This window comes from Pantoea sp. UBA7232 (assembly GCF_002473195.1).
GTDB classification, from domain to species: domain Bacteria; phylum Pseudomonadota; class Gammaproteobacteria; order Enterobacterales; family Enterobacteriaceae; genus Pantoea; species Pantoea eucrina.
The window spans coordinates 283,827-340,810 of record NZ_DKTK01000006.1 but is presented as its reverse complement, the minus strand read 5'-3'; the positions used below and the strand labels follow the sequence as shown (position 1 = coordinate 340,810).

Annotated in this window: 51 protein-coding genes (2 of these 51 cut by a window edge); 21 read left to right on the top strand and 30 right to left on the bottom strand. The window is 59.3% G+C overall.

The genetic code is table 11. From position 1 onward, the window contains the following. The 3 genes from B4056_RS04970 to mntR all read right to left on the bottom strand — a co-directional run. A protein-coding gene (locus B4056_RS04970; RefSeq protein WP_071669024.1) for an HlyD family secretion protein crosses the window boundary here: on the bottom strand, positions 1-1,110 show its 5' portion. The gene continues 42 nt to the left of window position 1, outside the view; only the first 1,110 of its 1,152 coding nucleotides appear in the window; it begins with the start codon at positions 1,108-1,110; its stop codon lies off the left edge, out of view. A gap of 161 nt (positions 1,111-1,271) precedes the next feature. Further along, entirely contained in the window at positions 1,272-2,381 is a 1,110-nt protein-coding gene (locus tag B4056_RS04965) for an SLC13 family permease (protein ID WP_094111983.1), read from the bottom strand. 21 nt (positions 2,382-2,402) lie between these two features. Continuing rightward, positions 2,403-2,861, bottom strand: a complete 459-nt coding sequence (gene mntR / locus B4056_RS04960) for a manganese-binding transcriptional regulator MntR (RefSeq protein WP_039383416.1) — start codon at positions 2,859-2,861, stop codon at positions 2,403-2,405. A gap of 224 nt (positions 2,862-3,085) precedes the next feature. Between mntR and B4056_RS04955 the strand changes: the two genes are divergently transcribed. After that, positions 3,086-3,277: a hypothetical protein gene (locus B4056_RS04955; protein ID WP_071669023.1), complete on the top strand. Its 192-nt coding sequence runs from the start codon at positions 3,086-3,088 to the stop codon at positions 3,275-3,277. Between the two features lie 139 nt (positions 3,278-3,416). Here the strand turns inward: B4056_RS04955 and ompX are convergent, their stop codons facing one another. Further along, a complete protein-coding gene (gene ompX / locus B4056_RS04950) occupies positions 3,417-3,929 on the bottom strand; it encodes an outer membrane protein OmpX (RefSeq protein ID WP_094111982.1) in 513 nt (170 codons plus the stop codon). A 369-nt stretch (positions 3,930-4,298) separates the two neighbouring features. Between ompX and rhtA the strand changes: the two genes are divergently transcribed. From rhtA to glnQ, 5 genes are all read left to right on the top strand, one after another. Next, positions 4,299-5,189: a threonine/homoserine exporter RhtA gene (gene rhtA, locus B4056_RS04945; RefSeq protein ID WP_288653998.1), complete on the top strand. Its 891-nt coding sequence runs from the start codon at positions 4,299-4,301 to the stop codon at positions 5,187-5,189. 305 nt (positions 5,190-5,494) lie between these two features. Beyond that, positions 5,495-5,998 (top strand): DNA starvation/stationary phase protection protein Dps, encoded by a 504-nt coding sequence (gene dps / locus B4056_RS04940; protein WP_039383410.1) that lies wholly within the window; start codon positions 5,495-5,497, stop codon positions 5,996-5,998. Positions 5,999-6,304: 306 nt separating this feature from the next. Continuing rightward, positions 6,305-7,051, top strand: coding sequence for a glutamine ABC transporter substrate-binding protein GlnH (glnH, locus tag B4056_RS04935; RefSeq protein WP_094111980.1), 747 nt, complete (start codon positions 6,305-6,307; stop codon positions 7,049-7,051). A gap of 86 nt (positions 7,052-7,137) precedes the next feature. Then, positions 7,138-7,797 (top strand): glutamine ABC transporter permease GlnP, encoded by a 660-nt coding sequence (glnP, locus tag B4056_RS04930; protein ID WP_039383407.1) that lies wholly within the window; start codon positions 7,138-7,140, stop codon positions 7,795-7,797. After that, a complete protein-coding gene (glnQ, locus tag B4056_RS04925) occupies positions 7,794-8,516 on the top strand; it encodes a glutamine ABC transporter ATP-binding protein GlnQ (protein WP_039383405.1) in 723 nt (240 codons plus the stop codon). Before glnP ends, glnQ begins: the two co-directional genes overlap by 4 nt. A 65-nt stretch (positions 8,517-8,581) precedes the next feature. On the opposite strand, the gene rlmF is transcribed toward glnQ, so the two are convergent. Further along, positions 8,582-9,505 carry a 23S rRNA (adenine(1618)-N(6))-methyltransferase RlmF gene (gene rlmF, locus B4056_RS04920; RefSeq protein WP_113654878.1) on the bottom strand — a complete coding sequence of 308 codons (924 nt, stop codon included), beginning with the start codon at positions 9,503-9,505 and terminating at the stop codon, positions 8,582-8,584. Between the two features lie 161 nt (positions 9,506-9,666). Between rlmF and B4056_RS04915 the strand changes: the two genes are divergently transcribed. Then, complete coding sequence (locus B4056_RS04915; RefSeq protein ID WP_071669021.1) at positions 9,667-10,293, top strand: flavin reductase family protein; 627 nt, start codon at positions 9,667-9,669, stop codon at positions 10,291-10,293. Between the two features lie 4 nt (positions 10,294-10,297). On the opposite strand, the gene hutG is transcribed toward B4056_RS04915, so the two are convergent. Both hutG and hutI read right to left on the bottom strand, forming a co-directional pair. Then, the gene (gene hutG, locus B4056_RS04910) at positions 10,298-11,083 is read right to left on the bottom strand and encodes an N-formylglutamate deformylase (RefSeq protein WP_094111979.1); all 786 of its coding nucleotides are present in this window, start codon (positions 11,081-11,083) and stop codon (positions 10,298-10,300) included. Continuing rightward, positions 11,080-12,297 carry an imidazolonepropionase gene (hutI, locus tag B4056_RS04905; protein ID WP_288653994.1) on the bottom strand — a complete coding sequence of 406 codons (1,218 nt, stop codon included), beginning with the start codon at positions 12,295-12,297 and terminating at the stop codon, positions 11,080-11,082. The genes hutG and hutI overlap by 4 nt, the downstream gene beginning before the upstream one ends. An 85-nt stretch (positions 12,298-12,382) precedes the next feature. Between hutI and B4056_RS04900 the strand changes: the two genes are divergently transcribed. Continuing rightward, complete coding sequence (locus B4056_RS04900; protein WP_288653992.1) at positions 12,383-13,738, top strand: formimidoylglutamate deiminase; 1,356 nt, start codon at positions 12,383-12,385, stop codon at positions 13,736-13,738. Then, on the top strand, positions 13,735-14,277 hold the full coding sequence (locus tag B4056_RS04895; protein WP_288653989.1) for a HutD family protein: 543 nt from the start codon (positions 13,735-13,737) through the stop codon (positions 14,275-14,277). Before B4056_RS04900 ends, B4056_RS04895 begins: the two co-directional genes overlap by 4 nt. On the opposite strand, the gene hutC is transcribed toward B4056_RS04895, so the two are convergent. Beyond that, on the bottom strand, positions 14,261-15,016 hold the full coding sequence (gene hutC / locus B4056_RS04890; RefSeq protein WP_039383392.1) for a histidine utilization repressor: 756 nt from the start codon (positions 15,014-15,016) through the stop codon (positions 14,261-14,263). The genes B4056_RS04895 and hutC overlap by 17 nt on opposite strands. A gap of 318 nt (positions 15,017-15,334) precedes the next feature. On the opposite strand from hutC, the gene hutH reads away from it, so the two are divergent. From hutH to B4056_RS04875, 3 genes are all read left to right on the top strand, one after another. Then, positions 15,335-16,888, top strand: coding sequence for a histidine ammonia-lyase (hutH, locus tag B4056_RS04885; protein ID WP_288653986.1), 1,554 nt, complete (start codon positions 15,335-15,337; stop codon positions 16,886-16,888). A gap of 10 nt (positions 16,889-16,898) precedes the next feature. Further along, entirely contained in the window at positions 16,899-18,584 is a 1,686-nt protein-coding gene (gene hutU / locus B4056_RS04880; protein WP_094112195.1) for a urocanate hydratase, read from the top strand. A 170-nt stretch (positions 18,585-18,754) separates the two neighbouring features. Beyond that, positions 18,755-19,912 carry a M20 aminoacylase family protein gene (locus B4056_RS04875; RefSeq protein ID WP_071669016.1) on the top strand — a complete coding sequence of 386 codons (1,158 nt, stop codon included), beginning with the start codon at positions 18,755-18,757 and terminating at the stop codon, positions 19,910-19,912. Between the two features lie 48 nt (positions 19,913-19,960). Here B4056_RS04875 and ybiB read toward each other — a convergent pair whose 3' ends face one another. The 4 genes from ybiB to B4056_RS04855 form a co-directional block, all read right to left on the bottom strand. After that, complete coding sequence (ybiB, locus tag B4056_RS04870) at positions 19,961-20,929, bottom strand: DNA-binding protein YbiB (RefSeq protein ID WP_039383385.1); 969 nt, start codon at positions 20,927-20,929, stop codon at positions 19,961-19,963. A gap of 71 nt (positions 20,930-21,000) precedes the next feature. Further along, a complete protein-coding gene (dinG, locus tag B4056_RS04865) occupies positions 21,001-23,136 on the bottom strand; it encodes an ATP-dependent DNA helicase DinG (protein ID WP_288653982.1) in 2,136 nt (711 codons plus the stop codon). A gap of 92 nt (positions 23,137-23,228) precedes the next feature. Next, on the bottom strand, positions 23,229-23,744 hold the full coding sequence (locus B4056_RS04860) for a GNAT family N-acetyltransferase (RefSeq protein ID WP_039383382.1): 516 nt from the start codon (positions 23,742-23,744) through the stop codon (positions 23,229-23,231). Beyond that, the gene (locus B4056_RS04855; protein WP_094112193.1) at positions 23,741-24,304 is read right to left on the bottom strand and encodes a helix-turn-helix domain-containing protein; all 564 of its coding nucleotides are present in this window, start codon (positions 24,302-24,304) and stop codon (positions 23,741-23,743) included. The genes B4056_RS04860 and B4056_RS04855 overlap by 4 nt, the downstream gene beginning before the upstream one ends. A 151-nt stretch (positions 24,305-24,455) precedes the next feature. On the opposite strand from B4056_RS04855, the gene B4056_RS04850 reads away from it, so the two are divergent. Next, positions 24,456-25,190: a MerR family transcriptional regulator gene (locus tag B4056_RS04850; RefSeq protein WP_039385767.1), complete on the top strand. Its 735-nt coding sequence runs from the start codon at positions 24,456-24,458 to the stop codon at positions 25,188-25,190. Between the two features lie 169 nt (positions 25,191-25,359). Here B4056_RS04850 and B4056_RS04845 read toward each other — a convergent pair whose 3' ends face one another. The 9 genes from B4056_RS04845 to bglX form a co-directional block, all read right to left on the bottom strand. Beyond that, entirely contained in the window at positions 25,360-26,094 is a 735-nt protein-coding gene (locus tag B4056_RS04845; protein ID WP_039383378.1) for an ABC transporter permease, read from the bottom strand. After that, positions 26,091-27,026, bottom strand: a complete 936-nt coding sequence (locus tag B4056_RS04840; RefSeq protein ID WP_288653978.1) for an ABC transporter ATP-binding protein — start codon at positions 27,024-27,026, stop codon at positions 26,091-26,093. The genes B4056_RS04845 and B4056_RS04840 overlap by 4 nt, the downstream gene beginning before the upstream one ends. Then, the gene (locus tag B4056_RS04835; protein ID WP_094112192.1) at positions 27,019-28,185 is read right to left on the bottom strand and encodes an ABC transporter permease; all 1,167 of its coding nucleotides are present in this window, start codon (positions 28,183-28,185) and stop codon (positions 27,019-27,021) included. The genes B4056_RS04840 and B4056_RS04835 overlap by 8 nt, the downstream gene beginning before the upstream one ends. Before the next feature lie 3 nt (positions 28,186-28,188). After that, positions 28,189-29,097 (bottom strand): glycine betaine ABC transporter substrate-binding protein OsmF, encoded by a 909-nt coding sequence (gene osmF, locus B4056_RS04830; RefSeq protein ID WP_288653976.1) that lies wholly within the window; start codon positions 29,095-29,097, stop codon positions 28,189-28,191. A gap of 160 nt (positions 29,098-29,257) precedes the next feature. Beyond that, on the bottom strand, positions 29,258-29,791 hold the full coding sequence (idi, locus tag B4056_RS04825; protein ID WP_039383369.1) for an isopentenyl-diphosphate Delta-isomerase: 534 nt from the start codon (positions 29,789-29,791) through the stop codon (positions 29,258-29,260). Positions 29,792-29,993: 202 nt separating this feature from the next. Continuing rightward, complete coding sequence (locus tag B4056_RS04820) at positions 29,994-31,889, bottom strand: methyl-accepting chemotaxis protein (RefSeq protein ID WP_113654886.1); 1,896 nt, start codon at positions 31,887-31,889, stop codon at positions 29,994-29,996. A 207-nt stretch (positions 31,890-32,096) separates the two neighbouring features. Continuing rightward, positions 32,097-33,206 (bottom strand): suppressor of fused domain protein, encoded by a 1,110-nt coding sequence (locus tag B4056_RS04815; RefSeq protein ID WP_288653973.1) that lies wholly within the window; start codon positions 33,204-33,206, stop codon positions 32,097-32,099. A 129-nt stretch (positions 33,207-33,335) separates the two neighbouring features. After that, complete coding sequence (locus tag B4056_RS04810; protein ID WP_150034525.1) at positions 33,336-34,214, bottom strand: oxygenase MpaB family protein; 879 nt, start codon at positions 34,212-34,214, stop codon at positions 33,336-33,338. A 74-nt stretch (positions 34,215-34,288) separates the two neighbouring features. Then, the gene (bglX, locus tag B4056_RS04805) at positions 34,289-36,586 is read right to left on the bottom strand and encodes a beta-glucosidase BglX (RefSeq protein WP_094112240.1); all 2,298 of its coding nucleotides are present in this window, start codon (positions 36,584-36,586) and stop codon (positions 34,289-34,291) included. 155 nt (positions 36,587-36,741) lie between these two features. Here bglX and dld point away from each other — a divergent pair, with 155 nt between their 5' ends. Continuing rightward, entirely contained in the window at positions 36,742-38,451 is a 1,710-nt protein-coding gene (gene dld, locus B4056_RS04800) for a D-lactate dehydrogenase (protein WP_113654889.1), read from the top strand. A 48-nt stretch (positions 38,452-38,499) separates the two neighbouring features. Here the strand turns inward: dld and B4056_RS04795 are convergent, their stop codons facing one another. The 3 genes from B4056_RS04795 to B4056_RS04785 all read right to left on the bottom strand — a co-directional run bounded on the left by B4056_RS04795 (position 38,500) and on the right by B4056_RS04785 (position 42,828). Further along, on the bottom strand, positions 38,500-40,953 hold the full coding sequence (locus B4056_RS04795) for a DUF3772 domain-containing protein (protein WP_113654890.1): 2,454 nt from the start codon (positions 40,951-40,953) through the stop codon (positions 38,500-38,502). 162 nt (positions 40,954-41,115) lie between these two features. Then, positions 41,116-42,054 carry a D-alanyl-D-alanine endopeptidase gene (gene pbpG, locus B4056_RS04790; RefSeq protein ID WP_288653967.1) on the bottom strand — a complete coding sequence of 313 codons (939 nt, stop codon included), beginning with the start codon at positions 42,052-42,054 and terminating at the stop codon, positions 41,116-41,118. A 186-nt stretch (positions 42,055-42,240) separates the two neighbouring features. After that, on the bottom strand, positions 42,241-42,828 hold the full coding sequence (locus tag B4056_RS04785) for a Yip1 family protein (protein WP_039383350.1): 588 nt from the start codon (positions 42,826-42,828) through the stop codon (positions 42,241-42,243). Between the two features lie 168 nt (positions 42,829-42,996). On the opposite strand from B4056_RS04785, the gene B4056_RS04780 reads away from it, so the two are divergent. The 4 genes from B4056_RS04780 to B4056_RS04765 all read left to right on the top strand — a co-directional run bounded on the left by B4056_RS04780 (position 42,997) and on the right by B4056_RS04765 (position 48,598). Then, positions 42,997-43,572, top strand: coding sequence for a DedA family protein (locus tag B4056_RS04780; RefSeq protein WP_094112246.1), 576 nt, complete (start codon positions 42,997-42,999; stop codon positions 43,570-43,572). A gap of 165 nt (positions 43,573-43,737) precedes the next feature. Continuing rightward, the gene (locus B4056_RS04775; RefSeq protein WP_150034524.1) at positions 43,738-45,552 is read left to right on the top strand and encodes a glycoside hydrolase family 15 protein; all 1,815 of its coding nucleotides are present in this window, start codon (positions 43,738-43,740) and stop codon (positions 45,550-45,552) included. A 197-nt stretch (positions 45,553-45,749) separates the two neighbouring features. Then, positions 45,750-46,865: a L,D-transpeptidase family protein gene (locus B4056_RS04770; RefSeq protein ID WP_094112244.1), complete on the top strand. Its 1,116-nt coding sequence runs from the start codon at positions 45,750-45,752 to the stop codon at positions 46,863-46,865. A 137-nt stretch (positions 46,866-47,002) separates the two neighbouring features. Beyond that, complete coding sequence (locus tag B4056_RS04765) at positions 47,003-48,598, top strand: inorganic phosphate transporter (RefSeq protein ID WP_288653965.1); 1,596 nt, start codon at positions 47,003-47,005, stop codon at positions 48,596-48,598. Between the two features lie 64 nt (positions 48,599-48,662). On the opposite strand, the gene dusC is transcribed toward B4056_RS04765, so the two are convergent. The 3 genes from dusC to B4056_RS04750 form a co-directional block, all read right to left on the bottom strand. Beyond that, complete coding sequence (gene dusC / locus B4056_RS04760; RefSeq protein WP_071669007.1) at positions 48,663-49,613, bottom strand: tRNA dihydrouridine(16) synthase DusC; 951 nt, start codon at positions 49,611-49,613, stop codon at positions 48,663-48,665. A gap of 4 nt (positions 49,614-49,617) precedes the next feature. Further along, positions 49,618-50,997, bottom strand: coding sequence for an ATP-dependent RNA helicase RhlE (gene rhlE / locus B4056_RS04755; protein WP_071669006.1), 1,380 nt, complete (start codon positions 50,995-50,997; stop codon positions 49,618-49,620). Positions 50,998-51,251: 254 nt separating this feature from the next. Beyond that, positions 51,252-51,644, bottom strand: coding sequence for a YbhQ family protein (locus B4056_RS04750; protein ID WP_039383339.1), 393 nt, complete (start codon positions 51,642-51,644; stop codon positions 51,252-51,254). Between the two features lie 176 nt (positions 51,645-51,820). Here B4056_RS04750 and B4056_RS04745 point away from each other — a divergent pair, with 176 nt between their 5' ends. From B4056_RS04745 to B4056_RS04735, 3 genes are read left to right on the top strand one after another with little or no spacing between them, the layout of a single operon-like run. Beyond that, positions 51,821-52,582 (top strand): endonuclease/exonuclease/phosphatase family protein, encoded by a 762-nt coding sequence (locus B4056_RS04745; RefSeq protein WP_071669005.1) that lies wholly within the window; start codon positions 51,821-51,823, stop codon positions 52,580-52,582. Further along, positions 52,579-53,823, top strand: coding sequence for a cardiolipin synthase ClsB (clsB, locus tag B4056_RS04740; RefSeq protein WP_039383337.1), 1,245 nt, complete (start codon positions 52,579-52,581; stop codon positions 53,821-53,823). Before B4056_RS04745 ends, clsB begins: the two co-directional genes overlap by 4 nt. Then, positions 53,823-54,788: a lysylphosphatidylglycerol synthase domain-containing protein gene (locus B4056_RS04735; protein WP_094112272.1), complete on the top strand. Its 966-nt coding sequence runs from the start codon at positions 53,823-53,825 to the stop codon at positions 54,786-54,788. Before clsB ends, B4056_RS04735 begins: the two co-directional genes overlap by 1 nt. A gap of 66 nt (positions 54,789-54,854) precedes the next feature. Here B4056_RS04735 and B4056_RS04730 read toward each other — a convergent pair whose 3' ends face one another. The 3 genes from B4056_RS04730 to moaE all read right to left on the bottom strand — a co-directional run. After that, on the bottom strand, positions 54,855-55,562 hold the full coding sequence (locus B4056_RS04730) for a Bax inhibitor-1/YccA family protein (RefSeq protein ID WP_039383334.1): 708 nt from the start codon (positions 55,560-55,562) through the stop codon (positions 54,855-54,857). A gap of 56 nt (positions 55,563-55,618) precedes the next feature. Further along, complete coding sequence (locus B4056_RS04725; RefSeq protein WP_094112271.1) at positions 55,619-56,713, bottom strand: DUF1615 domain-containing protein; 1,095 nt, start codon at positions 56,711-56,713, stop codon at positions 55,619-55,621. 76 nt (positions 56,714-56,789) lie between these two features. Then, on the bottom strand, positions 56,790-56,984 hold the final stretch of the coding sequence (gene moaE, locus B4056_RS04720) for a molybdopterin synthase catalytic subunit MoaE (RefSeq protein ID WP_039383330.1). It continues 258 nt past the right edge of the window; the window shows 195 of its 453 coding nt (coding positions 259-453); the start codon falls outside the window, past its right edge — the gene reads right to left on this strand; it ends in the stop codon at positions 56,790-56,792.

Below are 56,984 nucleotides of genomic sequence, written 5' to 3'. Positions count from 1 at the left end.
CAGCGGATGAGCCGGATCCAGTCCGCTATCGATAACGATTTTAACCGGGACGCGCTGCACAATTTTCACATAGTTACCGGTAGCGTTCTCCGACGGGAAGGCGGAGAAACGTGAGCCTGACCCCATCTGAATGCTGTCGACGTGGCCGTGCAGTTTCATATCAGGCCATGCGTCCACGCTGATCTCAACTTTGTCACCCGGATTCATGCGCGCCAGCTGTGACTCTTTGAAGTTAGCGGTAATCCAGATATCAGGTGACACCAGCGAAAACAGGGCTGAGCCCGCCTGCACCAGCGTGCCGAGCTGCACGTTACGTTTGGTGACAAAACCGTCGTAAGGGGCACGCACTTCGGTGTAAGAGAGATTGAGCTCTGCGGTATTAAGCTGCGCCTGCGCCTGTTCCACCTGCTGCTGGCGCGCTTCCACATTTGTTTCCTGTTGCCGGATCTGCAGTTTGACCTGTGAGGCGACCTCAACCTGCGCTTTAGCACTCTGCAGCTGCGCTTCCGCTGAGCGCAGCTGCGCCGCGGCGGTATCGATATTACGCTGAGACGTGGCGCGGGGATCCACGCCGCGCTGCCGGCGGTAATCCGCCTGCGCATTAAGTAAGTTCGCCTGCGCGCTCGCCTGCTGCGCCAGCGCCTGATCGCGCTGCGCCGGATACTGCACGCGCGACAGCGCCAGCTGCGCCTGCGCCTGATGCAGCTGAGCCTGAGCCAGCCCCAGCTGTGCTTTTGCCTGATCGCGCTGTGCAGCACTGTCGCGCGGATCGATCACCACCAGCAGATCGCCTTTTTTTACCCGCTGGTTATCTTTTACCAGCAGCTGCACCACGTAGCCTGAGGCTTTAGGTGCCACGGTAACGGCGTTACCTTCCGTAAAGGCGTCATCGGTGGTTTCAATATTGCGGGTGGTAAACCAGAACCAGAACCCCACTATCAGCATAATCACCACAACAATCGCGAGAATAATCAGCGGCTTTTTACCGGGACGCTTACGCGGCTGATCGTCATCCCTGTTTTTGTCCTGCTGCTGCTGGCTGTTGTCCTGCTGCGGATCGTTGTCGTTATCTGACGGCTTCTGCGGGTCCTGCTGCTGATTTTCGCTCATAATTTGTCATCACTGGCTGAAAGCCCGATCCCCGGGCATAAACGGTCAACTTAACATTAGATAATAAATTGACAAATTCCAGTGTAACTTTACATAAGCAGAGACGGGCGGCACGTTATGCCACAGCGGTGGCTAAGGCGCTGAAGAGCCAGCGCCCGCACTCAGTGAAGCCACTGCAGCAGCAGCCAGCCGCACAGCATTGACCACGCCAGCATCGGCAGTGAGAAGAGATGAAAACGCCACCAGACTTTTTTATCCTGCGCCATGCGCAGCGCAATCAGGTTCGCCAGCGATCCCGGCAGCAGGCCAAAGCCGCCAATATTCACCGCCCAGGCAAGCACCACAGAGGGATCGGTTTTTTGCAGCAGCAGGATAGTGGCCGGGACATTACTGATAAACTGCGACAGGCCGATAGCCAGTAAATAGATACCGCCCTCCCCCAGCTGCCCGATACGGGCAAACCACGGCTGCAGCGCAGGCAGATGCATGAGCAAAAAGACGTCGATAAACATCGCGACAAAAACCAGCAGCAGGCTCCAGTCAATGGCGGCCAGCACCCCTCGCGCCATGATCAAAAAGCAGGCGGCGACCAGCAGCAGCGCCCAGCCCGTCATCTTCAGCTCCAGCGCCACGATAAATACGATATAGAGCAGCAGGCTGACGCTGAACAGGCGCCGGCTCCACTGCTGCGACCCGGCGTCACTGTGTTTATCTATGTGCTGCGCCGGAAAGCTCCACCAGGTCAGCGCGACCAGCGTTATCATCAGCACAGCTGCCAGCGGCAGCATCTGCAGGATGAATCCGCCCACGCTCAGCGAGCCGTGACTCCACAGCAGGATATTTTGCGGATTGCCGACCGGGGTCAGTAGCGAGCCGGCGTTAACCGCCAGTGCTTCAAAGATAATGAGCCGCGAGACCGGCAGATGGGAAAATTTGCGCAGCGTCAGCGTCAGCGGCACCAGAATAAATAGCGCGACATCGTTGGTCAGAAAGGTTGAAAGCAGCGCGGCGGCGCAGACCATAAACAGCGCCAGCGCACGTTCATGCTGAAAGCGCTGAATCAGGCGAGCGCCCAGTACGTCAAAATAACCGCTGTTCTCCAGCCCTTTCGTCAGCATCAGCAGGCCGGTCAGCGTCATGATGGTCTGCCAGTCGACAGAAGCCGGCAGCTGCGACCAGCGATACTCTGCCAGCGGCAGCAGTATCACACCCAGCAGTAACAACAAATGCAAAATACGGTCACGCATTAAGGATCGAAGCACGATGGGCATGATAGCGGCAGGCCTTATAAGTTAGCGATTCTCATAAAATTTCTGAAAGACGGCCAGGGTTTCGTCGCTGACGTGATGCTCCAGCCCTTCAGAGTCGCGGCGTGCGGTCTCCGGGCTGACGCCTAATGCCAGCAAAAACGTTTCAACGATATGGTGGCGAACGCGGCTCGCCTCTGCGAGTTTTTCACCTTCCGGCGTCAGGAAGACGCCACGATAGGGCACCTGCTCTACCAGGCCGGTGGTGCTCAGGCGCTTCAGCATTTTTGCCACGGTAGGCTGCGATACGCCAAGGCGCGCCGCCATATCCACCTGACGCGCCTCACCAAATTCACGAATGAGATCGGAGATCAGCTCGACGTAATCATCAATCAATTCACGACGATGAGCTTCGCGCACCTGACGAAAGCCTTCAACATGCTCCTCAATATCCTTAAGCGGCCCCTGAGGGGTATTGATGGCATTTTTCGCACGACGACTCATTAAGCTTCCTCTTTATTATCTGCCGCACCTTACCTGCCGTGCGGACTGGCTGCGCTCATTGTAAACTAGGCGCAAATAAGCACAAATTTTTCATGAATAGTGTTGGCTAAAGAGTATAGCCAATGCTATCTTTGTACATGATGTAAGCGAAAAGCGTGAAAAGGCAGCAATGTCCGGTACGCACCAGCGCTTACGCATCATCTGTTATTCATGGGGAGGTGAAGATGAGCACCCTGAAAAACTGCCTTGATTGCGGCAAATGCCCGCAAGCCGCTCAGCGCAAGCCCGCTTTTGATATCAAATCGCTGCTCTGCCTGTTCAGCCGCTCGCCCTTTGCGCTCCGCCTGATGCTGCTGGAAAAGCTCGCAGGCAAAAAGTGCGAACGCCCGTGCAACCAGATTATCTGGCGCGGCTGAAAGCCCGCAAGGCTACTGCTTAACCCGCCCGATGGCGGGTTTTTGTCTTTCTGCTCTGCTGCACCGGCACCCTCTTCAGGCAAAAAAAAAACGGCCCCCTGCGGGACCGTTTCATGTGCAACTCTGGTCTAAGCTAAACTTAGAAGCTATAGCCGACGCCAGCGATCCAGGTGCCTACGTCAACGTTGCGGATGCGGCTCTGCTCGTAGCCCACGTCCAGTGCAACGTTTTCAATTGGGTTGAACTGCATACCTGCGCCGTAAGCGATGCCTACGTCGCTGCTGTCAGATTTAGACTGACCGGCAGATTCGTTCTGCTGGAATTTACCGTAGCCGATACCTACAACGCCGTAGATGCTCGCCCAGTCGTTCAGACGGTAAGCCGGGCCGCCGGTGAAGCCGTAGTACTGGCCTTTGTTGTAAACGCCATCTTCAGTACGATCTTTTTCGGTGTAGGTGAAAGAACCGATCCAGCCCAGTGGGTTTGAACCGTCTTCGTAGCGGTATTTCAGGTTGAAGCCGTTAGCTTTGTTAGCAACGCCCTGATAATCGCTCTGTGCGTAACCGCCAGAAACGGTGCTCTGTGCCATGGCTGAGCCAGCAGAAACTGCCAGTACACAAGCCAGTGCTGAAAGACATGCAATTTTTTTCATAACCACCTCAAATGTGAAAATACTTCTCTCCTGACAACGCTAAAAATATAACAAAAGTTAGGGAGAAACTCTGCCCGGATTTTGTTGTCCAAGAGATTGTTTGGTGTAACAGAAAGTTAATGAAGTTTCCTATGTCATTCATTTTACTTATAAAATACCTTCCTTTTTAGTTCAATAATTCTGCAAACAAAAAATGCCTTTAAGTAAATTCCTAAAGTAATCTGACAATTCTTTACAAAATTGGCCCTGTAAACGGCTCTTTTTTAGCCATTTTCTGAAGCGAAACTGGCCTTATTTTTTCCCGTCAGCCTGCAATTGCTTTAAGCTACTCTCCTTCGCTCACCCCTCATTTCCGGAATCGACAACAGGATGTCTGCGCCTCTTTCTCGTAAAAATAGCTTTCCCGTATGGCTGCCCATTGTGATTTTGCTCTTCGCTATGATGTCGCTGCAGGGTGGCGCCTCGCTGGCAAAATCGCTGTTTGACGTCGCGGGTGCGCCCGGCATCACTGCGCTGCGTCTCGGACTCGGTACGCTGCTGCTTTGTCTCTTTTTCAAACCCTGGCGTTTGCGCTTTACTCCGGCGCAGCGTAAACCCCTGCTGATTTACGGCCTGGCGCTCGGCTGTATGAACTTTCTGTTTTACCTCGCCCTGCGGACAATCCCGCTGGGTGTGGGCGTGGCGCTGGAGTTTCTCGGTCCGCTGGCGCTGGCGCTGGCAGGCGCGCGCCGCATGCTTGATTTTCTCTGGATAGCGCTGGCAGTCGCCGGGCTCTGGTTTCTGCTGCCAATCGGTGACGGCATCAGCCATATTGATCCGCTCGGCGCACTGCTGGCAGTAGGTGCCGGCGTCTGCTGGGCAATCTATATCCTCTCCGGACAGCGTGCCGGCGCGGAGCACGGCCCGGCAACGGTGGCAATGGGCTCGCTTATCGCTTCTGTTATCTTCGTGCCGCTGGGACTGCTGTTTGCCTCCCCCGGCATCTGGCACTGGGAGATCCTGCCGCTGGCGCTGCTGATCGCCCTGCTCTCCAGCGCAATTCCCTATTCACTGGAGATGATTGCCATGACCCGCCTGCCGGCGCGGATCTTTGGCACCCTGATGAGCCTCGAACCGGCTGTCGCGGCCCTTTCCGGCATGCTGTTTCTGGGTGAACAGCTTACCCTACCGCAGTGGTCAGGACTGCTGGCGATTATCGCCGCGTCGGCAGGCACCACGCTGACCATGCGCCAGAAAGCCCGTCTGAAAGAAGTCGCCTGAGTTACGCTTAATTAACGCTGTCTATCGCAGCCTGTTATTTCAGCAGGCTGCGCCGGCATCCGGAATCATTATCATTCCGTTATTGCATCGCCGGGCCATTATTATTTTGTCACACAGATAACATCTTTAAGACCTATATAATAAACCATTGATTATGATTACTTAATTCATGATTGCATCCGCAACGCTGTATGACGTCTTTATCTATCTCTGCTATCGGCCAGATCGCTTCAGCATATTTTATAACAGCTGCTATACTTATTTCCGTGCTTGATTAGGACAACATCAATTAGAGGACATAAATGATGAGTACCGCAAAACTGGTTAAAAACAACGCTTCCGATCTGATTTACACCCGCAATGATGTGGCTGACAGCGAAAAGAAAGCCACCATTGAGGTGCTCAACCGTCTGGTTGTGGAATTCATTGACCTGTCCCTGATCACCAAACAGGCGCACTGGAACATGCGTGGCGCAAACTTTATTGGCGTGCATGAGATGCTGGATGGTTTCCGTGCTGCTATCACCGAACATCAGGACACCATCGCTGAGCGCGTGATCCAGCTGGGTGGCGTAGCGCTGGGTACCACGCAGGTCGTGAATGATAAAACGCCGCTGCAGAGCTATCCGCTGAACATTCACAGCGTTCAGGATCACCTGAAAGCGCTGGCCGATCGCTACGCCATTGTGGCTAATGATACCCGCAAAGCGATCACCGAAGTCAAAGATGAAGATACTGCCGATATCTTTACCGCAGCGTCCCGTGACCTCGACAAGTTCCTGTGGTTTATCGAAGCGAATATTGAATAATTATCAGAGGCGGGTTAACCCGCCTTTTTTTATTGCTTCAGCCCCGCTTTTTTGACCCCGTTAACACTTCTTTCATCCCACCCTTTCCTTGTGATTATCCTGATGCACACTGTGGCTGCACCAAAAATGTCGCATGCACCATAATAGTGCCCACAAACGGTGCAAATGCTCATTTTTCTGCAAAATCGTGTCAGCTGACAGCCCTGCTGCCGGTAATTTCGGGCTGTTATTAAAGTTGGCATAATTTTTTCATATGACAGCCGTAGTGCAGACCATCAGGTCTGCAGAGCAATAAAGGATAAAATGATGAAGTCTCTGTTTAACGTCTCTGTGGCCGCGCTGGCGCTGGCCTTTTCTCTTTCTTCTACTGCCGCAGATAAAAAACTGATTGTCGCAACCGACACCGCATTTGTTCCTTTTGAGTTTAAGCAGGGCGACAAATATGTGGGTTTTGATATCGACCTCTGGGATGCGGTGGCAAAAGAGCTGAAGCTTGATTACACCCTGAAGCCAATGGATTTCAGCGGTATTATTCCGGCTCTGCAAACCAAAAATGTCGATCTGGCGCTGGCCGGTATTACCATTACTGACGAACGTAAAAAAGCTATCGACTTTTCTGATGGCTACTATAAAAGCGGTCTGCTGGTGATGGTACGTAATAACGAAAATGACATTAAAGGCATCGACGATCTCAACGGCAAAACCGTTGCGGTAAAAAGCGGAACCGGTTCAGTGGACTACGCCAAAGCGCATATCAAGACCAAAGATTTGCGTCAGTTCCCGAATATCGATAACGCCTATATGGAGCTGGGAACCAATCGCGCCGACGCCGTGCTGCACGATACGCCGAATATTCTCTACTTTATCAACACCGCCGGCAAAGGTCGTTTCAAAGCGGTCGGCGAGTCGATTGAAGCTCAGCAGTATGGTGTGGCGCTGCCAAAAGGCAGTGATGAACTGCGTGACAAAATCAACGGCGCGCTGAAAACGCTGCGCGACAACGGTACGTACAACACAATCTATAAAAAATGGTTCGGTACTGAGCCAAAATAATGCCTGCATAAGCGGGCTTATGCAGCAGGGCGCCCTTTGCGCCCTGCTTTTACCTTTTCCATTGCAACATATTCCGGAGTAACACCATGGAGTTTGACTGGAGCGTCATCTGGCCAGCCCTGCCGATTCTGATCGAAGGCGCCAAAATGACCCTGCTGATTTCCGTTCTTGGCCTGATAGGCGGCCTGATTATCGGCCTGGTAGCTGGCTTTGCCCGCGCCTACGGTGGCTGGATCACCAATAACGTCGCGCTGGTATTTATTGAGCTGATCCGCGGCACGCCCATTGTTGTGCAGGTCATGTTTATTTACTTTGCGCTGCCAATGGCTTTTCCCGATCTGCGCATCGATCCTTTCACGGCGGCAGTCGTCACCATCATGATCAACTCAGGCGCCTATATTGCTGAGATTACGCGCGGCGCCGTGCTCTCTATCAACAAAGGCTTTCGCGAAGCGGGACTGGCACTGGGCCTGTCACGCCGCGAGACCCTGCGCTATGTGATTATGCCGCTGGCCCTGCGCCGTATGCTCCCGCCGCTGGGCAACCAGTGGATTGTCAGTATTAAAGATACGTCGCTGTTTATTGTTATCGGCGTGGCGGAACTGACGCGACAGGGCCAGGAGATTATTGCCGGTAACTTCCGTGCGCTGGAGATCTGGAGCGCGGTTGCCATTATCTATCTGATTATTACGCTGGTGTTGAGCTTTGTGCTGCGCCGTATTGAGAAAAGGGTGAAAATCCTGTGATTGAATTTAAAAACGTCTCTAAAAATTTCGGTCAGACGCAGGTTCTGCACGACATCAATCTGAAAATTAATCAGGGCGAAGTGGTGGTGATTATCGGTCCTTCCGGCTCCGGTAAATCCACGCTATTGCGCTGTATCAACAAACTGGAAGAGATCACCAGCGGCGAACTGATTGTGGACGGCATGAAAGTCAACGATCCGAAAGTTGATGAGCGGCTGATCCGTCAGGAAGCGGGTATGGTGTTTCAGCAGTTTCATCTGTTTCCGCAGATGAGCGCGCTGGATAACGTCGCCTTTGGTCCGATTCGCGTCCGCGGCGCGAAAAAAGAGGAGGCCCACAGGCTGGCGCGCGAGCTGCTGGGCAAAGTGGGTCTGGCGGAACGGGCGCATCATTTTCCGGCTGAACTCTCCGGCGGTCAGCAGCAGCGCGTGGCCATTGCGCGGGCGCTGGCCGTGAAGCCAAAAATGATGCTGTTTGATGAGCCGACCTCCGCGCTCGATCCGGAGCTGCGTCATGAAGTTCTGAAAGTGATGCAGGATCTGGCCGAGGAAGGCATGACGATGGTGATCGTCACGCATGAAGTGGGGTTTGCACAGAAAGTCGCGTCGCGCCTGATCTTCATTGATAAAGGTACGATTGCGGAAGATGGCGATCCGGATACCCTGATTACCGCGCCGCCAAGCGAACGTCTGCGCGAGTTCCTGCAGCACGTTTCCTGACGCGCTGCGCGCGCTGAATAAGGCCGCCCCGGGTAACCGGGCGGCCTTTTTATCGGGTGATACGCTTAGCGCTTCATCCGCTGCGCGCGGGTGGCGGGCGTCATAAAGCTCCAGGCGAGGAAGCGGCTCTGTTTCTGACCCTGCGCCATATTGACGATGCGCACCTCACAGTCCTCCGCCGCAAGCCGATCGCGCAGCGCCGGTAAGTTCTCTTTTCGCGAAACCAGCGACGTAAACCAGACAATGCTGCTGCCCTGCGCGACGCTCTCATCGATCATTCTGCCGATAAACGCCAGCTCGCCCCCTTCACACCATAACTCAGTCTGCTGACCGCCAAAATTGAGCGGCGCGTTCTGCTTCAGTCCCAGATTGCGTACTTTGCGCTGGCTGCCCGCTGCAGCATCAGCTGCCGATGCGTGAAACGGCGGATTGCACATCACGGCATGGTAGCGCTCATTTTTATGGATCACGCCGCTGAAAATCGCCTGCGGCTGTTTCTGGCGACGCAGACGTACCGCACGCTGCAGGCCGGGATTACCCGCCACAATCTGGCTGGCGGCGGTAATCGCCTCAGCGCTGGTATCCGTACCGGTAAAACGCCAGCCATACTCGGCGTGGCCAATCAGGGGATAAATGCAGTTGGCGCCGCAGCCAATATCCATGACGTCCAGATCGCGCGGGATCGCCCCGCCGTTATCACCCGCCAGCAGATCGGCCAGCGCGTGAACGTAATCAGCACGCCCCGGTACCGGCGGCGTCAGATACCCTTCCGGCAGCTGCCAGTTAAGGTTATAAAAGAGCTTCAGCAGCGCCTGATTAAGCAGCATTACCGCCTGCGGATCGGCGAAATCGATCGACTGCTCGCCGTGACCGTTAGGACGAACCTTCGGCGCAAGCGGCGGATGCGCGGCAATCAGCGCAGGAAAATCGTAACGCCCCTGATGGCGATTACGCGGATGAAAGGGCGCACTGGCGGCTGGCTTATTCATAGTCTCTCCGGAAAGTAAGGCGGGCGTAAGATACTCCGGCTGCCGCCAGCGCACAATCCGCTTACCGCAATTTTACGTTTACACCAGACTCTCTGCGAACCCTTTTACTGCAATGCACGCCGCCTGCCGCGACGTGCCTTCACCCTGACTCAGGAGTTTTTATGACGCGCCATCGCTACAGTTACCAGCCCCGGACCGGACACGGCCTGCCCCACGATCCGCTGAACGCCATTATCGGTCCGCGTCCGATTGGCTGGATCAGCTCCCGGAGCGGCAGCGGCCAGGATAATCTTGCGCCGTACAGCTTTTTTAACTGTTTTAATTACCAGCCTCCGATCATCGGCTTTGCCAGCAGCGGCTGGAAAGACAGCGTGCAGAACATCAGCGAAAGCAAGGTGTTTGTCTGGAATCTGGCCACGCGTCCGCTGGCGGAAGCGATGAACGAAAGCTCCGCCTCGGTCAGCAGCGATGAGTTCGCGCTCGCGGGCCTGACGCCGGTTGCCGCTTCCCATATCGACTGCAGCATGGTGGCAGAGAGCCCGGTTAACTTTGAGTGTCGCCTGACGCAGCTGATCCGGCTGCAGGATGCGCAGGGCGGGGAGCTGGAGAGCTGGCTGGTGCTGGGTGAAGCGGTCGCCATTCATATTGATGAGGCTCTGCTGGAGGATGGCATTTACCAGACCGCCAGAGCGCAGCCGATTCTGCGCGCCGGGGGGCCTTCTGCCTATTACGGCATCAGTGAGGCGCAGCGTTTTGATCTGGTCCGCCCGGACGCGCGTAAGCGGTAAGCGTTTAACGCTTTCCTGCCGCCAGCAGCGCGCCGATCAGCTGCTGCAGCACCGGCTGCAGCTGTGAGGCGCGCGCTGGCTGCCAGGCAAAAGTCAGCGACTCATCCATATAGTTGTGCTGCGCCAGCTCCAGCTGTACCGCCTCGACGCCCTGCGCCGGCTGACCATAGGCGCGCGTAATATAACCGCCTTTAAAACGGCCATTCAGCACCCAGCTATAGCGCTGCTGAGCCTTACACACCTGCCCCAGCGCGTCGCTCACCGCCGCTGAGCAGCTGGCGCCATCACTGGTTCCCAGGTTCAGATCGGGCAACACGCCGCTGAACAGCCGGGGCACCCGTGAAGCGATAGAGTGCGCATCAAACAGCAGCGCATAGCCATATTGCGCTTTCAGGCGCGCCAGCTCCTGCTGCAGCTGCTGATGATAGGGCTGCCAGAGGGTCTGCAGATAGCGCTGACGCGTCGCCCGATCCGGCGTCATGCCCGGTCTGAACACCGGCGTGCCGTCAAACAGCGTCTCTGGCCAGAGTCCGGTAGTGGCGGTGGTATAGAGCGGCCGGTCGTCAGGCGGCCGGTTGAGATCGATAACGAAACGGGAATAGCGTCCGGTCAGCACGCTGGCGCCAATATCCTGCGCAAAATCGTACAGCTGCGGCAGATGCCAGTCGGTGTCCGGCAGCGGGCGTGCCGCGTCGCTCAGCCCCGCCTCAACCTCCGGCGTAAGCTGCGTACCGGCATGCGGTATTGAGATCAGCAGCGGCAGCCTGCCCGGTATAAAATCAAAGCTCATTGTGCTTCTCCACGATAGATAACCCGGCACGGCAATTCGCCGCCCAGCCAGTAAGCCAGCTCGCCCGGACGCGTCAGCGGCCAGTGAACAAAGCTGGCGACTTTGCCCGCCTCCAGTGAGCCGTGCGTCTGCTGCAGACCCAGCGCTTTCGCGCCCCACAGCGTCACCCCCGCCAGCGCCTCCTCCGGCGTCATGCCAAACAGCGTACAGCCCATATTCATCATCAGCCGCAGTGAAAGCGCGGGTGATGTCCCTGGATTAGCATCGCTGGCGAGCGCCATCGGGACGCCGTAGCGGCGGAACAGCGCGACCGGTGGCCGCTGCGTTTCGCGCAGCAGATAGAACGCTCCCGGCAGCAGCACAGCAACGGTGCCATGCTCTGCCATCGCGCGGACATCCTCCTCGCTGGCGTACTCCAGATGGTCAGCGGAGAGCGCGCCATAGCGTGCGGCCAGCGCCGCCCCGCCCTGCGCCGAGAGCTGCTCAGCGTGCAGTTTGACCGGCAGATCCAGCGCGCGCGCCGCATCAAACACCGCGCTGACCTGCGCAGGCGACAGCGCCAGATGTTCACAGAACGCATCCACCGCATCCGCCAGCCCCTCCTCTCTTACCCGCGGCAGCAGCCGCTGGCAGATAATATCGATCCAGCCCTGCGGATTGGCGTGAAACGCCGGCGGGATCGCATGTGCGGCCAGGCAGGTTGCGATGACATCAGCCGGCACGCCGGCTGCCAGCTGGCGTATGGCCCGCAGCATTTTCAGTTCGCTCTCTTCATCAAGCCCGTAACCCGATTTGATTTCTACCGTGGTGACGCCCTCCGCCAGCAGATGCGCCAGCCGCCCGCGCGCTGACGCCACCAGCGCCTCCTGTGAGGCGGACCGCGTGGCGCGTACCGTGGCGAGAATACCGCCGCCCTGCGCAGCAATTTCTGCATAGCTGGCACCGTTGAGACGCTGCTCAAATTCCGCGCTGCGATCGCCGGCGAACAACAGATGCGTATGGCAATCCACCAGCCCCGGCGTGATGATGCCGCCGCTAAACGTATGCCGCTGACGCGGCGCAAATGCCGGCAGTTCACTGCGCGCTCCGACCCATATCAGTACGCCGTTATCCACGGCCAGCGCGCCATCGGTGATGATGTTGTAGCGCCCGTCGCGCAGCGTAACGATATCTGCGCCCAGCCACAGGCTGTCGATCTGCTTCGCGTCTCTCATGCCCTGTTCCCTGCGTACGGGCGATTTACACGCCCGGTTAAAGTATGTATATGTATATACAACTTTCCAGCCTGAAGGATCAACCATGACCACCTATTTTGCCCCGCGCGCTCAGCTGGCAGATGGCTGGCACAGCCACGTGACGCTGGAGGTCAGCGACGCCGGTTTTATCACCCGCGTTACGCCAGAGAGCGCGCCGGGCGCTGCTATACCGCTGGCGGGGGCCGTCATTCCCGCCATGACCAACCTGCACTCGCACGCTTTTCAGCGCGCGATGGCGGGACTGGCTGAGGTGGCGGGCGATCCGCAGGACAGCTTCTGGACCTGGCGCGAGCTGATGTATCGCATGGTAGCGCGGCTGACGCCGCAGCAGGTGGGCGACATTGCGACCTGGCTCTATATTGAGCTGCTGAAAGGGGGCTACAGTCAGGTTGCTGAGTTTCACTATCTGCATCACGATCCGCAGGGCCAGCCCTATCCGGATGATGCCATGCTGCAGCAGCTGATGCTGGCCGCTGAGCGCACCGGCATCGGCCAGACGCTGCTGCCGGTGCTTTACAGCTACAGCAGTTTTGGCGCACAGCCCGCCAGCGCCGGACAGCGCCGTTTTATCCAGCAGACCGGCGCTTATCTGCAGCAGCTGCAGCGCGTGGCCGCGGTCTGCGCAGATAAACCGCTGCTGAACTACGGCGTCTGTTTTCATTCGCTGCGCGCGGTCAGCGAAGCGCAGATGCACGACGTGCTGGCCGCAGCGCCGGGCGATCTGCCGGTCCATATCCACATTGCCGAGCAGGAAAAAGAGGTCAGCGACAGCCTGGCGTGGAGCGGTGAGCGTCCCATCGCCTGGCTGATGCGCCGCTTTAACGTTGATGCACGCTGGTGCCTGATCCACGCCACCCATCCGGATGAGAGCGAGCTGCAGCAGCTCGCCGCCAGCGGTGCCGTTGCGGGATTATGCCCGACGACTGAAGCCAACCTCGGCGACGGTATTTTTCCGGCGAGTACCTATATTGCCCGGGGCGGACGCTGGGGGATCGGCTCTGACAGCCACGTCTCGGTCAGCGCCCGTGAGGAGCTGCGCTGGCTGGAGTACGGGCAGCGGCTGCGCGACAGGCGGCGCAACCGTCTGGCGCTGCCGCAGCAGCCGTCGGTAGGCGATCTGCTGTGGCAGCAGGCTGCGGTCGGAGGCGCTCAGGCGTGCGGCATCCGCAGCGGCGTGCTGGCACCCGGCCTGCGCGCCGACTGGCTGGTACTGTGCGACGACCCGCTGCTCAGCGCAACCCCTTCCGATGCGCTGCTCAATCGCTGGCTGTTTGCCGGCGCGCGCAGCGGGATCCGCGATACGTTTGTCGCCGGCCGGCAGGTGATCGCTGACGGCCAGCATGCAGAAGAGACGCAGGCGGCCATCCGCGTTGCCGACGCGCTGCGGGCGCTGCAGTGATCCGCCGCTTTTGCCACGACGCGCTGCCGGTCAGCCGCTGGCGCAACGGCGGCGGCGAGACGCGCGAAATCGTCAGCTTTCCCCCCGGCGCAGCGGATTTCGCCTGGCGGGCCAGCATCGCCACGCTTGACGCCAGCGGCCCTTTTTCGCTGTTTCCTGGCGTGGATCGGGTGATTACCCTGCTGCAGGGCGACAGCCCGCTGCTGCAGAGCGGCGGGCTGACGCACCGGCTGCAGCCCTGTCAGCCGTGGCGCTTCACCGGAGAAGCCCCGGTGCAGGCGACAGTGCACGGCCGCTGCAGCGATTTCAATATCATGACCCGCCGCGACAGCTGGCGGGCGGAGGTCAGCATCCTGCAGCAGGCACCGCAGCAGAGCCGGCACGGGGTGGCGTATGTGTTAGCCGGTGCGTGGCAGTACGCCTCCGGCGAGGTCCTGCACCAGACGCAGGGGATCTGGTGGCTGGATGAGCCACTGACGCTGACACCGCAGAGCTGCGATGCCCTGCTGCTCTGGTGCCGGCTCAGCCGTGTCCTTTAAAACGTCCCAGCAGCTTATAGCGCGATCCGGGATAGAGCAGCCGCGCATAGGTCACGATCTTACTGTCGCTCCACGTCTGCCGCCGAATCAATAAGCAGGGTTCGTGCTCCTCCAGCGCGAGATGCCTGCGCTGGCGCAAATCGGGCAGTACCGCCTCAACAATATGCTCGCCGGCGGTCAGCGGCGCGACCCGCATCAGATAGGTATAAGGGGTAACGCTGTGATAATCCTGCTTCAGGTAGTCCGGCGCCATCTGCGGGTTCACCAGGCGATCTTCCAGCTGTACCGGCAGATCGTTTTCGTAATGCACCATCAGCGAATGAAACAGCGGCTGGCCGGTGCGCATCCCCAGCAGCGCCGCCTGCTCCGGATCCGCCCGCCCCTGCGTCAGGGTCAGGATCTGGCAGCGGTGCTGATGACCGCGCTGCGCAATCTCATCCGCAATATTGTGCACCTCCAGCATCGCCGTGTAGCCTTTCATCTCCGCGACAAAGGTGCCCACCCCCTGCATACGCAGCAGGTAGCCCTCGGCGGTGAGTTCACGCAGCGCGCGGTTGATGGTCATCCGGCTCACGCCCAGCTCGCTGACCAGCTCGCTCTCGGAGGGCACACGCTGCCTGGCTTTCCACTCTCCCGCGCGGATCTGGCTGATAATCGCCTGTTTAACGCGCTGGTAAATCGGTGCCGGTTCATCGCCCATTGCGGCGGCTAACTGCGCCAGTGCCGTTTGCTCGGTCATCTGCTGTTCCTTTCTGCTCTGAGAAGGAAAGTTTACTGTTCCGCCAGGCAGATGTATAGACATGCAGTAGTGCAGCGCAGCGGCTGCGGGTGCAGAGGCTGCTGCTTTAGCGTGCAGCAGGCTGGCTGATTAGCCTGCCTGCCCGCAGTGCGGCACATTTCACAAATTGCAGTGAAACTGGCATAGCGCTTGCTACTTGTATAGACAGGAATAACAAACCTGTGCTTCACTCGTTTTACCGCGGGTGAAGTAACCTGACGCATGGCGTTAAGAAGCGTGACTTTTCCCGCCACTTACTTGTATATACAGGAGTAGATCATGTCGCATGCACTGCAGGAAATCTGCCTGGAACCCGGTGAGGTGGATCTCGCGACCCTGCGCACTATCTATCAGCAGCCGGTGACGTTACAGCTGACGCCAGCGGCGCGCAGTGCTATTCACCGCGCCCATGCGACCGTCGACGATATCGTCGCGTCCGGCAGCGTGGTGTATGGCATCAATACCGGCTTTGGCAAGCTGGCACAGACGCAAATTCCCGCTGCCCGCCTGGCTGAGCTGCAGCGTAACCTGGTGCTGTCGCACAGCGTTGGCCTCGGCGATCTGCTGCCGGATAACGTCACGCGTCTGATGGTTGCCAGCAAGATCATCAGTCTGGCGCGCGGTCATTCCGGCGTCCGTATTGAGCTGGTGGATGCCCTGCTGGCGCTGTTTAACGCTGGCGTTATGCCCTCTATTCCGGCCAAAGGCTCAGTGGGCGCGTCTGGCGATCTGGCTCCGCTGGCACACCTGTCGCTGATGCTGCTGGGTGAAGGCGAGGTGCGCATTGCCGGTGAACGGCGACCGGCAACGGAAGGCCTGGCGCGCGCCGGGCTGACGCCGGTTGTGCTCGGGCCAAAAGAGGGGCTGGCGCTGCTGAACGGGACCCAGGTCTCAACTGCTCTGGCGCTGCGCGGCCTGTTTGAAGCGGAAAATCTCTTTGCTGCTGCACTGATGGCGGGCGCGCTCTCGCTGGAGGCGATTAAAGGCTCGGTTAAACCCTATGATGCGCGCATTCATCAGGCGCGCGGCCAGCCTGGCCAGATCGCTGTCGCCGCCGCCGTCAGCTCGCTGCTCAGCGGCAGCGGGATCCTGCAGTCGCACACCCACTGCGGACGCGTCCAGGATCCCTACTCTGTCCGCTGCGTGCCGCAGGTGATGGGGGCCTGCCTTGATAATCTCAGCCACGCCGCGCGCGTCCTGCAGATTGAGGCCAATGCCGCCTCCGATAACCCGCTGGTTTTCAGCGACAGCGGTGAAGTGATCTCCGGGGGCAACTTCCACGCCGAGCCGGTGGCGTTTGCGGCTGACATTATTGCGCTCACCGTGGCCGAAATAGGCGCTATCTCCGAGCGCCGCCTGGCGCTGCTGCTCGACAGTACTCTCTCCGGCCTGCCACCTTTCCTGGTGCAGGATGGCGGCGTCAACTCCGGCTTTATGATTGCCCAGGTGACCGCTGCCGCGCTGGCATCAGAAAACAAATCGCTGGCGCACCCTGGCAGCGTAGACAGCCTGCCTACGTCAGCGAATCAGGAAGATCACGTCTCTATGGCCACCTATGCAGCACGCCGTCTCGGGGAGATGTGTTTTAACACCGCTGCGGTGGTCGGCATTGAAGCGATGGCCGCAGCCCAGGGCATTGAGTTTCACCGGCCGCTGCAGAGTTCGGCCATTCTTGAACAGGAGATGCAGCGCATTCGCAGCAGGGTGGCGTTTCTTGCCAGCGACCGCCTGCTGGCACCCGATATCGAAGCGATGCGTCTGTGGGCTGCGGGCACGCAGTGGCCCGACGCGCTAATAACGTTGCTGCCGAGCCAGCGCCAGAACCAGCACTAAGGAGTGAATCATGAGCGAAACCCTGACGCAGGCCGTGGCCCGCGAAATCCGTGCCCCGCATGGCAGTGAACTGCACTGCGCTAACTGGCTTATCGAAGCGGCCTGGCGCATGATCCAGAATAACCTCGACCCCGATGTCGCCGAACGTCCGGACGATCTGGTGGTCTACGGCGGCATCGGCAAAGCCGCACGTAACTGGCCCTGTTTTGAGCAGATCCTGCGCTCGCTGCGCCTGCTGCAGCCGGATGAGACGCTGCTGATCCAGTCCGGTAAACCGGTGGGCGTATTCCGCACCCATGCCGACGCACCGCGCGTGCTGCTGGCTAACTCTAACCTGGTGCCGCACTGGGCGAACTGGGATCATTTTCATGAGCTGGATCGCGCCGGCCTGATGATGTATGGCCAGATGACCGCCGGCTCGTGGATCTACATTGGCGCCCAGGGCATTGTGCAGGGAACGTTTGAGACCTTCGCCGAAGCGGGCCGCCAGCACTATAACGGCGATCTTGCCGGTCGCTGGATCCTCACCGCGGGCCTCGGCGGCATGGGCGGCGCACAGCCGCTGGCCGGCGTGCTGGCGGGTGCCTGCGTATTAGCGATTGAGTGCCAGGAGTCGCGCATCGATTTTCGCCTGCGCACCCGCTATCTCGATCACAAAGCGCGTACGCTGGATGAGGCGCTGGCGCTGATTGAACAGGCCACGGCGGCAAAAGAGGCGATCTCTGTCGGCCTGCTGGGCAATGCGGCGGAGATCCTGCCGGAGCTGGTAAACCGCGCCCGCGCCGGCGGCATACGCCCCGATATCGTGACCGATCAGACTTCTGCGCACGATCCGGTCAACGGCTATCTGCCGCAGGGCTGGGAGGTGGCACGCTGGCAGGCGGAGCGCCAGCGCAATCCGAAAGGCGTTGAACAGGCGGCGCGCGCCTCCATGGCGGTGCACGTCCGGGCCATGCTCGATTTTCACCATATGGGCGTGCCGACCGTGGACTACGGCAATAATATCCGGCAGGTGGCGCTGGACGAGGGGGTCAGCAACGCTTTTGACTTCCCTGGTTTTGTTCCCGCCTATATCCGCCCGCTGTTCTGCGAGGGCAAAGGCCCGTTTCGCTGGGTGGCGCTCTCGGGCGATCCGGAAGACATTTATAAAACGGACGCAAAATTAAAGTCGCTGTTTCCGGATAACCTCAATCTGCATCGCTGGCTCGACATGGCGCAGGCGCGTATCGCTTTTCAGGGCCTGCCCGCCCGTATCTGCTGGCTCGGACTGGGCGAACGCCATCTGGCCGCGCTGGCGTTCAACGAGATGGTACGCAGAGGCGAGCTGAAAGCGCCGGTGGTGATTGGCCGCGATCATCTCGACTGCGGTTCGGTGGCATCGCCTAACCGCGAAACGGAAGCGATGCGCGACGGCTCGGACGCGGTCTCTGACTGGCCGCTGCTTAACGCGCTGCTGAATACGGCCGGTGGCGCCACCTGGGTCAGCCTGCATCATGGCGGCGGCGTCGGCATGGGTTTTTCCCAGCACGCCGGCGTCGTAATTGTCTGTGACGGTACGCCGGAGGCGGATGCACGGCTGGCGCGCGTTTTGTGGAATGACCCGGCCACCGGGGTAATGCGCCATGCCGATGCCGGCTACGCGCAGGCGCAGGCGTGCGCCGTGCGGCACGGGCTGAACCTGCCGATGCTAACGTAACGGCCGTTTACGCAGGGAAGCGTAGCCGCTATCAGGGAGGGTTGTATATTCCACAAGGATATAATCTATAGCAAAATTATTCCTTTTAGCGATAGACGCTCCGGCGACATATCACTACAGTGATGACTTATCCCCTGCGCTGGCGCGCGTTGCAAACGGAGCCCTCTGTTATGAGTCTGCCTGCTCTCCTGCTGGAAAATGCCCTTAACTGGCGTCATCAGTTACATCAACTGCCTGAGCTGGGCTATCAGGAACAGCAGACCAGCGAGCTGGTCGCCCGCGTACTGGAGCAGGCCGGGCTTCAGGTATTCCGCGGCATAGCGGGCACCGGCGTCATTGGTACGCTGGAGAACGGTCCGGGGCCGGTGATTGGGCTGCGCGCTGATATGGATGCGCTGCCGATCACAGAAAAAGGCAGCGCGGCGTGGAAATCGACCCGGCCCGGCGTGATGCACGCCTGCGGTCACGACGGCCATACCGCTATTCTGCTGGCCGCCGCCTGCCAGCTCGCCGCCACGCGCGATTTCAGCGGCACCATCCACTTTCTGTTTCAGCCCGCCGAAGAGAACCTCGGCGGCGCACGCCGCATGGTAGAAGAAGGTCTTTTCTCGCGCTTCCCTATGGATGCCGTCTATGCGATGCACAACTGGCCCGGACTGCCGCTCGGCACGCTGGCGGTGAATCCGGGGGCGATGATGGCGTCGCTCGACTCCTTTGAGATCACCCTTTCCGGCCGCAGCTGTCATGCGGCCATGCCGGAAAGCGGCGCCGATCCGATGGTCGTGGCGGCTGAGCTGGTGCTGGCGCTGCAGACCATCCCTTCACGCCGCCTTTCGCCGCTGGCGTCCGCCGTGGTGAGCGTGACGCAGATCCACGGCGGCGAGGCGATTAACGTCATCCCGGAGCAGATCACGCTGCGCGGCACGGTACGCTGTCTGCAGCCGGAGGTGCGCGAGCGGGTGCGCGGCCTGATTGAAGAGTTTGTGACCGCGCTGCCGCGACCGTTTGGCGTCAGCGGTGACATTCACTGGTATCCCGGCTATCCGGTGACCGCAAATCACCCTGCCCCGGCACAGCAGGTGCGCGAGGTGGCGGAGCAGATGCTGGGGGACGCGCAGGTAAAATGGGCGTGCAGCCCGTCGATGGCGTCAGAAGATTTCGCCTGTATGCTGGAAGCCTGTCCGGGCGCCTACTTCTGGCTGGGCGCCGACGGCGAGGTGCCTTCTGCGCCGCTGCATAACGCCAGCTACGATTTTAATGATGCGCTGCTGCCGGTGGGGATTACTTTCTGGCAGAAACTGGTGGAGAGCGTACTGGCGAAACGCTGAGCCGCTGCCGTCTGCTAAACCGGGTGCGCAGCACGCCCTGCACCGCGCTTACATGCCCGCCTGCTGCAGCCTGATCTCAGCAGCAGATAAGTTTGCCGCTTCACCCGTTGCCACCAGGCAGCAGGCGAGCTGCAGCCGCAGCGACTGCGGCACGGCACGCGTGCCGTTCAGCACCTCATCACTCCAGCGCGCGGTGGTTTCAGCCTGTTTGTTCTCCGGCAGCGCTTCCACACGCTCCGGCTGCCGCTCAACCCAGATCTGCGCCTCACCCGCTGCGCCGGCAATATAGTTGATCGCCGGACAGCGCAGCGGACTGGCATACACCTCGCCTTCCGTGCCGTTGAGCAGAATAGCGGGCGCGTCTATCGCCTGGAAAAATGCGCCGACGCGCGGCACATATTCAGGATGCGACACGCTGGCAAGACGCAGCGCGGCGCGTTCGGCAAACGGCGTGGCCAGCTTTGCCAGCGTATGCGCACTGTTGCGTACGCCCATCCGCCAGCGCAGCGCCAGCTGTCTGGCCACAGGCGGACAGAGGTTATCGATGGTGATAAACGCCAGCTCGCCGTTATCCAGCGCTGCCTGCGCCTGCGCGGCGGTCGTTACCGCCGCGATGCCTGATGCGGCAAGCACCGCTTCACTGGTTACGCGCGTGGCGTCTTCGCTGACGCCGTGCAGCAGCACCGGAAAGCCCAGTTTTACCAGCAGCCGCGCCAGCAGCGGCGTCAGATTGCCCTGACGGCGCGCGCCGTTATAGCTGGGGATCACAATCGGCATCGGCCGGCCGGCCGGCGCCTGCAGCCGCAGCATACGCTGTTGCATGGCGTGATAGAAACCGCGCATCTCCGCTTCTCCTTCGCCTTTAATCCGCAGCGCAATCAGGATCGCACCCAGCTCCAGCTCCGGCACCTCGTCTGCCAGCATGGCGCTGTAGAGCGCCACCGCAGTGTCGAAATCGATATCGCGCGCATGGTTTTTACCGCGCCCGATCTCTTTAATAATTTTATTCAGTTCCATAGTTACGCTTCCTGCTTTCTGGGCGCGCCGCAGTGCGGCGGCCGGAACGAGTAGCCGCTCAGCGCGGCTACTCAGGCTTTTCGTTTGCGCCTGGCGCTTTTTTTCTCTTCCGGCACCGCAGGCTGCTCGATCGGAAACACCGGCAGCGCCGCCAGCAGCCGGCTGCCGTAGCTTTTGCTGAGCAGACGGCGATCGTAGATCACAATCTCACCAAAACAGTGATGACTACGGATCAGGCGCCCGACCTGCTGTATCAGCGTAAACGAGGCGCTGGGCAGGCTCTGGACTTCAAACGGATAGCGGCGCAGGCTTTTCAGCCACTCGCCTTCGGTCAAAATTACCGGACTGTCTACCGGCGGGAAAGCGATTTTATGAATATGCACCTGCGACAGCAGATCGCCTTTAAGATCGAGCCCTTCGGCAAACGACTGCAGGCCCACCAGAATGCTGCTGTTTCCTGCGGCCACCCGTTCGCGATGCAGCGTCACCAGCCGGGAGCGCGGCTGATCGCCCTGCACCAGCATCGTGAGACGCAGCTCCGGCAGCTGCGCAACAAACTGCTGCATCGCCCGTCCGCTGGCAAACAGCACCAGCACGCCTTTATGTTCCCCTTCCGCCATCTGCTGGCGGAAAAAGCGCGCCATTTCGGCGATGTGCTCAGCTTCGTTTGCCAGCAGCGGCTCATAGCGCATCTGCGGGATCACCAGCTTGCCCTGGTCGACATGATTGAACGGAGAATCGAGCGTCACGAAACGATCGCCCGCTTTCTCACTCAGTCCCGACATCTCCTGCAGGCGGCTGAAGCTGCTGAGCGAACGCAGCGTGGCTGATGTCACGACCACATGCGGAATTTTACGCCACAGCAGCTTCTCCAGCTGGTCGCTGACGCGGATCCCGGCGCAGTGAAACAGCAGGTGCGCCTGCCCCTCGCGCAGTTCACGCGTAACCCATTTAGAGACCGGCGCGTTTGAGGCTTTTTCCATCGCCGCCAGCCGCCAGAGTTTACTGATGGCTTCAAACCAGCCAAAGTGCCGGTTGAGCTGCAGAATCGCTTTATGCAGGCGCATAATATCCGCCTTACCGGTCTGCTCGCCCAGCTCATTCAGCAGCCCCTCACTCAGACCGCGCAGCGCGTCGCTAAGCTTAAACAGTCGCGCACAGAGCGTGAGCAGCGCTTCCGGCAGCTCCCCCAGCACAAAACGAAACTCACCCGGCTGATTATCGGGCGGCAGCAGCGGATTGAGCGCCTGGCTCAGCGCCTGCAGCAGCTCGCGCATCTCTTCGCAGTGCTGTTTGAGCCGTTCAGGATTGGTCAGCGGCGGGGGGGATTTGGGGCGGAACTGCGCCATGATCGTCTCCACCAGCCGTATGAAGAGATCGAGCTGCAGCCCGCTCCAGCCTGGCGTGATCTCGGCGCTCATCTCCAGCGCGTCACGCGCCACTTCCGGCAGATGGTGGCCCTCATCCAGTACCAGCATCAGATGCTTTGCCGGCGGCAGCACCGACTCATTTTCCATAGCTGCCATTACCAGCGCATGGTTTGCGACGACGACGTCAGCCTGTTCAATCTCGCGCCGGGCGACAAAAAAGGGACATTCACGATACCAGCGGCAGTGGTGAGCCAGACAGTTGGCTTTATCGGTCGAGAGGCGCCGCCACAGGCTGTCATCGATCGCCTTCTCCGCGTGATCGCGCAGGCCATCCCATATATGGCGGCTGAGATCTTTCTCCAGCCCGGAACAGATTTTCTGCTCCTCTTTTGAGCCGGTCACCGCCTCTTCATCCAGATAGAACAGCAGGTCGCCCTGCTGATCGTCGCTGGCGGCCAGCGCGGCCAGATTACGCGGGCAGACATAGCGTCCGCGGCCAAAGGCCGCCGTAAAGGTGAGATCGGGGATGATCTTTTTCAGCAGCGGGAGATCTTTAGTGAAAATCTGATCCTGCAGCGCCACGTTAGCTGTGCTGATCACCAGCCGTTTTTCATCGGCACGGCTTACCGCAATGCCGGGGATCAGATAAGAGAGCGTTTTACCCACGCCGGTAGGGGCTTCAATAGCCAGATGGCGCCCCTCATCGCCCGCCAGACTTTTTGCCACTTCGGCAATCATCTGGCGCTGCGGCGCGCGCGGGATAAAGTCAGGAACCTGCTGCTGCAGCGCCTTATACCATTGCGCAATCTGGCTTTTAATCGCTGCTGTCAGAGCCATAATTATTACTGTTGAGTTAATCCGGCCTGTATTTTTACACAGTAATCTGGCAGCGTCAGCCTCAGCGCATCTTTTTTCGCACCCGCTGTCCGTTACAGCAGTTTGTACATCAGGGTGGTCGCCTCCATAACCCCTTCCGTTGAGCAGGCATAGTGCGGTATCTCTCCGGCGCTCTGCCAGCCCAGAGAGAGATAGAGCTGGCTGGCCACGTCTCCGCTGCGGGTATCCAGCACCAGCAGCGTTTTTTTCTGCGCCCGGGCCAGGTCTTCCGCCTGCAGCATCAGCTGACGCGCAATGCCCTGCCGCCGACGCTGCGGGTGCACCAGCAGCTTGCTGATTTCTGCGCGGTGATAACCGTTAGGCATCGGGCTGCCGCTTAGTGTTACGGTCGCCACCGGGATCTGATCCTGCCAGGCCACCAGCAAAATATGGCTTTCATCTGCCAGCGCAGCGGCTCTCGCCTGCCAGAAGCGCTCTATAACCTGCCGATCGCCGGCGTCGGTAAAGCCCACGCTGGCACCGTCTGCGACACAGGCCTGCAGCAGATCGCTCAGCGGAGCGATAGCGTGTGCTGCGCTGGCAGCAGTAAGCTGAGAAAACGTGATCATGGTTTGCATACCGCCAGAATATAGCGGGCGCCCGCTTGCGCATCGGCGCTGAAGGCGGAGCGTCCCGTCAGGTGAAAACGCAGGCAATCGCCGGCAGCCAGCGTCCAGCGCTGCTGCTCCATAACGATCGTTAAGCCGCCGCTCTGCAGCCAGATATGCTGCTCAAGCCCCTGAAGGGGAGGCGTGTCATAGTAAATATGTGCGCCTGGCGGGAGTACCCCTTCAATCAATTCTGTTTTAAACTGCCTTGCGGGAGGAGAAAGGGTGCGACGCTGAAAGCCGCTATCGGGATCGCGCCAGCAGGTTTGCTGGTCAGCTTTTATCAGCAGCAACGTCTCATCTTCGACCTCCTGCAACAGACGTGACATTGTCACGCCATAAGCACGACATAACCGGTTAAGCAATGCTGCGGTAGGACTGGTCTCAGCGCGTTCAATGCGCGACAATGAGGCCCGGCTGATGCCTGTCGCCTGAGCGAGTTCATCCAGCGACCAGCCCTGCTGTTCGCGAAGCTCAGCGAGCCGCAGCGCCAGCCGGTTATCCGTTTCAGTTACTGACATAGTGCCCTCTCAGATATGAGAAATCGCTCTCTTATTTGAGAATTAACCGAAAATCGGGAAAAAACTCAAGTTGTACAATAAAATAAAGATTGTACAAGGCAGCCCCGACGGTTAAGGTGTTTTTATGCAGGTCGCAATATTTGAGGACATTATGGCCTTATACAGTATCGGCGATGTTGCCGAGCGCTGTGGAATAAACCCGGTAACACTTCGCGCCTGGCAGCGACGTTACGGTCTGTTAAAGCCTCAGCGCACCGAAGGTGGTCATCGACAATTTGATGATGAAGATGTTCAGCGTATCGAAGAGATTAAACGCTGGATAGAGAGCGGCGTGCCCGTCGGTAAAGTAAAAGCGCTGCTTGAGGGTGAAACGGTCAACGTGCACGACGGCTGGACTGCGCTGCAGGAAGAGCTGATGAGCGTGTTGCGCCACGTCCGCGCGTCAAAGCTGCGCACCAAGATTGCCACCATCGGTCGTGAGCATCCGATTGATGCATTGATCGATCACGTTTTTGTGCCGGTACGCCAGCGTCTGGGTCTCGATCAAAACACTGCCCGCACGATGTGCAGCCTGCTGGACGGCGCTATCATCGATTACGTCGCGTTTTGTCTGGCGGGTGCCCGCAAAAAACCAGGTAAAGATGCGCTGATTATCGGCTGGGCCGTGGAAGATCGCACCCGAATCTGGCTGGAAGCCTGGCGTCTGGCACAGCACGGCTGGCGCATGGATGTGCTGGCTGAACCGCTGGATATGCCGCGCCCTGAGCTCTTTCCGGGACAGCATCTGTTTATCTGGACCGGGAAACGGCCAACGCGGCGTCAGCAGGAGCAGTTTGAACACTGGCAGGCGCAGGGGTTTTCCATACAGATGCACGAACCGGCTTAATGTAAAACCGCACGTCAGGCCTTTTTCCTCTGCCGGGCGCGCGTTATCATGCCTGACTCACGGCATTAATCAGGTACTGCAATGAACTGGAATAAAATTTTTATCGGTACGCTGTTCGCCATCATGGCGATAGGCGGTATGGGTGGCATGATGCTGGTAGGCTACAGCCTTATTCTGCATACCCGGTAAACCAGCGCTGCACCCGCTCCAGCAGCCGGTCGCAGATCAGCGCCAGCAGCGCAACCAGTATGGCTCCCTGAATGACATAGGCGGTGTTAAAGCCGCTCAGACCAATGATAACGGGCGAACCCAGACTGGCCGCGCCTACCGTTGACGCGATAGCCGCAGTCCCGATATTGATCATCACCGATGTGCGTATACCCGCCATCATCACCGGCGCAGCCAGCGCCAGTTCAATCTGCCAGAGGCGCCGCCACGGCCCCATGCCAAGCCCGGTTGCGATCTCCCGGTTACTGGCCGGCACGCTCTCAATACCCGCCAGCGTCCCCTGCAATACCGGCAGTACGCCATAAAGAAACAGCGCGACAATTGCAGGCGTTGCGCCAAATCCCATCACCGGTACGGCAATCGCTAACACCGCAACCGGCGGAATGGTCTGTCCTGCCGCAGCCAGCGTCTCAAGCGTTGGCCGGAACGCCTCGCCAGCGCGGCGCGTGGCAAAAATTGCTCCGCCCACGCCCACAATCGTTGCCAGCAGGGTGCCGCTGGCGACCAGCCAGAGATGGGCCAGCGTCAGACGCCAGAAGCTCTCCTGCTGATAGAGCGGACGCTCCAGCCGGGGAAACCACCAGGCAAACAGCGCTTCACTGTGCGGTAATCCCCACAGCAGCAGTAAAAACAGCGCAATCAGCCAGCTAAGCGGCTCGCGTAACAGGCGCTTCATTGCGCCTCCCGCGGGCGCAGCAGATCGCTGAAATGCAGCACGCCCACCCGCTGCTGCTGCTGATCCACCACCGGTAAGGTATCGGTCCCGCGCGCGATAAACTGCGACAGCGCTTCACGCAGCGACAGCGCAGCGGTAATAGGCTCGGCATCAACCCATTCGCCGCGGCGCGCCATGCTGCCCGCCTGCCCCAGCGCCAGCAGCCGCACGCCCAGCTCGCTGCGGCCAAAAAAGTTGCGGACAAAGTCGCTGGCGGGCTGCGTCAGCAGCGTAACCGGTGCGCCCTGCTGCATAATCTTACCGTTATCCATCAATACCAGCTGGTCAGCCAGCGTCAGCGCCTCATCAATATCGTGCGTCACCAGCACGATGGTGCGGCCGGTAAGCCGCTGAATGCGCAGCATCTCCTGCTGCAGCGCCTGGCGGTTTACCGGATCGAGCGCCCCGAAAGGCTCATCCATCAGCAGCAGTTCCGGATCGGCAGCCAGCGCGCGCGCTACTCCTACCCGCTGCTGCTGCCCGCCGGAAAGCTGATGCGGATAGCGGGTCGCCAGCCGGGGATCGAGATTCAGCAGTGCCAGCAGCTCTGCCACCCGTGCCGCAATTTTCTGTGCGGGCCAGCCCAGCAGCGATGGCACGGTGGCGATGTTTTTCGCCACGCTCCAGTGCGGGAATAAGCCGATTGACTGAATGGCGTAGCCGATGCGCCGGCGCAGTGCGCGGACGTTCATCTGGCCGATAGGCTCGCCCGCAAAGCGGATCTCGCCGCTGTCATGCTCCACCAGCCGGTTGATCATCTTCAGCAGGGTCGATTTACCGGAGCCGGATGTGCCGATCAGAACCGTAAAACTCCCCTGGCCGATCTGCAAAGAGAGATCGGAAATCGCCGTTTTACCGGCAAACTGTTTGCTCACGTTATGAAATTCAATCATCTTTTCTCTCCAGCAGCGCGGACAGCAGCCGCAGCAGCGCATCACAGAGTACCGCCAGCGCCACTACCGGGATCACCCCCAGCAGAACCAGATCCAGCGCGCTGCTCAGCAATCCCTGAAAGACGATAGCCCCAAAGCCGCCGGCACCAATCAGCGCCGCCACGACTGCCAGACCCACGGTTTGCACCACCACCACCCGCAAACCGGCAAGCCAGACCGGTAGCGCCAGCGGCAGCTCCGCCTGCCAGAACTGCTGTCCGGAACTCATGCCCATGGCGCGTGCGGTTTCGCGTACTTCAGGCGGCACCTGCTCCAGCCCGGCCACCACGCTGCGTACCAGCGGCAGCAGCGCATAGAGCACCAGCGCAATCAGCGCCGGCGCCATACCGATACCGCTGATGCCAAAACGGCCGAGTACGGGAAAATGTGCAGCCAGCCCGGCCAGCGGCGCAATAAGCAGGCCGAAGAGCGCCACAGAGGGAATGGTCTGGATAAGATTCAGCAGGCTGAATACCGGCCGCTGCCAGCCAGGACGGCGCGCAATGGCCAGCCCCAGCGGCACTCCCGCCAGCAGCACCGGCACCAGCGTACCGCAGACCAGCAGCAGGTGCTGGCTAAAGGCCGCATGGAACGTGGTGCTGCGGCTAGCATACTCTTTCAGCAGCGACAGCTGATCCAGCCAGCCGGTCAGTAAAAGCAGCAGCGGCAGCACGCCGGTCTGCAGATTCAGCAGAATGCGCCAGACAGCCTGCCGGTTTATTGCTCTGATCGCTTCTGCTGCCAGCAGCAGCGATAATCCGGCCGCACACCATAAACCGCTGCCAAACGCCGTGCGCGCCAGCGGCGAACTGCTGCGCGCCAGCTCGCTGGCACCGCTGCCGCCGAGGCCGATAAGCAGTGCAAACAGACCCTGCGCGCCCAGCAGGGTTAGCAGAGCCGTACGCCGGCCCGGCGGCCCGAACAGGCTCAGCCAGAGCAGCGCGATCGGCAGCGCCAGCCAGCCGGCGTGCGCAACCTGCCACACCATCAGCGGCTCGCCCGATACCAGCCGGTTAGCCGCAAAGCGCAGAAATGGCAGCGTCAGCAGCGTCAGCGTGATAAGCGCCGTCAGCAGCAGCGTGACCGGCTGACGGCCGGGGCGCAGCAGCAGCTGTCGCACCTTTTACAGCAACTTGTTCTGCTGCAGCCACGCGGTTGCGACCTGGCTGGCATCCTGCCCTTCTACCGCAATCTGCGCATTAAGCTGCTGCAGCGTTTTTTCATCCAGCTTGCTGAACACCGGCTGCAGCCACTCTGCCATCTGCGGATACTGCTTCAGTACCGCTTCACGCACGACCGGCGCCGGCGCATAGATTGGCTGTACGCCTTTGGGATCGCTCAGCGTCTGCAGACCCAGCGCCGCGACCGGGCCATCCGTTCCGTACGCCATCGTCGCATTGACGCCAGAGGTTTTCTGCGCCGCGGCTTTAATGGTGACCGCCGTATCGCCGCCTGCCAGCGAAAGCAGCTGCGACTGATTGAGTTTGAAGTTATACGCTTTTTCAAACGCCGGCAGGGCATCACCGCGTTCAATAAATTCCGCAGAGGCAGCCAGTTTGAACGTGCCGCCCTGTTTCAGATACGCGCTGAGATCGTCAAGCGAGTTCAGCTTATTCTGCTGCGCCACGTCGCCACGCACGGCGATGGTCCAGGTGTTATTGGCGGGTGCCGGCGTCAGCCAGATAAGATGATTCTTCTCTGCATCGAGCTGTCTGACTTTCTCATAACCCTGCTGCGCATTTTTCCACGCGCTCGCTTTTTCATCGTTAAAAAAGAAAGCGCCGTTGCCGGTATATTCCGGATAGATATCCAGCTCGCCCGCGACGATGGCACCGCGAACAACCTGCGTATTGCCGAGCTGAATTTTGTTGACGGTTTTGACCCCGTGCTTATTGAGCACCTGCAGAATAATATTGCCCAGCAGCGAGCCTTCTGTATCGATTTTCGACCCGACCTTGACCGCATCGGCGGCGTGCGCCGCGCCCATGCTCAGCGACAGGGCAATCAGCCCCAGTAACCCCTGTTTAATCATGATGTTTTCCTTATGCCCTGTTTAGCACCCGGTGATAAACAAGCGTAGCCTGGCGCAGCAGGCGACGGGAAAAAAGCGCAGATTTTACGTCTGTTTTGTTAAGCCGGGCAAAAATTGCCCCGCACAGAAGGCGCGAGGTGTGTCCGGAGAGAGGGGCGTGTCAGGCGGTGAGGCGAAAGTCACCCAGCGTATGCGGAATACGCGGGAAGGTGTGCAGAAACCATGGCGTAAACTGTTCCGGCTCGGTCTCCATCTGCTGCTGGATCTGCCCGACTGAACGGTAGCACCAGGCGTCCGCTTCTTCCGGGTTCAGCACCGGCTCTTCATCGCTGATGGCAAAGAAGACGTGTCCATACTCATGTTCAATCAGGCCGTTACTGAGCGGCAGGTTGTAGCTCAGCTCAAATACCGGCGTCAGCGCCAGGTTCAGTCCCATCTCTTCACGCAGACGGCGCTCAGCGGCATCGAGCGTCGGCTCCTGCGGAAACGGATGACTGCAGCAGGTATTACTCCAGAGTCCGCCGCAGTGGTATTTGCTGCTGGCACGCCGCTGCAGCAGCAGCTCATGACGCGAATTAAACACGTAAACCGTTACTGCACGATGCAGTAAGCCTTTTTCATGCACTTCCAGCTTTTCCATCTTGCCGGTGGGACGATCGAGGTGGTCAACAAGAATAACTTCTATGGCAGGCATGAGGGCTCCTTCAGAAAAATCCCTGCTATTGTACACAATCGCCGTGGCAGCAGCGGAGAAAAAGGCGCACGTTTCGTGCGCTGGCGCGGTAAAAAATAAGCTTAGCAGGCATAATCTGAATCGGCGAAGAAGAAGGTATGCAGAGGTAAAGCACAATGAGATTGCGGCAGCCTGTAAGCCGCCGCAATAGTGATGAGTGCGGTTATAGTCTGAAGCTCTGCACCACCTGTTCCAGCTGCACGCTCTGCTCCTCCATTGCACGCGCGGCTGAAGAGACCTGCTCTACCAGCGCGGCGTTCTGCTGCGTGCTGCCATCCAGCTGCGTGATCGCGACGTTAACCTGATCGATACCCATGCTCTGCTCACGGCTGGCGGACATAATTTCGCTCATCAGGGTGGTGACGCTGCTGACGCCCTGCATCAGCTCATCCATGGTCTGTCCCGCCTGCTCAACCAGCTGGCTGCCGGTATCAATATTTGCCACTGACTCTTCAATCAGCTTTTTAATCTCGCGCGCTGAGTTAGCTGAGCGCTGCGCAAGGTTGCGTACTTCTGAGGCCACCACCGCAAAACCGCGCCCCTGCTCTCCGGCGCGCGCCGCTTCAACCGCCGCGTTCAGGGCCAGAATGTTGGTCTGAAACGCGATGCTGTCGATGACGCTGATGATATCGACGACTTTACGCGATGAGTGGTGGATCTCCCCCATAGTGGTCACGACCTGACGCACCACTTCACTGCCGCGCGCCGCCACGGTGGCTGCGCCGTCAGCCAGCTGATTGGCGTGGGTGGCGTTATCGGCGTTTTGGCGCACGGTGCCGGTCAGCTCCTCCATTGAGGCTGCCGTCTCGACAATGGAGCTGGCCTGCGATTCGGTGCGCGCAGAGAGATCGGCGTTGCCGCTGGCAATTTCGCGCGAGGCCGCCGTGATCGCCAGCGCGCTGTCGCCCACCTGACGCATCAGCCCCTGCAGGTAGCTGATGAACTGGTTAAAGCTCTCAGCCACGGCGTTAAATTCCGGGCTATTGCTGGCAGGCAGGCGCTGTGTGAGGTCGGCGCCGCCGGTTGAGAGTGCTTCAATATTTTTGTGCAGCACGCCCAGACGCTTCATCATTGCGCGGACAAAGCCCAGCGATACCAGCAGCAGAATAATAGCCAGCGGGATCTGTACCACGCCCAGCCGCGTCAGCATACTGTGCGTCTGTGCATCCAGCAGGCTGGAGGGGACGTCGCTGGCGAGATACCACGGGCTGCCGGGGATCGCCTGCAGGAACAGCGTATGCTCACCATCCTCACCGCTAAACGTTGTCTGCGCCGGCTCGCTCCCCGCCTGCGTCAGCAGCGACTTCAGCGCAGCGGCCATCGGCAGCCGGGTATCGCTCAGGTTTTCCAGCTTTGGCGCACCGTCCAGCAGCGCCGCGTTCCCGACCACTTTGCCATCCGCTTCAACAATCAGCACGCGGCCTTTAATGGCGTCACCCATCTGCTTCGCCAGCTGATTAAAAAAGCCCAGCGTGACATCGATTGTGGCGACGCCCCAGACGCTGCCGTCGCGATAGATAGCCATCGCACAGTTGGTACGCGGCTGCGGGCTGGCCGCATCCTGATAGGCTTTGGCCCAGGCGCACTGCCCTTTTGCTGCGGCTATACCTGCTTTGTACCACGGCTGCTCCCAGTACTTATCGGCCGCATCGGAGTTCCAGTAAGTATTGACCTGCAGCTGATTGCTGGCGTTGCGCGCAAAGAAGGTACTGTCTTTCTCTTTTGCCGGATCGCGCCGGTTCGGCAGCGGCCAGATCCCGCCGCCAAATACGTTGCTGTCCTGGTACTGGTTTACCAGCGCCGGCAGCAGCGTCTCTATCGTTGCGCTCTCCATCACGCCCGCTGCTTCCGTTATCGCCCGCTGCTGCGCCTGAACCCGGTTCATCTGTTCAACAATGCGTCCGGCCAGACCATCAACTTCATAGCGCACCAGGCGGCTCTCATTCTGACTCAGCTGCGGTGCGATAAACTGATTGATCACCAGTACAGTGACCAGCATCAGCACAACAAAAAATGCGACCAGCGTCGCGGTAAAACGGGATTGTGTCGTTTTAAACATTCGGATGCCCTTACCCTGGTTGGCGAGTTGCCTGATCGAGGTTAACGGCGTGTTAATGGGGAACTTGAGAGGCGCGGGATCACAAAAAAAGCAAATAGTTGAATCGGGTGACTATTTTTACAGGGTAGGAATAACCGGCGATAAGCAGAGCGGAGAATTGCCTGCCTGGAGACAGCGCGCCCCTCTTCACAGAAGAAGGGCGGGCGTTTACTGAGGCGGCGCCACCACCTCCTGACGCGGACGGAAGATATGGCTGTTGCCCTCCGCCAGCAGCCGCTGAAGCAGCTGCTGTCCGCCCTGTTCATCCGACTGCGCAAAGTGGCGTTCCGCTTCGGTGATCGGCGTCGCCCAGAGCAGTTCCGGCCGATCGCCGTCGCGCTTCGGCAATCGCAGCGACACCGCCTCCGGTGCCAGCGCGTTAGCCAGCAGAAAGCTTTCAAAGCCGACCGGCGCCACTTCAGATGCCAGCGTATGCCCTTCGCCAATCCACGTCAGCCGCGCCCACGGCAGATGGGCAAACTCAGCCAGCGCGCTCGCCATCTGCACCGCGTTGGCCTCGGTCATCACCTCGCCATCTACCGCCAGCGCCAGCTCAACCCGCCGGTACTGGGGAGCCAGCTCTTCAAACAGATAATCGACCTGCGGCATCGGACGAATGCTCATTCCCAGCGTGACAAAATACCAGACGCCGTTATGCCAGTGCTGAGAAAGCGCCATCGGCGGCCAGCTGCCCTGATCGATAGCATAATATTTGACCGACTCACCCCACCGCGCCTGGTAGACCTGCAGCATTTCATGCTGGATTTTTTCCCACTGCTGGTCGTCGTGCCAGTCGCGCCAGAAGTGACGCTGCTGCTCAGCACGCGCATAGTATTCATTGGTGGAGGCGGAACCCAGCGGCGCCGTCAGGCGGTTTTTCCTGATACAGCCGGCTGAGAAGCTGACCTGTTTGCTCTGATAGAGGCTCCAGCCGGGGATCACCGCCAGCAGCTGGCCGTAGTACCACAGGGCAGCACCGGTATCATTCGGCTCCCACAGTACCTGCAGGCCTGCGGGATCGAGCATCGGCTCCGCCTCCAGCGTGCGGCAATACTCTGCGCTCAGCAGCGGCGCGATCCCCTGCTCCATCGCTTCGCGATCTTCCTCTGCCGGTGCCGGCAGAAGGTTGCGCAGCCAGCAGCCGCGAACAGCGTACTGGCTGCGAAACAGGTCGTTGGGCCAGATATAAAAATAGGCGGTGCGCGCATCCTGTTCGACGATCGCGGTTAAAGTATGTTGCTGATTCGGCACCTCAGCAATCAGAGGGTAACTGGTCATAACGCCTCGACAATGCCTGGAGGGATCCATTTTCCCCGAGAATAGAGCAGGATCGGCACTCGCGCCATGTGAGACAAGGGTAAAACTCTCAAAGTGCGGCTGCGCTCGCGCTGAGCGTCTGGCTTTGCTTCAGCGGTAGCGGGCGTCACGCCCCATACGCTGCATCGCCCGTGACCAGGCGCCGCGCTGTATCGACCAGCGCAGCAGGCGCGCCAGCAGCAGCATCTGCCGGTCGGTGCGCCACTGCGTCAGCGGGCTGACCGGGCGCTGCAGCTGCAGCTGTGCCCACGCCGGCAGCAGACCGATCCCCGCCTGCAGCATGGTGCGCATTGCCGGTCGCGCCTGCCAGCCGGGTGCCGGCGCATTCATCAGCAGCGCCATCACCTCCTGCGTGCGCGCATCAAAACAGAGTTCCGGGCGTATCGCCTCCAGATAGTGCTCAACGTCGGTGACGCTGCATGGCACCTGCTCTGCGCCCAGCGCAATCGCCACCTGCGCCGCCTCCTGATAGTAGCGATCCTGCTCAGCCCGGCTGAGCGCGGGGTTCTTATAGCGCAGATGGGCCGCCAGAAAACGGCTGGTTTCCGCCACGTGCACCCAGGTCAGCAGATGCGGATCGCTGGCCGCGTAAGGATTACCGTTGCTGTCCGTGCCGCTGACCTGCAGATGGATGCGCTTCACCCGCTCAATCAGCGTCCGGGCATCGGCACTGTTGCCAAAGGTCGTTACGGCGATGAACTGGCTGGTGCGGCGCAGCCGGCCGAGCATATCCTGACGGAAGCTGGAGTGATCCCAGACCCCGGCCAGCGCCGCCGGATGCAGCATCTGCAGCATCAGGGCGCTGATACCGCCGCAGAGCATCGCCGGAAAATCACCGTGGATGCGCCAGATAGTGGAGTCGGGGCCAAACAGGCCGGGATCGCCAGGCGGCTGCGAGAGGTCAAACTCGTTGAGTGCCAGCCCGTTAAGGCGAAAGATCTGCTGTTCAATACGATTGCGAAGCGTCATGGTGGCGTGGTGTCGGATAAAAAGGCGTCAGGGATAGCGCTCCCGGCCTGGCGACCGGGAGACGCGGTTATCCGTTAAAGATAGTCGAACTGCGCATCCTGAGTGCGTACAGAATCCAGGCCAATCATAACGTTAAATTTGCCGGGTTCCGCCACGTGCTGCATCTGCTGGTTCCAGAATTTCAGCGCGTCAGCATCAATCGTAAAGCGCACGGTTTGTGACTCACCGGCTTTCAGCATAATGCGCCGGAAGTCGCGCAGCTCCTGAACCGGACGGCTGATACTCGCCACCGGATCGTTGAGATACATCTGTACCACCGTTGCCCCGTCGCGTTTACCGCTGTTGGTCACCGTTACGCTCGCTTCAATGCTGCCGCTGCGCGGCATCGTGCGGGCGGAGAGCGTCACCGGTGAAACGGTAAAGCGGGTATAGCTCAGGCCGTAACCAAACGGATAGAGCGGGCCGTTGATGGTGTCGTAGTAGTGAGAAGTATATTTATTCGGCTTTTCCGGATTATAAGGTCGCCCGGTTGGCAGATGATTGTAGTAAAGCGGGATCTGCCCCACTGAGCGCGGGAACGTGACCGGCAGCTTGCCGGAAGGGTTGTAATCGCCAAACAGCACGTCCGCGATAGCATTGCCGCCTTCGGTGCCGCTGAACCAGGTTTCCAGCATCGCATCCGCCATGCGGTCTTCATTCACCAGCGTCAGCGGCCGGCCATTCATCAGCACAATCACCAGCGGCTTGCCAGTGGCTTTCAGGGCCGCCAGTAATTTCTGCTGGCTGGCCGGGATCGCCAGTTCGCTGCGGCTGGACGCTTCATGCGCCATGCCCTGCGCTTCACCCACCGCAGCGACGACCACATCCGCCTTCTCTGCCTGGGCTACCGCCTCATCAATCATCTGCTGCGGGGTGCGTGTATCGACGCTCACTGCCTGCTCGTAAAGATTGAGGAAGCCCTGAATACCTTTGTTGTCAGAAACGTTAGCCCCTTTGGCGTAGAGCAGCGTGCCTTTGTCCGCCATGGCATTGCGCATCCCCTGCAGCAGCGTCACCGACTGCTTTGCCACACCCGCGGCTGACCAGCTGCCCATGATATCGCGCTGGCTGTCCGCCAGCGGCCCCACCAGCGCAACGGTCGCGTCACGCTTCAGCGGCAGCGTCTCGTGCCAGTTCTTGAGCAGCACCATGCTCTTGCGCGCCACGTCGCGCGCTTCAGCACGGTGCAGACGGCTCTCAGCGTTAGTATCCTGCGGATCGCTGCTCTGCGGTCCGAGGTGGCTGTACGGATCGTTAAACAGCCCCATGTCATATTTCACGTTGAGCACGTGACGGGCGGCATCATCAATTTCACGCATACTCACCGCCCCGCTTTTCACCAGCGCCGGCAAATATTTGCTGTAGTACTCATCGCTCATGCTCATGTCGATGCCTGACTTGAGCGCAATGCGCACCGCATCCTGCGGATCGCTCGCCACACCATGTTTGATCAGCTCTTTAATCGCACCGTGATCGCTGATGGTAATACCTTTAAATTTCCACTGGTCGCGCAGCAGATCTTTCAGCAGCCAGCCATCGGCGGTGGCCGGGGTACCGTTCAGCGAATTCAGCGCCACCATCACGCCACCGCTGCCGGCATCGAGCGAGGCTTTATAAGGCGGCAGATAGTCCTGTGCCAGCCGCTGCGGACTCATATCCACGGTGTTGTAGTCACGCCCGCCTTCCACTGCGCCGTAGGCGGCAAAATGTTTCACGCTGGTCATCACGGCGTAACGATCGGCCGGGCTTTTGCCCTGCATCGCTCTGACCATGGCGCTGCCCATCTGCGACGTAAGATAAGTATCTTCGCCAAAGCCTTCTGAGCCACGCCCCCAGCGCGGTTCGCGGCTGACATCCACCATCGGTGCCCAGGTCATATTCAGACCATCATCCGCGGCCTCATAAGCAGAAATACGTCCCACTTCACCAATCGCATCGCGATCCCAGCTGGCCGCGAGGCCCAGCGGAATCGGAAAAATAGTGCGCTGCCCGTGCACCACATCGTAGGCAAAAAAGAGCGGGATTTTCAGGCGGCTGAGCTGTATCACCTGATCCTGCATGGCGCGAATATCCTGGCGGGTGACGGTATTAAAAATCGCCCCAACCTGCCCCTGCTGGATCATGTCGCGAATCGCCTCTTTCGGCGTGTCGGGTCCGACGCTGATCAGCCGCATCTGGCCGATTTTCTCATCCAGCGTCATTTTGCTGAGCAGCTGGCTGACATACGCGTCGCGCGCCTGCTCCGTCAGGGGATGTGTTTCACGCAGCGTATCGGCAAACGCCGGCTGCAGAGCCAGGGAGACCGCGAGGCTAACAGAGTAAATCCATTTCATCAGGTTGGGTTCTCTTAAGTAACTGCGCACAATGAAGATTACCGGGACAGTGTGCCACAAGATGAGGATAGCAGGTAGCCGCCTTTGTCACACGGCGACCAGAGCCGCGCCGCGTGCTACAGTAGAAACGCCACGTTAACGACAAGGACAGGCTCATGAATTCTCACCTTTCTCACCCTGCACTGGTTGCCGACCTGCGCCGTCTGGTTGGTGCCTCTCATCTGCTGACTGACGCGGAGCAGACCGCGCGCTACCGGACCGGCTTTCGCTCCGGCGCGGGCGATGCGCTGGCGGTGGTCTTTCCGGGGTCGCTGCTTGAACTCTGGCGGGTCCTGCAGGCGCTGGTCAGCGCGGACGCCATTATCCTGATGCAGGCGGCAAATACCGGCCTGACGGAGGGTTCCACCCCCAGCGGCAACGATTACGATCGTCCGGTGGTGATCGTCAGCACCCTGCGTCTCGACCGGCTGCAGCTGATTGATGGCGGCAAACAGATCCTCGCGTTTCCCGGCAGCACGCTTTATCAGCTGGAAAAAACGCTCAAACCGCTCGGGCGCGAGCCGCATTCGGTCATTGGCTCCTCCTGTATCGGTGCGTCGGTGCTGGGCGGGATCTGTAACAACTCCGGCGGCTCGCTGATCAAACGCGGACCGGCCTACAGTGAGATGGCGCTGTTTGCGCAGGTGGACGCCAGCGGTAAACTCAAGCTGGTTAACCATCTGGGAATCGATCTGGGCCACTCGCCGGAAGAGATCCTCGGGCGGCTGGATGATGAGCGCTGGCAGCAGAGCGACGTGCGCTGGGATGAGCGCCACGCCTCGGACCATGAATACGCCGGGCGGGTACGTGACATTCACGCCGATACGCCGGCGCGCTTTAACGCTGACGCCCGCCGGCTGTTTGAAGCCTCCGGCTGCGCCGGTAAGCTTGCGGTGTTTGCCGTGCGTCTGGATACCTTTCCGACTGAGCCACAGCAGCAGGTATTTTATATCGGCACCAACGACCCCGCCGTGCTGGGTGAGATCCGCCGTCATATCCTGGCAGAGTTCACCCATCTGCCGGTGGCGGGTGAATATATGCACCGCGATATCTTCGATATTGCCGAAGTGTACGGCAAAGATACTTTCGTGATGATCGACAAGCTCGGCACCGATAAGATGCCGCTCTTCTTCACCCTCAAGGGCCGGGTTGATGCCTGGCTGAACAAGCTCAGCTTTGTGAAGCCGCACTTCACCGACCGTCTGCTGCAGCGTATCAGTCGCCTGTTCCCGGCCCATCTGCCGAAACGTCTTAAGCAGTACCGCGATAAGTATGAGCACCACCTGATGCTGAAGATGTCCGGCGAAGGCGTTGCCGAAGCGCAGGCGTATCTGCAGGACTATTTCCGTGAGGGTGGCGGCGAGTTTTTCGCCTGCGACAGCAAAGAGGGATCGCATGCCTTTTTGCATCGGTTTGCCGCCGCCGGTGCCGCCGTGCGCTATCACGCGGTGCATGCGGAAGAAGTGGAGGATATTCTGGCGCTGGATATCGCCCTGCGCCGCAACGATGAAGCCTGGTTTGAACAGCTGCCGCCGGAGTTTGATAACGATCTGATCCACCGGCTCTACTATGGCCACTTCTTCTGCCACGTGTTCCATCAGGATTACATTGTGAAAAAAGGCGTGGACGTGCACGCGCTAAAAGAGAGGATGCTGGCGCTGCTCAGCGCGCGCGGGGCAGAGTATCCGGCGGAACATAACGTCGGCCATCTCTACAAAGCGAAACCGCAGCTGCAGGCGTTTTATCGGGAACTGGACCCGACCAATACCTTCAATCCCGGCATCGGTAAAACCAGCAAGCAGAAAGGCTGGGCAGTCAAAGCCTGAGACCGGTCGTCATGTGCAGGGTGGTCCGAGAACCACCCTGCCATTGACTCAGGATTGCGGCGCATCCTGCTCCTGCGTAGCCGCCGCCAGGGCGCGGCGCTCGATGATCATGGTCTGCGGCGCCGACAGCACAATGCCCTCTTTACGCAGCCGCGTCAGAATATCGAACAGCAGATCGCTTTTCGCACCCGAAATCTGGCGCTGGCTGGCGACGTTGCCGGTTACGCTCAGCACTATGCCCGACGGGGTAAGATCTTTAAACGATACCGAAGGTTCAGGCGTCTCCAGAATGCGCTCATTCTCGTTATAGACCTCCAGCAGCAGCTCGCGCACCCGCACCGGATCGATATCGAGCGGGAACGTCAGCTGAATGGTCACCACCCCCTGCGCATTGCCCATAGTGGCATTACGTACGTTTTGTGAAATCAGCTGCGAATTAGGCACGATCACCGTTGACTTGTCGCCCAGCTGAATCTCCGTGGCGCGAACGTTAATCCGCCGGATATCGCCCTCAATGCCGCTGATGCTGACCAGGTCGCCTACTTTGACCGGCCGTTCGGTGAGCAGGATCAGACCGGAAATAAAGTTTTTAACAATCTCCTGCAGACCAAAACCGATACCCACCGATAGCGCGCTGACAATCCACGCCAGCTTGTTCCACTGCAGCCCCATGATGGAGAGTGTCAGCAGGATAATCAGCACGTAGCCGATATTGCTGAACAGCGTCACCAGCGAGACGCGCATGCCGATATCCATAGTGGTTTTCGGCAGAAAATCGTTATCCAGCCAGCGGCGCACTGAGCGCAATATCCAGATGCCCGCTACCAGGCAAATAAGGGCATTTACCATATGCGCCGGTACGATATTCAGCGACTCCAGCCCTTTGCCACCCCAGAACTCAATCACTTTCTGAATAAGCTCTACCGGCGTGGAGGAGGCGAACGTGCCGGTCATCAGCGCCAGCGCCACAATCCCCATCAGCAGCGCTTTACCCAGCGCGCTGAGCAGCGTGGCGGCCTGCTGCAGATAGCGCTCATCGATATTAAGCGAACTCTGCAGGCGGCGCCCGGCGGCGCTGCTGGTGGAAAACAGGCTTTCACAGCCGTCGGTAATGACGTGGCTTAAAAAATAGAAGGAGCCAAACAGGATCCCGCACCACACCACCTCATAGCTCAGAAAGCGCGCCAGCGTCACATAGCCGATCGTCAGTGAAATCAGAATCGCAACGGCAGTCAGCGTGAGCGCCAGCTGAACCAGCCCGACCACCGTCGGACGCGCCTCCGGCGGATTGCCGAGCCGCGCCATCCGGCGGCGCACGCGGTTGGTACGCATACTGATAGCGAGCCCGGTGCTGCCAATCAGCAGCGCGGTCAGGCCATTAGCAAAAATCGTCGTGCTGAGACTGGTACCTACCGTGTAGTTAAACGCTTCTGCGGTCTGAAAGATAAACACCAGCGCAGCGGTAATCGGCGGGAACGGCTTCAGCGCCAGCGCAACCTCATTAGAGATGGCCGGCAGACGCCAGCTGGGACGACGGGTCGAGAGAAACGCCCGTCCCAGACCGGCAATCAGCCCGCAGTAGACGCTCAGCTGCACCAGGCGGGTAACAAAATCCTGTACGTCGCCGGAGACTTCATCCCGGCGGGTAAACGCCAGCGCGCTGAAGTTAAAGGTCAGCACCACTGCAGCCAGCGTGGTCAGCGCGATGGCAGCCGCGAGGAAGCTGCGCCGCAGCCGCCCTTCCGGCAGCTTGTTAATACTCACCCAGGCGAGAAACTCTTCGCTGTAGCGCCGTCCCAGCGTCATCACCAGCATCGCCGCCACCAGCCAGCCGATGGTACCGACGCGCCAGTCCGGCTCCCACGACAGTGCCGCCGACGCCTTCAGCTCCGTAATAAAGTCACTGATTTTTTCGCCGTCGAGATCCTGACGGCTCACCAGCGGCGCCCAGAAGCGCGGGCCAAAAATACTGCCAGAATTGAGCGCCAGCTGATTTTTCAGCTGATCGCGGCGCAGGTTCACAATCTGCGAAGAGAGCACCAGCGCACCGTTTTTAATGCCTTCTGCCTGCTTGATCTGATCGTCCAGCTTGCCTTTCTGGTTTTCCAGCGAGCGGCGCTTGCGCGTCACCTCCGGCGTCTCTTTAACGCCGCTGTCCGCTTTGGGCGCGGGACCCAGTACCGCCAGCTGCGCATCAAGCTGCTGACGCTGCGGGACTAACGCCTGTCCCAGCGTCTCTGCATTGCCCGACAGCTCCAGCGCCATCTCATTAAGCTGGTTGAGCTGGTTTTCGCTGGTTTCTCCCGATACCTGTCCTTTGATCTTATCGAGAATTTTTTGCATTTTTGGTAGCTCAACCGCCGGATTCGCCTGCGGCGGCGCTTCTTCTTCCTGTGCCGGCTGCTGTTGCGTCACATCGGGCGCGTCATCCGCCTGGCTCAGCGCGGGCACGCACAGCATGAGCAGTAACAGCGGAACAGTGAAAAAACGAAACTTAATCATAGAACGACATTCCAGCGAAAAAGCCAGTTAAACGAGTGTGGCGGCCAGTACAGGAGGTCGCCGCCGGGATGAAAACAGGTGTGATAAGGCTAAATCAGGGTACTGATGATACGCCAGTTTGCAAGTGGTGCGCCCCTCCTGCTGGCGGGCGCACCCTCGCCGTTACTCCACTATCGTATTGCTGGTGGTGAGGCCCGCTTTCTGTTTTTTATATGCCAGCGCTGCCGCCGGAACCGGGGCCGCTTTACCGGTTTCCAGCCAGTCGCGCAGGCGATTAGCATCGGCAAAGTGGGTATATTTACCAAACGCATCCAGTACCACCAGTGCCACCGGGCGGTTGTTGATCACGGTACGCATCACCAGGCAGTGGCCCGCCTCATCGGTATAGCCTGTTTTCGTCAGCTGGATCCGCCAGCCCTCTTTGTAAACCAGGTGATTGGTGTTGCGGAACGGCAGTGCGTAGTTCGGGTGCTGAAACACCGCCGTCTGCTCTTTTGTGGTACTGAGCTGGCCCAGCAGCGGATACTGACGCGTCGCTTTCAGCAACTTAACCAGATCGCTGGCGCTGGAGACGTTCTGCGTGGAGAGACCGGTGGGTTCCACATAGCGCGTATGCGTCATACCCAGCGCGCGCGCTTTGGCATTCATGGCGCGGATAAAGGCGTTATAGCTGCCCGGATAGTGGTGCGCCAGGCTGGCCGCCGCGCGGTTTTCAGACGACATCAGCGCCAGCAGCAGCATCGAGCGGCGGCTGATTTCGCTGTTGAGTTTGACGCGCGAAAACACGCCGCGCATCTCGCGCGTCTGGCTGATATCTACCGAAAGCATCTCATCCATCGGCAGCTTTGCATCCAGCACAACCATCGCCGTCATCACTTTGGTAATGGAGGCGATAGGCCGCACGCGGTCAGGATGGCTGGAGAACAGCACCTTGCCGGTATCAAGATCAACAATCATTGCGCTGCCGGAGGCGATTTGCGGCTGGGCCAGCGGTGCCAGACCCGACAGCGCGGCCGGTGCAGCCAGTACAGGTGTTACCGCCGCCGGGGCCGTCATAAACAGCGCCAGCGACAGCAGAGAAACAGGTAATTTAACAGACATCGTGTCAGTGAGATCCGATCAGGAGTTTTGCGCTGTGAAAGCTCCACAGGCCGCCCGCATCAGGCCTGTCAGGGTGCGGGCTGGCAGCGGCATAATACGCGCAAATGCGGCAAATTTCTTAGTGAGATTGTTTCCGGGCGTTAAAAAGGCCGCAGTTATGTGCGGCCTCAGAAAAAAGCAGGGAAATCAGAACAGCCTTGGTCCATAGCCCCACAGCACAACCGTCAGCGCCAGCAGCACTTCAAATACCAGTACCCCTATCGCCAGCGTTGAACCGGAGAAGCGCATGCTCTCTTCGCGGTCGATATTCAAAAACACCGGGATGCCGACATAGAGCAGGTAGCCGGTGTAGACCAGCGCCACGGCACCTGCCAGTACGCAGAGCCATACCAGCGGATAAAGTGCGACCAGACCGCTGAGAAACAGCGGCGTGGCGACATAGCCGGCGAACACGGTACAGCGCTGAATACCGGGACGCTGCGGATAGTCGCGCGCCATCCAGTGAATGACCCGCCCCATTACCGCGACGCCACCCAGAATTAACAGATAAAAGAGAATACCCAGACCGAGGCCAGTGAGCAGATTGAGCTGAATAAAGCGATTGTCGCCCAGATTCCAGCCAAATTGTGTCGTGCCGATAAAGGCGCAGATAACCGGTATCGCTGCCATCAGCAGCACGTGATGCGTGTAATGATGTGAAACGCTTTCGTTTTCCTGCTTGATATGGCGCATTTCCTGATTCGGATGCGCCAGAAGACCCCAGACATGATTCATAAAATCACTCCTCTGATGCAGTGGGCCGCCCCTTTAGCATTCAGCCAGACTCCGACAGGCAGCGTCTCTTCAAGTATAACCAGCGCGCCTGTTTTTGCGGCCCGCTGCACAAAAAAAGCCGCCTGCAGCTACACTGCTCAGGTGTCTGTTCTGTCCAGGGAGAAAAAATTGCATCTCGATATCAATGGATTAATCACCCAGTATGGCTATCTGGCCCTGATGATTGGCTGTATTGCCGAAGGGGAAACCTTTACCTTGCTGGGCGGCGTGGCGGCGCATGAGGGGCTGCTGCACTACGGCGGCGTGGTGCTGGCGGCGATGGCAGGCGGCATCATTGGTGACCAGCTGCTGTTCTGGCTTGGCCGCCGCTACGGTACGCGCATTTTGCGCCGCTTCAGTAAACATCAGGCGACGATTGGCAAAGCTAACCGTCTGATCCAGAAGCGTCCCAGCCTGTTTGTTATCGGCGTGCGCTTTATGTACGGTTTTCGCCTGATTGGGCCGATTATCATCGGCACCAGCCGTCTGAAGCCGCTGCGCTTTTTTGTGCTTAATGTTATCGGTGCTGCGCTCTGGGCGCTGATTTTTGTCACGCTGGGCTATTTTGCCGGCGAAATCATTGCGCCCTGGCTGCATAAGCTCGATCAGCATCTTAAACATTTGGTCTGGCTGGCGGCGGCTATCGTCACCGGTATTGTCTTACGCTATCTGATCCGCCGCTGGAACCACCGCCGCGCCGGTTAACTGTGGTAGCCTTTGAACTGCGGATTCGCCAGAGTGAATCCGCCATCACACGCTCTCCTCGCTGTTAACGATTTTTCAGTACAGAAGTTATCCATCCGTGCCACGGCGCTGCCCGGCCAGCCGTTTCGTCTATAGTTAACAGTCAGATAAGGTACCGGAGGCGGGATGAGCAAAATTAAACGCAGAATTGATGACCACGGCGTAATCGGCGATTTGCGCACCTGCGCCCTGATCGCAAACGACGGCACTATCGACTATCTCTGCTGGCCAGAGCTGGACAGCCCTTCTGTCTTTGCGGCGCTGCTCGACAGCGAAGAGGCGGGCCGTTTTACCCTTGCGCCTGACTGGCCACAGGCACGTCGCCAGCAGCTCTACCTGCCTGATACCAATATTCTGCAGACCCGCTGGCTGGCCGATGAGGGGGTGGCGGAGATCACCGACTATATGCCGATCTGCGACGAGAGCAGCAAAGTCCCGCGGCTGGTACGTCGGGTAAAAATGGTGCGCGGCACCGCCACTTTTCAGCTGGTCTGCGCGCCGCGTCACGATTACGCCCGGGCTGAGACGCGCGCTGAAATGCGTGAAAGCGGCGTGGCCTTTCTGGCGGAGGGGCAGCCCGCGCTGCGCCTGAGCGCTACGCTGCCGCTGCGCTGCGAAAATCAGGCGGCGGTAGCGGAATTTACGCTGCAGAGTGGCGAACACGCGGAGTTTGTCTTTGGCAACGATGACGATCCGCACGTTGAAACCATCTCAACGGCGCGCTGCTTTCAGGATACGCTCGATTACTGGCTGCGCTGGAGTAATCACAGCTCCTATCAGGGGCGCTGGCGTGAAATGGTGACGCGTTCAGCGCTGACGCTGAAGCTGCTTACCTCACATGAACATGGTTCGATCGCCGCCGCCGCCACCTTTGGCCTGCCGGAGGAGCTGGGCGGCGAGCGCAACTGGGACTACCGCGCCTCCTGGATCCGCGACGCCTCGTTCAGTATGTATGCGCTGATGCGCCTTGGCTATGTAGAAGAGGCGCACAATTTTACCCGCTGGGTCGGCCGTTGCGTTGAGCACAGTCATGACGACACGCCGCATCTGCAGGTGATGTATCGTCTCGATAGCGGCACTGAACTGCATGAAAGCGAACTGCTGAACCTCTCTGGCTACGCCGATTCACGGCCGGTTCGTATCGGTAATGACGCGTGGCGTCAGACGCAGCTTGATATTTATGGCGAGCTGATGGACGCCATCTATCTGGCCAACAAATATGGCGACGCCATCTCCCACCGCGGCTGGCTGCACGTCTCCAGCATGATTGATTACGTCTGCGACAACTGGAACCAGCCGGACGCCGGCATCTGGGAGATGCGCGGTGAGCCGGAGCATTTTCTCCACTCGCGCCTGATGTGCTGGGTGGCGCTGGATCGCGCGCTGCGGCTGGGCATGAAGCGTTCACTGCCGATGCCTTACGATCGCTGGGACCGGGTGCGCAGCGAGATCCGCGACGATATCTGGCAGAACTTCTGGAACGCCGACCTGGGGCATTTCACTGCGACGCGCGGCGGCACCGCTCTGGATGCCTCAATGCTGCTGATGCCGCTGGTGCGCTTTGTCAGCTCCACCGACCCCGACTGGCTGGCCACGCTGGATGCCATCAAGGCTAACCTGGTCAGCGATGGTCTGGTACGGCGCTATAATATCAGCGAAACACCGGCTGACGGACTGGCCGGCGGCGAAGGCTCTTTTGTCGCCTGCTCTTTCTGGTACGTAGAGTGCCTGGCGCGCGCCGGCCGGGTGCAGGAGGCGCATTTTGAGTTTGAGAAGCTGCTAAGCTATGCCAACCCGCTGGGTTTGTATGCCGAAGAGTTTACCGAGCGCGGCTATGCCCTGGGCAACGTTCCGCAGGCGCTGAGCCACCTGGCGCTGATCAGTGCCGCCTTTTTTCTTAACCGGAAACTCAGCGGTGAAGTGACGCTCTGGCAGCCCTGACTATTCACAATTTGGGTCATTGCGCCAACAGATTTATCTGTTAAGAAGGACTTTTTGCGTAAAGTATCTTCAGGCAGTAAAAATCATCATTCCCATCGCCGCAGCAATGCACATATAATGCGCAGCGGGTCACACCGACCACGATGGGTTCGATACACTGACAAGCCTGAAACACGGCCATAACGACTTGTAAAAACATGAAAAAAAGCATTCGCGCGTTCGCTTCACTAGCTCTTGCCCTGGCCGCTTTCAGCCAGTCAGCCTTTGCTGTCGTCTATCCGCTTCCTGCAGCGAATAGCCGCCTGATTGGCGAAAATATTGAAATCACCGTGCCGGAAGAGAGTAAACTTCCGCTGGAAGCTTTTGCGGCTCAGTACCAGATGGGCCTCAGCAATATGCTGGAAGCGAATCCCGGCGTTGACGTTTATCTGCCTAAAGCGGGCAGCAAAATGGTGATCCCACAGCAGCTGATCCTGCCTGACGCACCGCGTGAAGGCATCGTGATCAACAGCGCTGAGATGCGTCTCTACTACTACCCGAAAGGCACAAAGACCGTGGTCGTGCTGCCTATCGGTATCGGTGAGCTGGGTAAAGATACTCCGGTAAACTGGACCACCAAAGTAGAGCGTAAAAAAGCGGGTCCGACCTGGACGCCAACCAAGGCGATGCACGCTGAATATGCGGCACGCGGCGAAAGCATCCCGGCGGTCTTCCCGGCTGGCCCGGATAACCCGATGGGGCTGCACGCGCTCTATATCGGCCGCCTGTATGCCATTCACGGTACCAACGCCAACTTCGGTATCGGCCTGCGCGTCAGCCACGGCTGCGTCCGCCTGCGTGCTGACGATATCAAATGGCTGTTTGATAACGTGCCGGTCGGCACCCGCGTTCAGTTTATCGATCAGCCGGTTAAAGCGACCGTGGAGCCGGATGGTTCACGCTGGATTGAGGTGCACAACCCGCTCTCCACCACGGAAGAGCAGTTCAACTCACGTGAGCTGGTTCCGATCAATCTGACTTCAGCCGTAACGAAAGTGGTTGCTGACGCCAGTACCCGTCAGGATGCGGTCAACAACGCCATCCAGGCTCGCAGCGGCATGCCGACCAAAATCAACGGCCAGGCTGACGATGCGCAGCCGGCAGCGATTGCCGTGCAGGAATCGGCTGATGCGATGCCAAAAGAGGAACCGATGACGCCGCAGGGCGCAACGGCCGTCGCACCGCCAGCCGATCAGCCTGCTGCGCAGCCGCAGGCCGACGCGCAGCCGGCACCGGTCGATCAGGCGCAGCCAGCGACCAGCAACAGCCTCTGATATCGTTCTGACGCCGTCAGAAAAGCCAGCCTCCGGGCTGGCTTTTTTATTGCCATCATCATTCTGTCACACTGCAGGCGTATCACACTGCCAGTAGCGGATGCCGTGGGTGCATCCGATTGTCAATGGGGTGTGTCATGGCTGAAACCAGTTTACCGGCGGCGCGCGGACGTCCCGATCTGCAGCGCGGCAGCGGTCCGCTCTCCCGCATACTGTTTCTGCTGCTGCTGGCCGCAGGGCTGATTTTTACCGGGGTTAACCTGTTTAATGATGTGGCGGAAACCGGCGCGGCGATCACCACCTATACGCCCTTTGTGCTGCTGACGCTGGCGTTACTGATTGCGCTGGGATTTGAATTTGTGAATGGCTTTCACGACACCGCCAATGCCGTAGCCACGGTGATCTACACCCATTCTCTGACGCCCGGCGTGGCGGTGGTCTGGTCCGGCATCTGCAACTTTCTTGGTGTGCTGCTCTCCAGCGGCGTGGTGGCGTTTGGCATTATTTCGCTGCTGCCGGTCGAGCTTATTCTGCAGGCGGGCAGCGGACACGGCTTTGCGATGGTCTATGCGCTGCTCTTCTCTGCCATTATCTGGAATCTGGGAACCTGGTATTTTGGTCTGCCCAGCTCCTCGTCCCATACGCTGATTGGCTCCATCATCGGCGTCGGCGTAGCGAATGCGCTGCTGCATGGCCGCAGCGGCACCAGCGGCGTTGACTGGGATCAGGCGCTGAAAGTGGGTTACGCCCTGCTGCTCTCGCCGGTTATCGGTTTTGTCTGCGCGGCTCTGCTGCTGCTGGCGCTGAAAGCGCTGGTGCGTAATCGTCAGCTCTATCAGGCGCCCGACAGCGCCCGCCCGCCGCCGGTCTGGATCCGCGGGCTGCTGATCCTGACCTGCACCGGCGTCTCTTTTGCACACGGCTCTAATGATGGTCAGAAAGGCATGGGGCTTATCATGCTGATTCTGGTCGGCACGATGCCCATTGCCTATGCGCTGAACCGGTCGCTGCCGCCGGAGCAGATCCCACGCGTCGCCGCGCTGGCGCAGGTCACGGAGCAGCAGCTGCTGACGCTGCAGCCGGCACCCGGGGCGATGCCGGCACCGCGTACGGTACTGACTGAGTTTGTCCGCAGCCGTCAGCCCCGGCCTCAGGTGCTGCCGGCGCTGGGCCTGCTGCTGGGTGATATCAGCGATCAGATCCGGCGCTACGGCTCGGTGAATAATATTCCGGCACAGGCGGTGACCAATACCCGTAACGGTATGTACCTGGCTTCGGAGAGTATCCGGCATCTGCAGAGCAGCAGCGTAACGCTGCCTGAAGAGACCGCCCGCAATCTCAGCGCCGTGAAGCGCGAGCTGGACAGCGCCACGCGCTTTATTCCGCTTTGGGTAAAAGTGGTGGTGGCGCTGGCGCTGGGTCTGGGCACGCTGGTGGGCTGGCGACGTATCGTCATTACGGTAGGCGAGCGCATCGGCAAATCGCATCTCAGCTATGCCCAGGGTGCCAGCGCCGAACTGGTTGCGATGGCGACTATCGGCGCAGCTGATGCGTATGGCCTGCCGGTCTCCACCACGCACGTGCTCTCATCGGGCGTGGCGGGAACCATGGCCGCAAACCGTTCCGGCCTGCAGCTTGCCACGCTGCGCAACCTGGCGATGGCCTGGATCCTGACGCTGCCGGTCTCCGTGCTGCTGGCGGGCGTGCTTTATGCGCTATTTGCCCGGATATGAGCGCCGGTAAAGCAAAAAAAAGCCAGCACGGAGGCTGGCTTTTAGCATGGAAAGCGCATAACGCTTAGCGCACCAGGCGCGCCGCATAGCGCTCAATTGCGGCAGCGATATCGGCAGATACCCGCAGCGTCCGCACTTCGCTGAAGAGAACGTTCGCTTCGGCGTAGGCTTTACGCAGATAGCCCAGCCACTGTTTGATGCGCGCAACGTGATAGTTGCCGGTATCTCCCTGCTTCTCCAGCTGGGTATACTTCAGCAGCAGCGCCACTACGTCCGGCCAGGCCATCGGCGCCTCGTTATGCTTCACTACGCGCCCGAGGTTAGGCACATTCAGCGCACCGCGGCCCAGCATCACCGCATCGCAGCCGGTGATACGCATACACTCCTGCGCATCTTCCCAGCTCCAGATCTCACCGTTGGCGATAACCGGGATCGACAGCCGCTGACGAATTTCGCCAATCGCCTGCCAGTTAATGCATTCAGCCCGGTAGCCATCCTCTTTGGTGCGGCCGTGTACCACCAGCTCGCTGGCTCCCGCCTGCTGTACCGCATCGGCAATTTCAAAGCGGCGATCGCTGCCATCCCAGCCGAGCCGTACTTTAACCGTGACCGGCAGGTGATCCGGCACGGCGGCACGCATCGCCTGCGCGGCGCGGTAAATCAGCTCCGGATCTTTCAGCAGCGTGGCACCGCCACCGCTGCCGTTAACCAGCTTTGACGGACAGCCGCAGTTAAGATCGACGCCCCACGAGCCGAGTTCAGCTGCGCGGGCGGCGTTTTCTGCCAGCCAGGCGGGGTGCTGTCCCAGCAGCTGCAGCCGCACCCGCGTACCGGATGGCGTGCGGCTCTGGTGGCGCAGCTCCGGACAGAGGCGATAGAACGACTTTACCGGCAGCAGCTGATCGACCACGCGCAGAAACTCAGTCACGCAGAGATCGTAATCATTGACGCCGGAGAGCAGTTCACGCACCAGTGAATCCAGTACGCCCTCCATCGGAGCCAGTAACACCCGCATCGCGTTATGCGTTCCCGTTGCCTTTGGCAGCCGGACGACGTGAACGTGCCGGTTTGCCCGCGTGACCTGCCGCCGGACCGTTACCGCCCTGACGACGCGGCGCGCGCGACTCACTCTGCGGACGTGCCGCACCGTTGCCCTGACGCTGACCGCCGCCGGAGCGACCGGCGTTGCCGCCCTGCCCCTGACCACGACCGCGCGGCTGCTGCTGGCGACCATTCTGGATCGGCTCCGCTTTAATGCTCGGATCCGGCTCAAACCCCGGCAGCGCAATGCGCGGGATCTCACGCTTCAGGAGGCGTTCGATATCACGCAGCAGCTTGTGCTCATCAACGCAGACCAGCGACAGCGCGGCGCCGGTTGCCGCCGCGCGTCCGGTACGGCCGATACGGTGTACATAATCTTCCGCTACGTTTGGCAGCTCATAGTTCACTACGTGCGGCAGCTCTTCGATATCAAGACCGCGTGCAGCGATATCGGTAGCGACCAGCACGCGAATGCTGCCCGATTTAAAATCAGCCAGCGCGCGGGTACGGGCGCCCTGACTCTTATTACCGTGGATAGCCGCCGCGGTGATGCCATCTTTATTCAGCTGCTCAGCCAGATGGTTGGCACCATGCTTGGTACGGGTAAACACCAGTACCTGCTGCCAGTTGTCACGGCCAATCATCAGCGACAGCAGTTCCCGCTTGCGCTTTTTATCAACAAAGTGCACCTGCTGCGACACCTGCTCTGACGCGGTGTTGCGGCGGGCAACTTCGACCTGCTCCGGATTAGTCAGCAGTTTTTCTGCCAGCGTTTTGATTTCATCGGAGAAGGTTGCTGAGAACAGCAGGTTCTGACGCTTTGCCGGCAGCTTCGCCAGGACGCGACGGATATCGTGAATAAAGCCCATATCGAGCATGCGATCGGCTTCATCCAGCACCAGAATTTCTACCTGCGAGAGATCAACCGCATTCTGATGCGCCAGATCCAGCAGACGGCCTGGCGTCGCCACCAGTACGTCAACGCCGCCGCGCAGTTTCATCATCTGCGGATTAATGCTGACGCCACCAAATACCACCAGAGAACGCATGTTCAGGTACTGGCTGTATTCGCGCACGTTCTCACCAACCTGTGCGGCCAGCTCACGCGTTGGCGTCAGGATCAGCGCGCGCACCGGGCGGCGGCCGCGTGCAGCGGCAGGGTTTTCAGAAAGACGCTGCAGCAGAGGCAGCGTAAAACCGGCGGTCTTACCGGTGCCGGTCTGGGCACTCGCCAGCAGGTCGCGGCCAGCCAGTACCACGGGAATTGCCTGACGCTGAATTGGCGTCGGTTCGCGATAGCCCTGTTCTGCTACCGCACGCAAAATATCGGCATTCAAGCCGAGAGAGTCAAAGGACATGCAGGTGTATTACTCCGAACCGCCCTGATCGCGCTGCGCGATGTAGTTTTCAGGGGGGATATGACGCAGCCCCGGGGGCCTGCGTGTGAAAAGGGCACAAACTACCATGCGTAAGGGGGCGAGTGTATCAGCTTTCCCTGCACACTGCGACCTGCAAAACAGGCGCGTCGCCGGTTGTTGCTGCGTGGCGTGGCGTGCAGCAGGCAATAAAAAGGGAGCCTTTAAGGCTCCCTGACTGGCGGAATGCGCGGCGGTCAGCTACGCTTTTTCTCCACGCGGGGGGCAGGTTCTCTGGCCAGCAGAGAGACCAGCGCCGGACCCACCAGCATGACCACGCCCAGGCAACCAATCAGCAGGTTGTTATGGAAAAAGCGTGAGATCAGGAACAGCGTCAGCATCGCTGCGCCAAAATAGTAGGTTGTGGTGACCTCTTCCAGAGTGTCACCCATACGGCGTAAACGGGCACTACGCTGCAGGGCCAGCATGGAGATAAACACCACTGCATAAGCTGCCACCAGGGTACTGCTCACTTCAACCAGTGCCTTATGTTTCCAGCCCCAGACCAGTGCGGCAATTACCAGCAAATGCGTGGCGATGTGCAGACAGGTTTGACCGGTAACAATCTGAACACGATTAGACCATTTCATACTTTTCTCCTGGCAGACCCAACAGGTCGCCCAAGTGTATCTGACCGAAGCCAGACGGATTTCCTCAATGTAAAACAAATTTCAGATAAGACCTTAATTTTCTCGCCCTGGCACCACCCGTTTGTGACAAAGACTACACTTTGTTCTATTCATGATGAAAAGGAGCGCGTCGCAGTATGCCACAAAACACGCAAGGATTTTCATTTAAAGTCCTGACGATCAATACCCATAAAGGTTTCACCACGTTTAATCGTCGTTTTATTCTGCCGGAATTACGCGACGCCGTACGCGCCACATCAGCGGATATCGTCTTTTTACAGGAGGTAATGGGTACCCACGCTATTCATGCCGCACAGATAGAAGCGTGGCCTGAGAACTCACATTATGAGTATCTGGCTGACACCATGTGGCACGACTTCGCCTATGGCCGCAACGCGGTTTATCCCGAAGGCCACCACGGCAACGCGATACTGTCACGCTTTCCTATTGCTGAATATCAAAATCGCGACATTTCCGTTGCTGGCAGCGAAAAGCGCGGCATGCTGCACTGCCAGATTACGCTGCCCGACCGGGCACAGCCGCTGCATGTCATTTGCGTCCATCTTGGCCTGAAAGAGAAGCATCGGCTGACGCAGATGAAGATGATGTGCGAGGTGATAAACGCGCTGCCAGCGGATGCACCGCTGGTCGTAGCCGGGGATTTCAACGACTGGCAGGTGCGCGCTAACCGTTTTCTGCAGCGCGGTGCCGGTTTGAAAGAGGTGTTCAGCCTGAAAAATGGCCGGCCGGCGCGCACGTTCCCGGCACGCTTTCCGCTCTTACGCCTCGATCGTATCTATATTCGTAATGCGTCCGTCAGCCAGCCCTGGGCGCTGCCGGTCAAACCCTGGTCTCATCTGTCCGATCATGCGCCGCTGGCGGTGGAGATATTCCTATGAATTTCAACTGGCGTGACGGCAACCAGCTGCGCCTGCTGGAGAATGGCGAAGCGTTTTTTCCGCGCGTATCGGGTGCCATCCAGCGCGCCGAGCGCACGCTGCTGCTCGAAACCTTTATTCTTTTTGAAGATAACGTAGGTAAGGCGCTGCACCGTGACCTGCTGGCGGCGGCACAGCGCGGCGTGAAGGTCGAAGTCATGGTAGATGGCTATGGCTCTCCCGATCTCTCTGATGAGTTTGTTAATACCCTTACGGAGGCGGGCGTTCGGTTTATCTACTACGATCCGCGCCCGCTGGTCATGGGGATGCGTACCAATCTTTTTCGCCGTCTGCACCGTAAAATCGTAGTGATCGATGAGCAGATCGCCTTTGTCGGCGGCATCAATTTCTCGGCTGAGCACAACACCGATTACGGTCCGGAAGCGAAACAGGATTATGCCGTGGAGGTAAAGGGGCCGGTGGTGATCGATATCGCCCGCTTTGTCCAGATGGCGATGGGCAGCGATCAGATCACCCGCCGCTGGTGGGGAAAACCGTCAAGACATGTGGCCGTTAATGCCCAGCCCGGCAGCGCTCAGGTGCTGTTTGTTTATCGCGACAACAATGAACACCGCGACGACATTGAGCAGCACTATCTGGATATGCTGCGCAAAGCGAAACGCGACGTGATTATCGCTAATGCCTACTTCTTCCCTGGCTATCGCCTGCTGCGCGAGATGCGCAACGCTGCCCGGCGCGGCGTGCGCGTGCGGCTGATTGTGCAGGGTGAGCCCGATATGCCGATTGTGAAAGTAGGAGCCGAGCTGCTCTATAACTATCTGGTGGATGGCGGCGTGGAGGTCTATGAGTATTGCCGCCGGCCACTGCATGGCAAGGTCGCGGTGCAGGATCAGCACTGGACCACCGTCGGCTCCAGTAACCTCGATCCGCTGAGCCTGTCGCTTAATCTTGAAGCTAACCTGATCATTCACGACCGCGCTTTCAACCAGACGCTGCGCGATAATCTGGAAGGCCTGATTCAGCACGACTGTGTGCGCGTCCAGGATGACAAACTGCCGCCGCGCAACTGGTGGCAGTTAACCAAAGGCGTCATTGTCTTCCACTTTCTGCGCCACTTCCCGGCCATTGCTGGCTGGCTGCCTGCGCATACGCCTCAGCTATCCCAGGTCTCGCCTCCGGTTCAGCCTGAGATGGAGACGCAGGATCGGGTGGAAGCCAATAATGAAGGAGCGAAATCCTGATGAGCAAAAAGAATCCGAAGTGGCGGCTGGCGAAAAAAATTCTCACGTGGCTCTTTTTTATTGCCGTCGTTGTTCTGCTGGTGGTCTACGCGCGCAAAGTCAACTGGGAAGATGTCTACAAGGTTATCACCGGCTACAACCGCTATGTGGTGCTGGGTGCCGCCGGGCTGGTGATTGTCAGTTATATTACCTACGGCTTATACGATCTGATTGGCCGGGTCTACTGCGGCCATAAGCTGTCGAAGCGGCAGGTCATGCTGGTGTCGTTTATCTGCTACGCCTTTAATCTGACGCTCAGCACCTGGGTGGGCGGCGTCGCCATGCGCTACCGCCTCTATTCACGCCTGGGTCTGTCAGGCAGCACCATCACCCGTATTTTTTCACTGAGCATTGCCACTAACTGGCTTGGCTATATTTTACTGGGCGGCGTGGTGTTTGTCTCCGGCATGGTGCCGATTCCGCCACGCTGGTTTATCGGTGAAGGCACGCTGCGTATCATCGGAGGCATACTGCTGCTGCTGACGGCAGTCTATCTCTGGGCCTGCGCCTTTGCGAAAAAGCGGCAGTGGACGGTGAAGGGCCAGCGGCTGCAGCTGCCTTCACTGCGTATGGCGCTGTTCCAGTTTGCCGTCTCCTGCGCAAACTGGATGGTGATGGGCACCATTATCTGGCTGCTGCTGATGCGTGAAGTGGACTATCCCATCGTGCTGGGCGTGCTGCTGATCAGCAGTATTGCCGGCGTCATTATTCATATTCCGGCGGGTATCGGCGTGCTGGAAGCGGTGTTTCTGGCGCTGCTGAGCGGACAGCACGCGTCACACGGTGAAATTATCGCCGCGCTGCTTGCCTACCGTGTTCTTTACTTCATTCTGCCGCTGCTGCTGGCGCTGGTGCTTTATCTCTGGCTGGAGAGCCGGGCGAAGCATCTGCGACACAAAAATCAGCAGAAAATGGCAGAGCAGTAACCGCAGCTGGAAGGATAAAAAACGGGGGCGCATCGCTGCGCCCCCGGTAAAGATAAAGCCGGCGTCTTAGCGGCGGTTGCCGAAAATCCGCAGCAGCATCAAAAACAGATTGATGAAGTCGAGGTAGAGCGTCAGCGCCCCCATAATGGAGTAGCGACGCAGGTTTTCGCTATCGCGGGCGTCAATATTTTCACCCACCGCTTTCAGTTTCTGCGTGTCATAGGCGGTCAGCCCCACAAACACCACCACGCCGATATAGGTAATAGCCCACATCAGCGCCGGGCTTTTCAGCCAGAAGTTCACCAGCGACGCCAGCACGATACCAATCAGCGCCATAAACAGCAGGCTGCCGATACGGCTCAGATCGCGTTTGGTGGTGTAGCCGTAAAAGCTCATCGCCCCAAACATTCCGGCGGTAACAAAAAAGGTGCTGGCGATAGACGAGTAGGTGTAAACCAGAAAAATACTCGCCATGGTCAGGCCGGTCAGCGCCGAATAGAGCATAAACAGCGCCGTCGCCACGGCCCCGCTCATACGCTGGACCAGACCCGACAGCACAAAGACCAGCGCCAGCTGTGCGATGATCAGGCCAAAGAAGGTAATGCGGTTAGCGAACACCAGCTCCATGACCGCAGGCGTACGCGCGGCAAACCAGGAGACAAACGCGGTGAGCAGCAGGCCGCAGGTCATCCAGCCGTACACCTGAGCCATATAGGCCTGCAGCCCGGCCGACGCCGGCTGCACAAACGAATCATTACGTGGATATCGATCCATGATGCACCTCTCAAATAGAAATTACAGGGTCAGAGTGAAGTGTATACCATGCCGCCTCAACGGCGCGTCATACACTGCTGATATCGGCTGTTAACCCGCTGGGCAAACCACGCGGTGGTCAGATTACGGGTAATTTTCGGGCTCTCCAGTTTGATCCCCGGCAGCATCTCACGCGGCACCCGCTTGCCCGCCATTTTATCCGCCAGAATAAAGGTCTGTTTCCACAAAGTTGTATTGCTGAAGTCCGCCGTATCCCCTTTTTCCAGATCGCGGCGAATTTCCCGGTCGCTCATATCGAGGCGTTTGCCCAGCGTACGCACCGCCAGCTCAGTCGAGCCCGCCTGCTCGCTGCCATAATTGATCAGGTCGCCATCCAGCGCGAGGCGGATCCCACTGGCGCGCGCAATCGCGGCCTGAAACGCCGCGTTGCGGCTGGCATACCAGCCTGCGTTAAAGTCGGCAAAGCGATAGAGCGGCTGACTATAGTCTGCCGGATAGCCCAGCAGATGCTTCGTGCCGAACCAGATCCCTCCGCGCCGGCTGAACACCTCGCGCCGGATCGAACCATCGATGGCATACGGGTAGCCCTGCGCATGCGCCTCGGCAAAGGCAACGCTTACCTGCATCGGCCCGCCGGTGTGTACCGGGTTCAGTTTGCCAAACAGCGTCTGCCCCATCGGCACCATATCGATAAAATCATCAAAAATGGCGCTCAGCTCCTTTTCACTGCGCACCTTGTCCAGCCGCGCGGCGTAGCTTTCACCATTGGAGGATTTGATCAGCAGCGCAGTCCGCACCAGAAAGGCCGGAATGTGCAGCTTTGCCGCGCGCCGGTCAATCTCCCCCCAGGCAATTTTTGGCAGCCCGGGCACCTCAGCATCGGCGCTGAAATTTGACTCCTGCCCGGCGACGGCGATCACCGCGCACAGATTGCTGGCGCTCGTATCGAGCTGCTGGACACGGAAAGCGGTATAGATGTCATCAGCCCAGGCTGATTTTTGCGTCACGTACCCGGGCAGCAGCTGCTCAATCTGCGCTTTAACATCTGCGGGCTGGCGCGCCGGCGCCTGCGGCTCTTTTTTACTGCTGCAGCCGGCCACGATCAGCGCGGTCAGCAGAAGCGCGCCGCGGCGTAAGAAGGTTGGTTTCATCCTGCTCCCTGATAAAAAAATGCGTGCTTCAGGCACGTTGCGGGCGCGAGGCTCCCGGCCCCCGCCCTGTCAGTTATTACTCCCAGCGCGCCGCTGCCTGATGGTCGCTGTCACGCGCATCCACCCAGCGATCCCCCTCCGGGGTGGCTTCGCGCTTCCAGAACGGCGCACGGGTTTTAAGATAATCCATTATAAATTCTGCGGCTGCGAATGCGCTGCCGCGGTGTGCGCTGCTGACGCCCACCAGCACTATCTCATCACCGGGAAAGAG

What these genes read in the sequence shown, in the direction of transcription:
- hutH (WP_288653986.1), top strand. Translation starts at nt 15,335, where the DNA reads ATGTCGCATGCACTGCAGGAAATCTGCCTGGAACCCGGTGAGGTGGAT.
- B4056_RS04900 (WP_288653992.1), top strand. Translation starts at nt 12,383, where the DNA reads ATGACCACCTATTTTGCCCCGCGCGCTCAGCTGGCAGATGGCTGGCAC.
- B4056_RS04810 (WP_150034525.1), bottom strand. Translation starts at nt 34,214, where the DNA reads ATGACGCTTCGCAATCGTATTGAACAGCAGATCTTTCGCCTTAACGGG.
- hutU (WP_094112195.1), top strand. Translation starts at nt 16,899, where the DNA reads ATGAGCGAAACCCTGACGCAGGCCGTGGCCCGCGAAATCCGTGCCCCG.
- bglX (WP_094112240.1), bottom strand. Translation starts at nt 36,586, where the DNA reads ATGAAATGGATTTACTCTGTTAGCCTCGCGGTCTCCCTGGCTCTGCAG.
- B4056_RS04775 (WP_150034524.1), top strand. Translation starts at nt 43,738, where the DNA reads ATGAGCAAAATTAAACGCAGAATTGATGACCACGGCGTAATCGGCGAT.
- B4056_RS04750 (WP_039383339.1), bottom strand. Translation starts at nt 51,644, where the DNA reads ATGAAATGGTCTAATCGTGTTCAGATTGTTACCGGTCAAACCTGTCTG.
- B4056_RS04965 (WP_094111983.1), bottom strand. Translation starts at nt 2,381, where the DNA reads ATGCCCATCGTGCTTCGATCCTTAATGCGTGACCGTATTTTGCATTTG.
- mntR (WP_039383416.1), bottom strand. Translation starts at nt 2,861, where the DNA reads ATGAGTCGTCGTGCGAAAAATGCCATCAATACCCCTCAGGGGCCGCTT.
- dinG (WP_288653982.1), bottom strand. Translation starts at nt 23,136, where the DNA reads ATGGCTCTGACAGCAGCGATTAAAAGCCAGATTGCGCAATGGTATAAG.
- B4056_RS04785 (WP_039383350.1), bottom strand. Translation starts at nt 42,828, where the DNA reads ATGAATCATGTCTGGGGTCTTCTGGCGCATCCGAATCAGGAAATGCGC.
- B4056_RS04795 (WP_113654890.1), bottom strand. Translation starts at nt 40,953, where the DNA reads ATGATTAAGTTTCGTTTTTTCACTGTTCCGCTGTTACTGCTCATGCTG.
- glnH (WP_094111980.1), top strand. Translation starts at nt 6,305, where the DNA reads ATGAAGTCTCTGTTTAACGTCTCTGTGGCCGCGCTGGCGCTGGCCTTT.
- B4056_RS04815 (WP_288653973.1), bottom strand. Translation starts at nt 33,206, where the DNA reads ATGACCAGTTACCCTCTGATTGCTGAGGTGCCGAATCAGCAACATACT.
- B4056_RS04850 (WP_039385767.1), top strand. Translation starts at nt 24,456, where the DNA reads ATGGCCTTATACAGTATCGGCGATGTTGCCGAGCGCTGTGGAATAAAC.
- B4056_RS04745 (WP_071669005.1), top strand. Translation starts at nt 51,821, where the DNA reads ATGCCACAAAACACGCAAGGATTTTCATTTAAAGTCCTGACGATCAAT.
- B4056_RS04730 (WP_039383334.1), bottom strand. Translation starts at nt 55,562, where the DNA reads ATGGATCGATATCCACGTAATGATTCGTTTGTGCAGCCGGCGTCGGCC.
- rhtA (WP_288653998.1), top strand. Translation starts at nt 4,299, where the DNA reads ATGTCTGCGCCTCTTTCTCGTAAAAATAGCTTTCCCGTATGGCTGCCC.
- clsB (WP_039383337.1), top strand. Translation starts at nt 52,579, where the DNA reads ATGAATTTCAACTGGCGTGACGGCAACCAGCTGCGCCTGCTGGAGAAT.
- ybiB (WP_039383385.1), bottom strand. Translation starts at nt 20,929, where the DNA reads ATGGAACTGAATAAAATTATTAAAGAGATCGGGCGCGGTAAAAACCAT.
- dusC (WP_071669007.1), bottom strand. Translation starts at nt 49,613, where the DNA reads ATGCGGGTGTTACTGGCTCCGATGGAGGGCGTACTGGATTCACTGGTG.
- hutG (WP_094111979.1), bottom strand. Translation starts at nt 11,083, where the DNA reads ATGAGCTTTGATTTTATACCGGGCAGGCTGCCGCTGCTGATCTCAATA.
- hutC (WP_039383392.1), bottom strand. Translation starts at nt 15,016, where the DNA reads ATGACCGAGCAAACGGCACTGGCGCAGTTAGCCGCCGCAATGGGCGAT.
- B4056_RS04875 (WP_071669016.1), top strand. Translation starts at nt 18,755, where the DNA reads ATGAGTCTGCCTGCTCTCCTGCTGGAAAATGCCCTTAACTGGCGTCAT.
- hutI (WP_288653994.1), bottom strand. Translation starts at nt 12,297, where the DNA reads ATGAGAGACGCGAAGCAGATCGACAGCCTGTGGCTGGGCGCAGATATC.
- B4056_RS04955 (WP_071669023.1), top strand. Translation starts at nt 3,086, where the DNA reads ATGAGCACCCTGAAAAACTGCCTTGATTGCGGCAAATGCCCGCAAGCC.
- B4056_RS04855 (WP_094112193.1), bottom strand. Translation starts at nt 24,304, where the DNA reads ATGTCAGTAACTGAAACGGATAACCGGCTGGCGCTGCGGCTCGCTGAG.
- B4056_RS04840 (WP_288653978.1), bottom strand. Translation starts at nt 27,026, where the DNA reads ATGATTGAATTTCATAACGTGAGCAAACAGTTTGCCGGTAAAACGGCG.
- osmF (WP_288653976.1), bottom strand. Translation starts at nt 29,097, where the DNA reads ATGATTAAACAGGGGTTACTGGGGCTGATTGCCCTGTCGCTGAGCATG.
- B4056_RS04735 (WP_094112272.1), top strand. Translation starts at nt 53,823, where the DNA reads ATGAGCAAAAAGAATCCGAAGTGGCGGCTGGCGAAAAAAATTCTCACG.
- B4056_RS04845 (WP_039383378.1), bottom strand. Translation starts at nt 26,094, where the DNA reads ATGAAGCGCCTGTTACGCGAGCCGCTTAGCTGGCTGATTGCGCTGTTT.
- rhlE (WP_071669006.1), bottom strand. Translation starts at nt 50,997, where the DNA reads ATGTCCTTTGACTCTCTCGGCTTGAATGCCGATATTTTGCGTGCGGTA.
- dld (WP_113654889.1), top strand. Translation starts at nt 36,742, where the DNA reads ATGAATTCTCACCTTTCTCACCCTGCACTGGTTGCCGACCTGCGCCGT.
- B4056_RS04820 (WP_113654886.1), bottom strand. Translation starts at nt 31,889, where the DNA reads ATGTTTAAAACGACACAATCCCGTTTTACCGCGACGCTGGTCGCATTT.
- idi (WP_039383369.1), bottom strand. Translation starts at nt 29,791, where the DNA reads ATGCCTGCCATAGAAGTTATTCTTGTTGACCACCTCGATCGTCCCACC.
- glnP (WP_039383407.1), top strand. Translation starts at nt 7,138, where the DNA reads ATGGAGTTTGACTGGAGCGTCATCTGGCCAGCCCTGCCGATTCTGATC.
- B4056_RS04725 (WP_094112271.1), bottom strand. Translation starts at nt 56,713, where the DNA reads ATGAAACCAACCTTCTTACGCCGCGGCGCGCTTCTGCTGACCGCGCTG.
- B4056_RS04860 (WP_039383382.1), bottom strand. Translation starts at nt 23,744, where the DNA reads ATGATCACGTTTTCTCAGCTTACTGCTGCCAGCGCAGCACACGCTATC.
- B4056_RS04770 (WP_094112244.1), top strand. Translation starts at nt 45,750, where the DNA reads ATGAAAAAAAGCATTCGCGCGTTCGCTTCACTAGCTCTTGCCCTGGCC.
- ompX (WP_094111982.1), bottom strand. Translation starts at nt 3,929, where the DNA reads ATGAAAAAAATTGCATGTCTTTCAGCACTGGCTTGTGTACTGGCAGTT.
- pbpG (WP_288653967.1), bottom strand. Translation starts at nt 42,054, where the DNA reads ATGTCTGTTAAATTACCTGTTTCTCTGCTGTCGCTGGCGCTGTTTATG.
- rlmF (WP_113654878.1), bottom strand. Translation starts at nt 9,505, where the DNA reads ATGAATAAGCCAGCCGCCAGTGCGCCCTTTCATCCGCGTAATCGCCAT.
- B4056_RS04915 (WP_071669021.1), top strand. Translation starts at nt 9,667, where the DNA reads ATGACGCGCCATCGCTACAGTTACCAGCCCCGGACCGGACACGGCCTG.
- B4056_RS04765 (WP_288653965.1), top strand. Translation starts at nt 47,003, where the DNA reads ATGGCTGAAACCAGTTTACCGGCGGCGCGCGGACGTCCCGATCTGCAG.
- dps (WP_039383410.1), top strand. Translation starts at nt 5,495, where the DNA reads ATGAGTACCGCAAAACTGGTTAAAAACAACGCTTCCGATCTGATTTAC.